55 protein-coding genes and 1 pseudogene (1 of these 56 cut by a window edge) are annotated in these 56,269 nt (G+C 72.2%); 24 read left to right on the top strand and 32 right to left on the bottom strand.

What is annotated here, in order from left to right; genetic code table 11:
* Positions 1–1,660, bottom strand: the 5' portion of a protein-coding gene (locus tag VAB18032_RS06590) for a bifunctional diguanylate cyclase/phosphodiesterase (protein WP_013732016.1). Its footprint begins 626 nt before the window's first position; 1,660 of the gene's 2,286 nt are visible here — the first part of the coding sequence; its start codon is at positions 1,658–1,660; the stop codon falls past the left edge of the window.
* 220 nt (positions 1,661–1,880) lie between these two features.
* Here VAB18032_RS06590 and VAB18032_RS06585 point away from each other — a divergent pair, with 220 nt between their 5' ends.
* Positions 1,881–2,279 (top strand): PH domain-containing protein, encoded by a 399-nt coding sequence (locus VAB18032_RS06585; RefSeq protein WP_013732015.1) that lies wholly within the window; start codon positions 1,881–1,883, stop codon positions 2,277–2,279.
* On the opposite strand, the gene VAB18032_RS06580 is transcribed toward VAB18032_RS06585, so the two are convergent.
* A complete protein-coding gene (locus tag VAB18032_RS06580; protein ID WP_013732014.1) occupies positions 2,273–3,199 on the bottom strand; it encodes a 2-hydroxyacid dehydrogenase in 927 nt (308 codons plus the stop codon). The genes VAB18032_RS06585 and VAB18032_RS06580 overlap by 7 nt on opposite strands.
* Positions 3,200–3,286: 87 nt before the next feature.
* Here VAB18032_RS06580 and VAB18032_RS06575 point away from each other — a divergent pair, with 87 nt between their 5' ends.
* Both VAB18032_RS06575 and VAB18032_RS06570 read left to right on the top strand, forming a co-directional pair.
* On the top strand, positions 3,287–4,459 hold the full coding sequence (locus tag VAB18032_RS06575; RefSeq protein WP_415877994.1) for a PQQ-dependent sugar dehydrogenase: 1,173 nt from the start codon (positions 3,287–3,289) through the stop codon (positions 4,457–4,459).
* A gap of 66 nt (positions 4,460–4,525) precedes the next feature.
* Positions 4,526–6,130, top strand: coding sequence for a metallophosphoesterase family protein (locus VAB18032_RS06570; RefSeq protein WP_013732012.1), 1,605 nt, complete (start codon positions 4,526–4,528; stop codon positions 6,128–6,130).
* A gap of 236 nt (positions 6,131–6,366) precedes the next feature.
* Here VAB18032_RS06570 and VAB18032_RS06565 read toward each other — a convergent pair whose 3' ends face one another.
* From VAB18032_RS06565 to VAB18032_RS06500, 14 genes are all read right to left on the bottom strand, one after another.
* A complete protein-coding gene (locus VAB18032_RS06565; protein WP_043723241.1) occupies positions 6,367–8,724 on the bottom strand; it encodes a transketolase-like TK C-terminal-containing protein in 2,358 nt (785 codons plus the stop codon).
* A 192-nt stretch (positions 8,725–8,916) separates the two neighbouring features.
* Positions 8,917–10,410, bottom strand: coding sequence for an Asp-tRNA(Asn)/Glu-tRNA(Gln) amidotransferase subunit GatB (gene gatB, locus VAB18032_RS06560; RefSeq protein WP_013732010.1), 1,494 nt, complete (start codon positions 10,408–10,410; stop codon positions 8,917–8,919).
* 121 nt (positions 10,411–10,531) lie between these two features.
* Complete coding sequence (locus VAB18032_RS06555; protein ID WP_013732009.1) at positions 10,532–11,671, bottom strand: putative Ig domain-containing protein; 1,140 nt, start codon at positions 11,669–11,671, stop codon at positions 10,532–10,534.
* A 248-nt stretch (positions 11,672–11,919) separates the two neighbouring features.
* Positions 11,920–13,395, bottom strand: a complete 1,476-nt coding sequence (gene gatA, locus VAB18032_RS06550) for an Asp-tRNA(Asn)/Glu-tRNA(Gln) amidotransferase subunit GatA (RefSeq protein ID WP_013732008.1) — start codon at positions 13,393–13,395, stop codon at positions 11,920–11,922.
* Positions 13,396–13,447: 52 nt separating this feature from the next.
* Positions 13,448–13,753, bottom strand: a complete 306-nt coding sequence (gene gatC, locus VAB18032_RS06545; protein WP_013732007.1) for an Asp-tRNA(Asn)/Glu-tRNA(Gln) amidotransferase subunit GatC — start codon at positions 13,751–13,753, stop codon at positions 13,448–13,450.
* A 173-nt stretch (positions 13,754–13,926) separates the two neighbouring features.
* Positions 13,927–16,305 carry a putative bifunctional diguanylate cyclase/phosphodiesterase gene (locus VAB18032_RS06540; protein ID WP_013732006.1) on the bottom strand — a complete coding sequence of 793 codons (2,379 nt, stop codon included), beginning with the start codon at positions 16,303–16,305 and terminating at the stop codon, positions 13,927–13,929.
* 145 nt (positions 16,306–16,450) lie between these two features.
* Positions 16,451–18,586 (bottom strand): NAD-dependent DNA ligase LigA, encoded by a 2,136-nt coding sequence (ligA, locus tag VAB18032_RS06535; RefSeq protein WP_043723238.1) that lies wholly within the window; start codon positions 18,584–18,586, stop codon positions 16,451–16,453.
* 116 nt (positions 18,587–18,702) lie between these two features.
* Positions 18,703–19,704, bottom strand: a complete 1,002-nt coding sequence (locus tag VAB18032_RS06530; RefSeq protein WP_043723236.1) for an ADP-ribosylglycohydrolase family protein — start codon at positions 19,702–19,704, stop codon at positions 18,703–18,705.
* Between the two features lie 91 nt (positions 19,705–19,795).
* On the bottom strand, positions 19,796–20,164 hold the full coding sequence (locus VAB18032_RS06525) for a VOC family protein (protein WP_013732003.1): 369 nt from the start codon (positions 20,162–20,164) through the stop codon (positions 19,796–19,798).
* Positions 20,165–20,200: 36 nt separating this feature from the next.
* Positions 20,201–21,268 carry a uroporphyrinogen decarboxylase/cobalamine-independent methonine synthase family protein gene (locus tag VAB18032_RS06520; RefSeq protein ID WP_043719851.1) on the bottom strand — a complete coding sequence of 356 codons (1,068 nt, stop codon included), beginning with the start codon at positions 21,266–21,268 and terminating at the stop codon, positions 20,201–20,203.
* A 126-nt stretch (positions 21,269–21,394) separates the two neighbouring features.
* Positions 21,395–22,468 (bottom strand): tRNA 2-thiouridine(34) synthase MnmA, encoded by a 1,074-nt coding sequence (gene mnmA / locus VAB18032_RS06515; RefSeq protein WP_043723233.1) that lies wholly within the window; start codon positions 22,466–22,468, stop codon positions 21,395–21,397.
* 127 nt (positions 22,469–22,595) lie between these two features.
* Entirely contained in the window at positions 22,596–23,768 is a 1,173-nt protein-coding gene (locus VAB18032_RS06510; RefSeq protein ID WP_043719847.1) for a cysteine desulfurase family protein, read from the bottom strand.
* Between the two features lie 61 nt (positions 23,769–23,829).
* Complete coding sequence (locus VAB18032_RS06505) at positions 23,830–24,510, bottom strand: class F sortase (RefSeq protein WP_013731999.1); 681 nt, start codon at positions 24,508–24,510, stop codon at positions 23,830–23,832.
* On the bottom strand, positions 24,507–25,337 hold the full coding sequence (locus VAB18032_RS06500) for a DUF4397 domain-containing protein (RefSeq protein ID WP_013731998.1): 831 nt from the start codon (positions 25,335–25,337) through the stop codon (positions 24,507–24,509). The genes VAB18032_RS06505 and VAB18032_RS06500 overlap by 4 nt, the downstream gene beginning before the upstream one ends.
* A gap of 259 nt (positions 25,338–25,596) precedes the next feature.
* On the opposite strand from VAB18032_RS06500, the gene VAB18032_RS06495 reads away from it, so the two are divergent.
* Positions 25,597–26,199 carry an RNA polymerase sigma factor gene (locus tag VAB18032_RS06495; RefSeq protein ID WP_013731997.1) on the top strand — a complete coding sequence of 201 codons (603 nt, stop codon included), beginning with the start codon at positions 25,597–25,599 and terminating at the stop codon, positions 26,197–26,199.
* Positions 26,153–26,887 carry an anti-sigma factor gene (locus VAB18032_RS06490; RefSeq protein WP_013731996.1) on the top strand — a complete coding sequence of 245 codons (735 nt, stop codon included), beginning with the start codon at positions 26,153–26,155 and terminating at the stop codon, positions 26,885–26,887. The genes VAB18032_RS06495 and VAB18032_RS06490 overlap by 47 nt, the downstream gene beginning before the upstream one ends.
* A gap of 104 nt (positions 26,888–26,991) precedes the next feature.
* Here the strand turns inward: VAB18032_RS06490 and VAB18032_RS06485 are convergent, their stop codons facing one another.
* The 4 genes from VAB18032_RS06485 to VAB18032_RS06470 form a co-directional block, all read right to left on the bottom strand.
* Positions 26,992–27,951, bottom strand: coding sequence for an electron transfer flavoprotein subunit alpha/FixB family protein (locus tag VAB18032_RS06485; protein WP_013731995.1), 960 nt, complete (start codon positions 27,949–27,951; stop codon positions 26,992–26,994).
* Positions 27,952–27,963: 12 nt separating this feature from the next.
* A complete protein-coding gene (locus tag VAB18032_RS06480) occupies positions 27,964–28,743 on the bottom strand; it encodes an electron transfer flavoprotein subunit beta/FixA family protein (protein ID WP_013731994.1) in 780 nt (259 codons plus the stop codon).
* A 246-nt stretch (positions 28,744–28,989) separates the two neighbouring features.
* Positions 28,990–29,406: a hypothetical protein gene (locus VAB18032_RS06475; RefSeq protein ID WP_013731993.1), complete on the bottom strand. Its 417-nt coding sequence runs from the start codon at positions 29,404–29,406 to the stop codon at positions 28,990–28,992.
* Complete coding sequence (locus VAB18032_RS06470) at positions 29,403–30,200, bottom strand: GNAT family N-acetyltransferase (RefSeq protein ID WP_043719841.1); 798 nt, start codon at positions 30,198–30,200, stop codon at positions 29,403–29,405. Before VAB18032_RS06470 ends, VAB18032_RS06475 begins: the two co-directional genes overlap by 4 nt.
* A 41-nt stretch (positions 30,201–30,241) precedes the next feature.
* On the opposite strand from VAB18032_RS06470, the gene VAB18032_RS06465 reads away from it, so the two are divergent.
* Genes VAB18032_RS06465 through VAB18032_RS06455 form a run of 3 tightly spaced genes read left to right on the top strand, consistent with a single transcriptional unit; the run spans position 30,242 to position 31,378 of the window.
* Positions 30,242–30,631 carry a YidH family protein gene (locus VAB18032_RS06465; RefSeq protein ID WP_043719837.1) on the top strand — a complete coding sequence of 130 codons (390 nt, stop codon included), beginning with the start codon at positions 30,242–30,244 and terminating at the stop codon, positions 30,629–30,631.
* Positions 30,628–30,930: a DUF202 domain-containing protein gene (locus VAB18032_RS06460; protein WP_013731990.1), complete on the top strand. Its 303-nt coding sequence runs from the start codon at positions 30,628–30,630 to the stop codon at positions 30,928–30,930. Before VAB18032_RS06465 ends, VAB18032_RS06460 begins: the two co-directional genes overlap by 4 nt.
* A gap of 31 nt (positions 30,931–30,961) precedes the next feature.
* Positions 30,962–31,378, top strand: coding sequence for a PLD nuclease N-terminal domain-containing protein (locus VAB18032_RS06455; RefSeq protein WP_013731989.1), 417 nt, complete (start codon positions 30,962–30,964; stop codon positions 31,376–31,378).
* Between the two features lie 25 nt (positions 31,379–31,403).
* On the opposite strand, the gene VAB18032_RS06450 is transcribed toward VAB18032_RS06455, so the two are convergent.
* Entirely contained in the window at positions 31,404–33,026 is a 1,623-nt protein-coding gene (locus VAB18032_RS06450) for an acetolactate synthase (RefSeq protein ID WP_013731988.1), read from the bottom strand.
* 68 nt (positions 33,027–33,094) lie between these two features.
* Positions 33,095–33,868 carry an enoyl-CoA hydratase-related protein gene (locus VAB18032_RS06445; RefSeq protein ID WP_013731987.1) on the bottom strand — a complete coding sequence of 258 codons (774 nt, stop codon included), beginning with the start codon at positions 33,866–33,868 and terminating at the stop codon, positions 33,095–33,097.
* Positions 33,869–33,965: 97 nt separating this feature from the next.
* Here VAB18032_RS06445 and VAB18032_RS06440 point away from each other — a divergent pair, with 97 nt between their 5' ends.
* On the top strand, positions 33,966–34,439 hold the full coding sequence (locus VAB18032_RS06440) for a DUF6232 family protein (protein ID WP_013731986.1): 474 nt from the start codon (positions 33,966–33,968) through the stop codon (positions 34,437–34,439).
* 9 nt (positions 34,440–34,448) lie between these two features.
* On the opposite strand, the gene VAB18032_RS06435 is transcribed toward VAB18032_RS06440, so the two are convergent.
* Positions 34,449–35,162, bottom strand: a complete 714-nt coding sequence (locus VAB18032_RS06435; protein WP_013731985.1) for a hypothetical protein — start codon at positions 35,160–35,162, stop codon at positions 34,449–34,451.
* 194 nt (positions 35,163–35,356) lie between these two features.
* On the opposite strand from VAB18032_RS06435, the gene VAB18032_RS06430 reads away from it, so the two are divergent.
* Positions 35,357–35,836 carry a DUF6232 family protein gene (locus VAB18032_RS06430; RefSeq protein ID WP_013731984.1) on the top strand — a complete coding sequence of 160 codons (480 nt, stop codon included), beginning with the start codon at positions 35,357–35,359 and terminating at the stop codon, positions 35,834–35,836.
* 34 nt (positions 35,837–35,870) lie between these two features.
* The gene (locus VAB18032_RS06425; protein ID WP_013731983.1) at positions 35,871–36,542 is read left to right on the top strand and encodes a hypothetical protein; all 672 of its coding nucleotides are present in this window, start codon (positions 35,871–35,873) and stop codon (positions 36,540–36,542) included.
* A gap of 19 nt (positions 36,543–36,561) precedes the next feature.
* On the opposite strand, the gene VAB18032_RS06420 is transcribed toward VAB18032_RS06425, so the two are convergent.
* Entirely contained in the window at positions 36,562–37,020 is a 459-nt protein-coding gene (locus VAB18032_RS06420) for a rhodanese-like domain-containing protein (protein WP_013731982.1), read from the bottom strand.
* Positions 37,021–37,092: 72 nt separating this feature from the next.
* On the opposite strand from VAB18032_RS06420, the gene ftrA reads away from it, so the two are divergent.
* Positions 37,093–38,085, top strand: coding sequence for a transcriptional regulator FtrA (gene ftrA / locus VAB18032_RS06415; RefSeq protein ID WP_013731981.1), 993 nt, complete (start codon positions 37,093–37,095; stop codon positions 38,083–38,085).
* Between the two features lie 7 nt (positions 38,086–38,092).
* Here the strand turns inward: ftrA and VAB18032_RS06410 are convergent, their stop codons facing one another.
* Complete coding sequence (locus tag VAB18032_RS06410) at positions 38,093–38,992, bottom strand: ribokinase (protein WP_013731980.1); 900 nt, start codon at positions 38,990–38,992, stop codon at positions 38,093–38,095.
* A 78-nt stretch (positions 38,993–39,070) separates the two neighbouring features.
* Entirely contained in the window at positions 39,071–39,913 is an 843-nt protein-coding gene (locus VAB18032_RS06405; protein ID WP_013731979.1) for an ABC transporter ATP-binding protein, read from the bottom strand.
* Between the two features lie 130 nt (positions 39,914–40,043).
* Here VAB18032_RS06405 and VAB18032_RS06400 point away from each other — a divergent pair, with 130 nt between their 5' ends.
* Together VAB18032_RS06400 and VAB18032_RS06395 are read left to right on the top strand one after the other, a co-directional pair.
* A complete protein-coding gene (locus VAB18032_RS06400; RefSeq protein ID WP_013731978.1) occupies positions 40,044–41,054 on the top strand; it encodes an ABC transporter ATP-binding protein in 1,011 nt (336 codons plus the stop codon).
* A complete protein-coding gene (locus VAB18032_RS06395; protein WP_013731977.1) occupies positions 41,051–42,064 on the top strand; it encodes an ABC transporter permease subunit in 1,014 nt (337 codons plus the stop codon). The genes VAB18032_RS06400 and VAB18032_RS06395 overlap by 4 nt, the downstream gene beginning before the upstream one ends.
* Before the next feature lie 15 nt (positions 42,065–42,079).
* On the opposite strand, the gene VAB18032_RS06390 is transcribed toward VAB18032_RS06395, so the two are convergent.
* The gene (locus VAB18032_RS06390) at positions 42,080–43,255 is read right to left on the bottom strand and encodes an ROK family transcriptional regulator (protein ID WP_013731976.1); all 1,176 of its coding nucleotides are present in this window, start codon (positions 43,253–43,255) and stop codon (positions 42,080–42,082) included.
* Between the two features lie 141 nt (positions 43,256–43,396).
* Between VAB18032_RS06390 and VAB18032_RS06385 the strand changes: the two genes are divergently transcribed.
* From VAB18032_RS06385 to VAB18032_RS06370, 4 genes are all read left to right on the top strand, one after another.
* Positions 43,397–44,848: a glycoside hydrolase family 3 N-terminal domain-containing protein gene (locus VAB18032_RS06385; RefSeq protein ID WP_013731975.1), complete on the top strand. Its 1,452-nt coding sequence runs from the start codon at positions 43,397–43,399 to the stop codon at positions 44,846–44,848.
* Between the two features lie 101 nt (positions 44,849–44,949).
* Positions 44,950–45,489 (top strand): hypothetical protein, encoded by a 540-nt coding sequence (locus VAB18032_RS06380; protein WP_013731974.1) that lies wholly within the window; start codon positions 44,950–44,952, stop codon positions 45,487–45,489.
* On the top strand, positions 45,486–45,980 hold the full coding sequence (locus VAB18032_RS06375) for a thiol-disulfide oxidoreductase DCC family protein (RefSeq protein WP_013731973.1): 495 nt from the start codon (positions 45,486–45,488) through the stop codon (positions 45,978–45,980). Before VAB18032_RS06380 ends, VAB18032_RS06375 begins: the two co-directional genes overlap by 4 nt.
* A complete protein-coding gene (locus VAB18032_RS06370) occupies positions 45,943–46,641 on the top strand; it encodes a TetR/AcrR family transcriptional regulator (protein WP_043723225.1) in 699 nt (232 codons plus the stop codon). Before VAB18032_RS06375 ends, VAB18032_RS06370 begins: the two co-directional genes overlap by 38 nt.
* 175 nt (positions 46,642–46,816) lie before the next feature.
* On the opposite strand, the gene VAB18032_RS06365 is transcribed toward VAB18032_RS06370, so the two are convergent.
* Positions 46,817–47,476 carry a GNAT family N-acetyltransferase gene (locus VAB18032_RS06365; protein WP_013731971.1) on the bottom strand — a complete coding sequence of 220 codons (660 nt, stop codon included), beginning with the start codon at positions 47,474–47,476 and terminating at the stop codon, positions 46,817–46,819.
* A 207-nt stretch (positions 47,477–47,683) separates the two neighbouring features.
* On the opposite strand from VAB18032_RS06365, the gene VAB18032_RS06360 reads away from it, so the two are divergent.
* Together VAB18032_RS06360 and VAB18032_RS06355 are read left to right on the top strand one after the other, a co-directional pair.
* Entirely contained in the window at positions 47,684–47,866 is a 183-nt protein-coding gene (locus VAB18032_RS06360) for a hypothetical protein (RefSeq protein WP_043723222.1), read from the top strand.
* A gap of 142 nt (positions 47,867–48,008) precedes the next feature.
* Positions 48,009–48,527 carry a hypothetical protein gene (locus VAB18032_RS06355; RefSeq protein ID WP_013731969.1) on the top strand — a complete coding sequence of 173 codons (519 nt, stop codon included), beginning with the start codon at positions 48,009–48,011 and terminating at the stop codon, positions 48,525–48,527.
* A gap of 4 nt (positions 48,528–48,531) precedes the next feature.
* Here VAB18032_RS06355 and VAB18032_RS06350 read toward each other — a convergent pair whose 3' ends face one another.
* The gene (locus tag VAB18032_RS06350; RefSeq protein ID WP_043719826.1) at positions 48,532–49,245 is read right to left on the bottom strand and encodes a Clp protease N-terminal domain-containing protein; all 714 of its coding nucleotides are present in this window, start codon (positions 49,243–49,245) and stop codon (positions 48,532–48,534) included.
* A gap of 181 nt (positions 49,246–49,426) precedes the next feature.
* Here VAB18032_RS06350 and VAB18032_RS06345 point away from each other — a divergent pair, with 181 nt between their 5' ends.
* A complete protein-coding gene (locus VAB18032_RS06345) occupies positions 49,427–50,674 on the top strand; it encodes a glycoside hydrolase family 16 protein (protein ID WP_013731967.1) in 1,248 nt (415 codons plus the stop codon).
* Positions 50,675–50,792: 118 nt separating this feature from the next.
* Positions 50,793–51,539, top strand: coding sequence for a hypothetical protein (locus tag VAB18032_RS31135; protein ID WP_013731966.1), 747 nt, complete (start codon positions 50,793–50,795; stop codon positions 51,537–51,539).
* On the opposite strand, the gene VAB18032_RS06335 is transcribed toward VAB18032_RS31135, so the two are convergent.
* Positions 51,473–52,129: a TetR/AcrR family transcriptional regulator gene (locus tag VAB18032_RS06335; protein ID WP_050814557.1), complete on the bottom strand. Its 657-nt coding sequence runs from the start codon at positions 52,127–52,129 to the stop codon at positions 51,473–51,475. The genes VAB18032_RS31135 and VAB18032_RS06335 overlap by 67 nt on opposite strands.
* Before the next feature lie 73 nt (positions 52,130–52,202).
* On the opposite strand from VAB18032_RS06335, the gene VAB18032_RS06330 reads away from it, so the two are divergent.
* Together VAB18032_RS06330 and VAB18032_RS06325 are read left to right on the top strand one after the other, a co-directional pair.
* The gene (locus tag VAB18032_RS06330) at positions 52,203–53,111 is read left to right on the top strand and encodes an alpha/beta fold hydrolase (protein ID WP_013731964.1); all 909 of its coding nucleotides are present in this window, start codon (positions 52,203–52,205) and stop codon (positions 53,109–53,111) included.
* 40 nt (positions 53,112–53,151) lie between these two features.
* Entirely contained in the window at positions 53,152–53,979 is an 828-nt protein-coding gene (locus VAB18032_RS06325) for a DUF72 domain-containing protein (RefSeq protein WP_198408950.1), read from the top strand.
* 102 nt (positions 53,980–54,081) lie between these two features.
* Here the strand turns inward: VAB18032_RS06325 and VAB18032_RS06320 are convergent.
* Positions 54,082–54,324 (bottom strand): annotated as a pseudogene (locus tag VAB18032_RS06320) (hypothetical protein); the annotation flags it as partial.
* Between the two features lie 199 nt (positions 54,325–54,523).
* The gene (locus VAB18032_RS06315) at positions 54,524–56,164 is read right to left on the bottom strand and encodes a sigma-70 family RNA polymerase sigma factor (RefSeq protein WP_043719824.1); all 1,641 of its coding nucleotides are present in this window, start codon (positions 56,162–56,164) and stop codon (positions 54,524–54,526) included.
* Positions 56,165–56,269 lie beyond the last annotated feature (105 nt).

Here is a 56,269-nt window from a genome sequence, read left to right as displayed (position 1 = left end):
CGAGGACCGGGCTGCGCCAGCGCAGCAGCGCCTCCGTACCGACCGGCAGCCGGTCGGCGAGCCCGATCACCGGTTGGTAGACCAGATCCAGCTCGCCTCGGGCGACCGCGCCGGGCAGTTCCCGCTCCAGATCCAGCCGCCGGACCAGTTGCTCCTCCAGGTACGCGTCGTACCACTCGATCCGGTCCCGACCGAGTTGCACCGCGCGTCGGCGGGCCAGGTCGGCTTGGCGCAACACGTCCTCCGGGCGGCCGTGAGCCAGTTCGGCCAACCCGACGCTGGCCCGCGAGCGCAGCACTGCGCCGGACACCTCGTACGGCCGGTCCAACGCCTCAAGCAGCCGAGCGCCCAACGCGTAGGCCAGCAGCGCTCCGGCACCGGTGACCACCGCGAAACCGCTGCCGGCCAGGTCGATCACCTCGTCGTCGGCGGCCGTCACGGCCCTTGCCCGACGGACGGCCTCGGCGGCCACGTCGTCCCGCGCGGACACCCCGGGCACCTCGGTGAGGTGCAGGTCCACCACCAGCAGGGTGCCGCCCGCCGCCTCCGACCGCGCCGCCAGCGCCCGCAGCAGCGCGGCGCGTCCGACCGGTACGGGTTCCCCGACGACCGCCCCGCTCCCGGCCCCGGCCCTGCTCCGGACCTCGGTCCCGGTCTCGGCGGTCTGAGCCGGCGTGATCTGAGCCGGAGCGGTCTGCGGAGCGACGGTGAGCAGTTCACGGGCCACCAGGGCGGGTACCGCAGCGAGGGCGAGCACGACTGTGGTGTGGTCGGGCAGTTGCCCGGACTGCAACTGGTGCACGATGGCCAGTACCACCCCGACCGCCGGAACCACCACGCGCGGCCAGACCACCGAGGCGGTCGGTGGCGGTTCCCCGGCCGCCTCCACCACGCGCCGCACCCCGGCGGCGGTCAGCAGCACGCCGGTCACCAGCGGCGCGACCGCCAGCAGGGCCGTGCGCCCGGTGCCGGTACCGGTCGGCAGCGCAGCCAGCAGCGTCAACGCGAGCAGGGTCAGTCCCGCGCCGGCTCGGCAGCGGGTGATGCCGGACGCCCGGTCCGGCCCGGTCAGCAGGGCGAGCACGGTGCCGGTCAGCAGACCGGTGGCCATCGCGGCGACCAGGCGCACCGGGGTCGGCACGCCCGCGTACGGCAGCAGCAGCCAGGCGGTGAGCACCAAACAGGCACCGGCCACGGCACCGTCGAGCAGTCGACGCCACCACAGCCGGGCCGGCGTCGCCGCTCGACGCGGCAGGCTGAACAGGCCGCCGCCGAGCAGCGCGGCGGTGCCGGCGAGCCCGGCGACGGCGGCGGTCGAGCGGCCACCGACGGCGACCAGCGGCAGCACCGCCGCGGTCAGACCGGCACTCACCACCGCGGCGTGCAGCAGGGCAGCGGCCCGACGCGGCCGGGCGGCCCGACGGCGGGCGAGCCGCCCACCGGGCGTACCGAGGGTCGGGGCATCGGGGCCGGCGGCGAGCCGGGACAGCCGTACGCCGGCCAGCGTCGAGCCGGCCGCACCGGCGAGCGCCACCACCGCCAGCTCCGGCATCGACCCGGCCGCACCGACGACGACGAGTACGGACACCACCGCGAGTACGCACGTCTCCGGCAGGGCGGAGCGTCGGACGATGGCGCGGAACACGGACGCGACAGGCACGACATTCGCCTTCGTGAGGGGGCACTGGGGCGGTGCGGCGGTGCGAGGGCGGACAATTGGTCGGCTACTCATCCCCGGAAACGAGCAAGCACGCAACCAGTGACGCCCATTGAGCCAGATCACTGTACGCGGTCGGATGACCACACAGAATCAGGCCCCCCGGACAGCCCGGTTCGCAGCCCGGTGCCGTCCGGGCCGGTGATGGTGGGATCATCGAGGGGTGAGCCGCACCGATACCACCCGATTCCGACACCACCAGGCCATCCTGGTCGGGGCGATCATCGCCACCATCGGCGCCCTGCCGCTGGCCGACGCCCGCGCGTACCTGCTGCCGGTGCTGCTGGTGCCCCTGGCGGTGGCCGTCTGGGCCTGGCGGGCCGGCACCGACGCGAATCCGCACGGGCTGCGGCTACGGGCGCTGCTCGGCGACCGCCTGATCCGTTGGGACCAGATCGTCGAGCTGGGCGGCGACACCCGCGGCCGGGCGGTCGCCCTCCTCACCGACGGCCGGCGACTCGTCCTGCCCGCGGTACGCCACGTCGACCTGCCGCGGCTGGTGGCGGCGGCCGAGCGCGGCGAGCCGGTGGCCGACCGCGACGACGTCCCGGTGGCTCAGTAGCCGTCCACCACCACGTTGTCGGGCTGCTCTCCGGCGACGAACCGCCGGATCTGCTGGCCCACCAGGCGGTACGCCCGGGGCAACAGGCCCCGTACCGAGCCGGCCACGTGCGGGGTGATCAGCACGTTCGGCAACTCCCAGAGCGGATGATCGGCCGGCAGCGGCTCCGGGTCGGTGACGTCCAGGGCCGCCCGGAGCCGACCACCGGCCACCTCGGCGACCAGCGCCTCGGTGACGACCACCGGTCCTCGGGCGGCGTTGACGAGCAACGCGCCGTCGCGCATGGCGGCCAGGAACGACTTGTCGACCAGGCCCCGGGTCTGCTCGGTCAGCGGCACCAGCAGCACCACGACGTCGACCTGCGGCAGCAGGGTGGGCAGCGCGTCGACCCCGTGCACGCCCTGCTCGGGGCGAGCGGTGCGGGCGACCAGGTCGAACTGCACCTCGAACGGGGCCAGCCGGTCGCGCACGGCGGTACCGATCGAGCCGGCGCCGACGATCAGAATCCGCTTGCCGGCCAGCTCGTCGGTCGGCGCCACCTCGTCGTACACCCACCGCCGCTGCGCCTGGGCGCGGACCATCGCCGGGAAACCGCGCAGCTGGGACAGGATGGCGGTGACCACCCACTCGGCGGTCGACGGGTCGTGCACGCCCCGGGCGTCGCAGAGCACGACTCCCGGCGGAATCCGCCCGACCCAGGTGTCCGCCCCCGCCGAGAGCAACTGGACCACCGCCAGGTCGGGCAGTTCACTCAGCAGGGCGGTGGCCGCCGCCGGGGCGAGGAAGGGTGGCACCCAGAAACGCACGCCGGACGTCGACGACGGCAGCCGGGCCGGATCACTCATCGTCTCGACGACGACCTCCGGCGGCAGCTCACCCAGCAGGTCGTGGCCGGTCTCGTGCGGAATCCATACCTTCACGCCCGCTGACGATAGCCCTCGCGACGGTTACCGCCGCCGAGGGGCCGCGTACGCGCACACCGACGCCCGCGTCCGCAGCGGGCTACCCTGGGCCGGGTGAGCGCCAGTCCCCCAGTCTCCCGCGCCCGTAAGCTCCGTACGCTTCTCGCCGCGTCCGGCGCGACACTCCTGCTGGCTGCCGGTTGCAGCCTCGGCGAACCGGAGCCGGACCCGGCCGGTAAGCCCCCGAACCTGCCCAGCCCCTCGGCCAGCGCGGGCAACGGCGGCCAGGAGGTCGTCGCCACCGTGCTCGCCAAGGGGTTGCGGGTGCCGTGGGGCATCGCCTTCCTGCCCGACGGCGGTGCCCTGGTCACCGAACGCGACACCGGCCGGATCGTCCAGGTCGGCCCCGAGTCGTCCCCGGACGGCCTGCGGGTCACCGAGGTGCAGACCATCGACGACGTGGTCGCCTCGGGCGAGGGTGGCCTGCTGGGCATCGCCGTGTCACCGAAGTTCGCGCAGGACCGGACGGTCTTCGTCTACTACACCGCCGAACAGGACAATCGGATCGCCCGGCTGCGGCTCGGTGAGGAACCCACCCCGATCCTGACCGGCATCCCCAAGGCGGGCATCCACAACGGCGGCGGGCTGGCCTTCGGCCCCGACGGGCAGCTCTACGCCAGCACCGGCGACGCCGGGGACACCGACCAGTCACAGGACGTCAAGCAGCTCGGCGGCAAGATCCTGCGGATCACCCCGGAGGGCAAGCCGGCACCCGGCAACCCCTACCCCGACTCGCCCGTCTGGTCGCTGGGCCACCGCAACGTGCAGGGCATCGCCTGGGACGGCGACCGGATGTACGCGGTGGAATTCGGTCAGAACACCTGGGACGAGATCAACCAGATCACCAAGGGCAAGAACTACGGCTGGCCCGAGGTCGAGGGCAAGGGCGACGACGAGAAGTACGTCGACCCCATCGTGCAGTGGCCGACCGACGAGGCGTCCTGCTCCGGGCTGGCCGCCGTCGAGCGGACGTTGGCCACCGCGTGCCTGCGCGGCCAGCGGCTCTGGCTGGTCGAGCTGACCGACACCGGTACGGTGCTCGGGCAGCCCCAGGCGCTGCTGACCGAGCAGTACGGGCGACTGCGTGCCGTGGCCGCCGCCCCGGACGGCTCGATCTGGGTGAGTACCTCCAACCATGACGGCCGGGGTCGACCCGCCCCCGAGGACGACCGACTGTTGCGACTTGTTTTCGCAGGTGGCGGAGCTGGGCGAAGCTGAGGCACCCTCGAAGCACCACACCTCAGGTTTGTCAAGATCCTTCGGCGGGCAGGTCAGAATCTCACCATGGGCGATCAGGAACACGAGCAGCCGGAGCACGGCCGACAGGCCGAGACGCCGGCCCGCCGTCAGCGCCGGTTTTCGTCACTACGACGGACCGGTGCCGCGCCGCGCCGCCCCGGGCGGCTCACCGGCGTACGCCGGGTCGGGGTCGCCCTGGCCGTGCTGGTCGTCACCCTGGCCGGTGTGCTGCTCGGCACCCTGGCCGGCGGGCAGGTCGGCACGGACATCGGCCCGTTCCGGGCCAAACTGTCCCTTTCGCCGGCCGTCGACGGTGGTACCACCGTCAAGATCCCGCCGCTGGGGGCGCTCCTGCTCAACAGCCACGACGGGCCGACCCAGCTGACCGTCGAGCTGGGCGCGCTGGACCAGAGTCGGGTCGAGGCGCTGTTGGACGACCCGGCGAGCCTGAACCGGGCCACCCAGTCGGCGGTCGACGAGGTCCATGAAGGGGTGCTGCGGCTCGGGCTGCGTACGCTCGGTGCCACCGTGCTGGCCACCGTGCTGCTGGCCCTGCTGGTCTTCCGCAACACCCGCCGGGCCGCCTGGGCCGGCACACTGGCGCTGCTGATCACCGCGGGCAGCCTGGGCACCGCGGCGACGACGATCCGACCACAGGCGATCGAGGAGCCGACGTACGAAGGGCTGCTGGTCAACGCACCCGCGATCGTCGGTGACGTACGCAAGATCGCCAACGACTACACCCGGTACGCCGAGCAGCTCCAGCGCCTCATCGGCAACGTCACCCAGCTCTACACCACCGTGTCGGCGCTGCCCGTGTACGAGCAGGAGCCGGGTACCACCCGCGTGCTGCACATCTCCGACATGCACCTCAACCCGACCGCCTGGCAGCTCATCCGTACCGTGGTGGAGCAGTTCGGCATCGACGTGGTCATCGACACCGGCGACATCACCGACTGGGGCAGCGAACCGGAGGCGTCCTACGTCGGCTCGATCAGCCTGCTCCGCAAGCCGTACGTCTACATCCGGGGCAACCACGACTCGGGGCGTACGTCCGCGGCGGTGGCCCGCCAGCCGAACGCGATCGTGCTGGACAACGCGACCACCACGGTCGCCGGGCTCACCATCGCCGGCATCGGCGACCCCCGCTTCACCCCGGACAAGAGCACCTCACCGGCCGCCGGCGGCCCCATCCCGCCGACCGCCGACGAGCTGACCGCCACGGGTGAGAAACTCGCCGCCACGATCCGCAGCGCGCCCACGCCGGTGAACATCGCCCTGGTGCACGACCCGGTCATCGCCACCCCGCTGTCCGGCACCACCCCGCTCGTGCTCGCCGGCCACATCCACCGCCGGCAGATCGACCAACTGCCGGAGGTCCCCGGCCAGCAGCCCACCACCCTGATGGTGCAGGGCTCCACCGGCGGTGCCGGCCTGCGCGGCCTCGAAGGCGAGGAACCCACCCCGCTGACCATGACGGTGCTCTACTTCGACCAGGAGAAGCAGCTCCAGGCGTACGACACCATCACCGTCGGCGGCACCGGCCAGGCCCAGGTCAACCTCGAACGCACCGTCATCAACCCCCCACCCACCCCCCTAACCACCCCCACCCCCACCCCCACCACCCCAACCCCCACCCCCACCCGCTAACCCACCCCTCCCCACCCGCCCCTCCCCACCCACCCCTCCCCACCCGCCCCGACCTCCGCGATCTTGCACTTTTGGTCGCCGAAATGCCTGGTTCGGCATGATTTGCGGCGACCAAGAGTGCAAGATCGACACGGTAAGGGCGTGCGACGCAGCGAGGGTGCGCGGTGAGGGCGTGCGACGGGGTGAGGCAGGCGCGGTGAGGGGCGCGGGTGGAGGTGTGGCGTGGGGTGGGGTGGCTAGTGGAGGGAGAGGGCGGCCAGGGCGGCGTTGACGATGCTGCCGGGGAGTAGGTCGTGCAGGTCGTAGAGCTCCTCGACGCTGCCGGACTGGCCGAACTCGTCCACCCCGAGTGGCACCGCCGGGGCGGCGAGGGCCGAGCCGAGCCAGGCCATCGCGTGCGAGGCGGCGTCGTGGACGGTGACCACCGGCACCCGGTCGGCGAAGGCCGACCGCAGGGCGCCGGGCACGCTGGGCACGGTCGCCGTGCGTACGCCCTGGCGTAGGGTGCGCTGCCAGGCCCGGTAGAGCCGGTCGAGGCTGGTGACGTCCACGACGTGAGCGGCGACGCCCTCCTCGGCCAGTTCCGCCGCGGCGGTCAGCACCTCGGGCAGTACCGCACCCGAGGCGGCCAGCTGCACCGTCGGGGCCCCGGCCAGGTGCGGGTACGCCTGGTGGGCGTCGACCAGCCGGTACGCCCCGGCGAGCACCTGCCGCCGCAGCACCGCGTCGCCGAGCCGGGCTCGGGCCGTCTCGAAGGGTGCCTGGTCCACCGGCCGGGTGCTCAGCCGGAAGTAGTACGCCCCGTCCTCGGCCGGTGCCGCGGTCGCTGCGGGCTGGTCCGGGCCGGCGATCTGCCCGAGCGCGTCGCAGAGCAACCAGTCCAGGCTTGTCGCGTACGCCGGTTCGATGAAGGTCACCCCGGGCAGTTCCAGGCCGACGCTCGCGGTGATCGTGGACTGGTGGGCGCCGCCCTCGGGAGCGAGGGTGATGCCCGACGGGGTGCCGGCGACGACGAACCGGGAGCCGGAGTAGGTGCCGTAGAGGAAGGCGTCCAGACCACGCAGCACGAACGGGTCGTACACGGTGCCGACCGGCAGCAGCGGCTGCCCGGACAGGTCCCAGGCCAGGCCGAGCTGTCCGAGCAGCAGGAACAGGTTCATCTCGGAGATGCCCAGTTCGATGTGCTGCCCGTCGGGGCTCTCCGTCCAACGCAGCATCCGGTCTTCCGACCAGGACCGCTGGGCGGTCGGCGCGAACACCCCGGTCTTGTTGATGAACCCGGCCAGGTTTGTCGACGTCGCCACGTCCGGCGCGGTGGTGACCAGATACCTGCCCACCTGCGGATCCCGGGCCAGGTCGACAAGCACCCGCCCGAAGACCTCCTGGGTGGAGATCGGCTTCGTGGCGCGTACCTTCGTGGCCTGTGGGACGGTGACCCCCAGCGCCCGCTCGCGGGGCGCGCGGGACAGCGACTCCCGACGCTGCCCGGCCCGGATGCCCGCGGGCGAGGCCGGGTCGAGACGGTCCCACTCGGTGTCCGGGGTCAGGCCGAGCGCCGCCCGCTGGGCGTCGACCTGCTCGCCGGAGAGCAGCGCGGAATGGTTGCGCGGATTGCCGGCGATCGGCAGACCCCAACCCTTGACCGTGTACGCGAACACCACGCTCGGCCGGTCGGTCACCGCGTCGCACTGGGCGTACGCGTCGAGCAGCGCCGCCAGGTCGTGCCCGCCCAGGTCGGTGACGAGCGGGCCCAACCGGTCGTCGGGGATGTCCGCGACGAACGTGGCCACCGCGTCCGGCGCGCCGTCGAGGAACTGCTTGCGCAGCGCCGGCCCGGTCAGCCCGAACAGCGACTGGTACTGCTCGTTGGGCATCGCGTCGATCCAGTCGCGCAGCGCCTCGCCACCGGGCTGGGCGTACGCCTCGGCCAGCTTGCGGCCGTACTTGACCTCGACCACGTGCCAGCCGGCCGCTTCGAACTGCCCGCGCCACTGGTCGATGCGTACGCCCGGCACCACCCGGTCCAGCGACTGCCGGTTGAAGTCGACCACCCACATCACGTTGCCGAGCCCGGTGGTGGCCGGGTCGGCGACCGCCTCCCAGATGTTGCCCTCGTCCAGTTCGGCGTCACCGATCAACGCCACGAACCGCGAGTGGGGGCGGGTGCCGAAGTGCGCGTCGACGTACCGGCGGGTCACCGCGGCGAACAGCGGCGCGGCCGCACCCAGGCCGACCGACCCGGTGGAGAAGTCCACCCCGTCCGGGTCCTTCGTCCGCGACGGGTACGACTGCAGGCCACCCCGGGCCCGCAGCCGGGTCAGGTAGGACCGGTCCAGGTTGCCCAGCAGGTACTGGATGGCGTGGAACACCGGCGAGGCGTGCGGCTTCACCGCGACCCGGTCCTCGGCGTCCAGATGCGCGAACCACAACGCCGTCATCGCACCGACCAGCGACGCACTGGACGCCTGGTGCCCGCCGACCTTCACCCCGTCTCCGGTCACCCGCTCCCGGTTGGCGGCATCCACGATCCGGGTGGCCAGCCACAGCACCCGCCGCTGGATTTCGTCGAGGACATCGATGTCGTGCTGGTTCACGGTGGGCTCCAGGGGCATCGCCGTTGACGCCCGGTCGGGGACAGGGGTGGTGGTGCCGTGACGCGCCGACGTCAGGGTCTGTGACGCGCCGCCGGAGCGCCGAGGTTGGTCGCCGGCTCGGCTATCGAGTCGAATGTTAAGAAGGGGCCCCTCCTCTACGCCAGGCGTTAAGAAGGGGCCCTTCCTTACACCTCAGACGCCGAGGCGGGAGAGGATCAGCTCGCGGACGGTCTTCGCGTCTGCCTGGCCACGGGTGGTCTTCATGACCGCACCGACCAGGGCGCCGGCGGCGGCCACCTTGCCGCTGCGGATCTTGTCGGCGATGTCCGGGTTGGCGGCGATCGCCTCGTCCACGGCAGCGGTGAGCGCGCCCGTGTCGGAGACGACCTCCAAACCCCGGGCAGTCATGATCTCGGTGGGCGAACCCTCGCCGGCGACCACACCCTCCAGCACCGTACGGGCCAGCTTGTCGTTGAGCTTGCCGGCGTCGACCAGGCTCTGCAGCTCGGCGACCTGCGCCGGGGTGGCCCCGATGTCGGCCAGCTCCACACCCGTCTCGTTGGCCCGCCGGGACAGCTCGCCCAGCCACCACTTGCGAGCGGCGGCCGGCGAGGCACCGGCGGCGACCGTCTGCTCGATCAGCTCGACGGCACCGGCGTTGAGCACCGACTGCATGTCCGCATCCGACAGACCCCACGCCTCCTGGAGGCGACGGCGGTGCAGCCGGGGCAGCTCCGGCAGGGCGGCCTTCAGCTCGGCCACCCAGGCCGGGTCGGGCGCGATGGGCACCAGATCCGGCTCCGGGAAGTAGCGGTAGTCGGTGGCGGTCTCCTTGGACCGGCCCGGGGTGGTGTCCCCGGTGTCCTCGTGGAAGTGCCGGGTCTCCTGGGTGATCCGACCGCCGGCCTCCAGTACGGACGCCTGGCGCAGCATCTCCGAGCGGACGGCCCGCTCGACCGAACGGAGCGAGTTGACGTTCTTGGTCTCGGTGCGGGTGCCCCACTCCTCGCCGGGCCGGTTCAGCGACGTGTTGACGTCACACCGCAGCGAACCTTCCTCCATGCGGACGTCGGAGACGCCCAGCGAGCGGATCACGTCACGCAGCTCGGTGACGTACGCGCGGGCCACCTCGGGGGCGAGCGCACCGGTGCCGGGGATCGGCTTGGTGACGATCTCGACAAGCGGAATGCCGGCCCGGTTGTAGTCGACGAGCGACTCGGTGGCGCCGTGGATGCGACCGGTGGCGCCGCCGACGTGCAGCGTCTTGCCGGTGTCCTCCTCCAGGTGCACCCGCTCGATGCCGATGCGCACCAGTTCCCCGTTGACCTCGACGTCCAGGTAGCCGTCGAAGCAGAGCGGCTCGTCGTACTGGCTGATCTGGAAGTTCTTCGGCATGTCCGGGTAGAAGTAGTTCTTCCGGGCGAACCGGCACCACTGCGCGATGGAGCAGTTCAGCGCCAGGCCGATCCGGATGGTCGCCTCGATGGCGGCCTTGTTCGCCACCGGCAGCGAGCCGGGCAGACCGAGGCAGACCGGGCAGACCCGGGTGTTCGGCTCGCCGCCGAAGTCGGTCGGGCAGCCGCACCACATCTTGGTGTTCGTGCCCAGCTCGACGTGGGTCTCCAGGCCGATCACCGGCTCGAATCGCGCGACGACCTCGTCGTACGCGGGCAGCGTCGTGGTCATGAGAACTCCAGCTTTGCAGGCGGTAGCCGGCCCACGGCGGCATCCGGACACAACGCCGCCAAGCCTAACCGCTCGACCCGGCCCGCCTCGGCGGGGCGTCACCCAGGTGTCGGACCGCGTGTCACTCGGGGGCGCGGAAGCGCCGATGACGGTTGACGGTCAGCACGAGCAGGATCCCGCCGATGGAGAACGCCAGGACGCTCAGCAACAGCAGCACAAGTGTCGAGTTCGAGCCGGTGACCGGCAGCCACGCCCCGCTCGTCTTCGACGGCGACGGGACCGGCGCGGCAGGGCTCTCCGACGGCGTCGGGGTCGGCTCGACCGCTGTCGGCGTGGCCGTGGGCGCGGTCGGTGTGGCGCTCGGAGCGGTCGGGGTCGACGTGGGGGTCGACGTCGCGGTGGCGGCGACGACCAACTCCACCTCGGCGGTGGCGCTGGTCTTGGCACCTGCCGCCCGGACCATGAAGTCGAACGTGCCGGCGCTGCTCGGGGTGCCGCTGAGTCGGCCGTCCGTGGCGAGGGTGAGCCCGGTCGGCAGAGTTCCGGCGGCCAGGGCGAAGGTGATGTCGTCGTCACCGGTGGCGGTGAACCGGAACGAGTACGGCTGCCCGACCCTGCCGGAAGGCGGGTTGCCCGAGGTGAAGGCGGTCGCGGCCTCGGCGACCACGATGGTGATCTCCTGCTCGCCGAAGAAGTCGTTCTTGTCGGTCATCCGCAGCGTGGCGGGGTAGGTGCCGGCCGTGGTCGGCGAACCACCGAGCGAGTTACCGACCACCAGCATGCCCGGCGGCAGGCTCCCCGTACTCACCGACAACCGGTACGGCTCGGTGCCACCGGTCGCCTCGACCGTGTGGATCGCGTACACCTGACCCAGGTACATCGGCGTGCGGGGCGCGCCCGAGGCGATCTCGATCGTGGGTTCGCGCACCTCGATCGTGGCTGTCTGCTCGGCGAACTGGTCGGCCGCGTCGGTCATCCGCAGGGTGAAGGTGTAGGTGCCCGCCGTGGTCGGCGAACCACCGAGCGAATTGCCGACCACCAGCATGCCCGGCGGCAGGCTCCCCGCACTCACCGACAACCGGTACGGCTCGGTGCCACCCGTCGCCTCGACCGTGTGGATCGCGTACACCTGACCCAGGTACATCGGCGACCGGGGCGCGCCCGAGGTGATGGTGACGGCCGCCGCTGCGGCCGGGGGTGCGATGCCCAGCAGCAACGCGAGCACCATCGTCAGGGCCATGACCGGGCGCAGTGTCTTCATCGCACATCCAGGTCTGATCAGAACGGCTCGCGTTCGCCAGCGACCAGCCGGTCCAGCCGACTCGCAGTCATCCAATCAGGAAGCTTGATGACGGACAATTACCCGAACGGTGACCAGCGTGTCGCGGTGGCGGTGCGGGCCGGGCCGATGGCCGCGCACGGCGACCGCGCCGACGCCCCTCGGGTGACCGCAGCGGGCGCGCGACGGTGCCGTGCGCAGGCGGCGGTCGGCCGCCTGCGCACGATCGATCACAGCGTCGGTGGGGTGAGCGTGCCGACGGCGCTCTCCAGGGCGGCGGCGACGCGGTACATCCGGTCGTCGGCCATGGTCGGGGCCATCACCTGCAGGCCGACCGGCAGCCCGTCGGCCAGACCGCACGGCACCGAGATGCCCGGACCGCCGTACAGGTTGGTCGGGATGGTGAACAGGTCGGCCAGGTACATCTGGTACGGGTCGGAGGTGCGCGCCCCGAGCGGGAACGCCACGAACGGGGTGGTCGGCGAGATCAGCGCGTCGACCTGCTCGAACGCGGCGGTGAAGTCGCGGGTGATCAGCGTACGGACCTTCTGGGCCTGCCCGTAGTAGGCGTCGTAGTAGCCCGAGGAGAGCGCGTACGTGCCGATCATGATGCGTCGCTTGACCTCGGGGCCGAAGCCGGCCTCCCGGGTCAGCGACATGACCTCCTCCAGCGACCGGTTGCCGTCGTCGCCGACCCGCAGCCCGAACCGGACCCCGTCGAAGCGGGCCAGGTTGGAGGAGCACTCGCTCGGCGCGATCAGGTAGTACGCCGGCAGCGCGTACTTGAAGTGCGGGCAGGAGACCTCGACGATCTCCGCGCCCAGCTTGGTCAGCGTGTCGACGGCCTCGTGGAAGGCGGCCATCACACCCGGCTCGGCACCCTCGCCGGCGAACTCGGTGACGATGCCCAGCCGCACCCCGCTCAGGTCGCCGGTGGCACCGAGTTTCGCCGCCGCCACCACGTCCGGCACCGGCGCGGCGATCGAGGTCGAGTCGCGCGGGTCGTGCCCGCCGATGGCCTCGTGCAGCAGCGCGGCGTCGAGCACCGTACGCGCGCAGGGGCCGGGGGTGTCCAGCGAGGAGGAGAACGCCACCAGGCCGTAGCGGGAGGTGCCGCCGTAGGTCGGCTTGGCACCGACGGTGCCGGTGACCGCGCCCGGCTGACGGATCGAGCCACCGGTGTCCGAGCCGATCGCCAGCGGCGCCTCGTACGCGGCCAGCGCGGCGGCGCTACCACCACCGGAGCCACCCGGGATGCGGTCGGTGTCCCACGGGTTGCGGGTCGGCCCGTACGCGGAGTACTCCGTGGAGGAGCCCATCGCGAACTCGTCCATGTTCGTCTTGCCGAGCATCACCGTGCCGGCGGCCTGCAGCCGCTGCACGATCGTCGAGTCGTACGGCGGACGCCAACCCTCCAGGATCTTCGACCCGACGGTGGTCGGCACACCCTTGGTGGTCAGCACGTCCTTGACCGCGACCGGCACCCCGGCCAGCGGGCCCAGCTGCGCACCGGCGGCCCGCTGGGCGTCCACCTCACGGGCGGCGGCCAGCGCGCCCTCGCTGTCGACGTGCAGGAAGGCGTTGATCTGCCCGTCGACGGCGGCGATCCGATCGAGGTGCGCCTGGGTCACCTCGACGGCGGAGGTCTGCCCCGAGGCGACCAGGCCGGCGATCTCGACGGCGCTCAACTTCGTCAGGTCACTCATGCCGCCACTCCGCTTCGCCCCGTGCCGTCACCGAGCACGATGATCCGCTCGCTCACGATGCCACATCCTCGTCCAGGATCCGCGGTACGCGGAACCGCTGCTCCTCCGCGTCGGGTGCACCCGACAGCGCCTCCTGCGGGGTCAGGCACGGCGTCACGACGTCCTCGCGGAACACGTTGGTCAGCGGCACCGAGTGCGAGGTCGGTGGGATGTCGGCGGCGGCGACCTCACCGACCTGGGCTACCGCCTGGAGGATGACGTCGAGCTGGCCGGCGAAGGTGTCGAGTTCCTCCTCCGTGACGGCGAGCCGCGACAGTCGCGCCAGGTGCGCGACCTCCTCGCGGGAGATGGCGGCCATCGGTGCCCCCTTCATGGCTGTCCTGCGTCTGCCTGCGCCCACCGGAGTCGCTACGACCCGTGGTGACGCCCAGCGAGTCTATTGTTCCGTGCCCGACCGGGCGCTGGCGGCTCCCCGGACGCCGATCCGCACCCCCGGATCGGCTCCCGCGGATCAACGGCGCTGTCTGCGGGTCAGCGAGGGTGTCGGCGGGGCAGTTCCGCTTCGTCGGAGGTGGCGAGCGGGCGCACCGGGCGGTAGCGGGCCAGCCAGGCGACCAGTTCCTCGGCCGGCATCGGCCGGGCGTAGAACCAGCCCTGGGCGGCGTCACAGCCCGCCGCGTGCAGCATCCGCCAGGTCCGCTCGTCCTCCACCCCCTCGGCCACCACCCGCAGCCCCAGCGCCTTGGCCAGCTCGATGGTCGACCGTACGATCGCCGCGTCGTCGCTGTCGTCGACCATGCCGAGGACGAAGGACCTGTCGACCTTCACCTCCGACAGCGGCAGCCGACGCAGATGTTGCAGGGACGAGTAGCCGGTGCCGAAGTCGTCCAACGCGATGCCCACGCCGATGCGGTGCAGCTGGGTGATGGTGGCCAGCACCCGACGCGGATCGGCCATCAAGGCGCCTTCGGTGATCTCCAGCTGCAGCCGCTCGGGGGCCACGCCGTAACGGGTCAGCCGGTCGGCGATCTGCTCGGCGATCTCGCCGGTGTGCAGGTCCCGCACGCTGACGTTGAGGGCCGCCCGCAGGCTGACGCCGGCCGCCGACCACTTCGCGAGCTGCTCCACCACGTCGTCGACGACCCGGCGGGTGAGCAGCCGCATCACCGCGCTCTGCTCGGCGACCCGGATCAGCTCCTCCGGGTCGACCATCCCCCGACGGGGATGACGCCAGCGCAGCAACGCCTCCACGCCGACCACCTCGCCGGTGGCGATCTCGACCTGCGGCTGGTAGTAGAGCATGATCTCGCCCGCGTCCGGGGCCGACTCGGCGGAGTCGTCGGGATCCGTGGGTCGGGCCCACACCTCGCCGTCGTGAGGTGCCGGCGGGGTGGGCTGGATGCTGCGGCGCAGGATCGGGTCCGCGGCGGTCACGATCTGGTTGATCAGCTCGTCGTCGTGCACCCCGGTCGGCAGCCGGCGGCGACGTCGACTCCACCAGCTCTGGCCGGTACGCCCGTCCACCGGTGCGGCAACGGTCATGCTCGCGCCGTCCCCGCCGCGTACCGGGGGCGTGGCCTCCGCTGCGTGCGGCTGGCCCGTCGGTCCCCCCTCCAGCACCCGACGCAGGTCGGCCAGCAGGCCGAGTCGCTCGGCGGAGTTGTGGTCGGACTCGGCCGTGTAGACGGCGACGGTGTCGTTGCGGTGCTTCGCGTCGTACATCGCCACGTCGGCGTGGCGCATCAGGGTGGCGAAGTCCTCGCCGTGATCGGGATAGAGGGCGATCCCGATGGAGCCGCCGACATCAAGCGGCAGCCCGTCCAGCGGCACCGGCTCGGCCAGCACCCGCACCACCTGATCGGCGAAGGCGCGGGCCTGCCCGACCTCGGTCAGGCCGGTCATCACGATGGCGAACTCGTCGCCGCCGAGCCGGGCGACCAGGTCCGGCGGTTCGACCACGCCGGTCAGCCGGGCGCTCACCTCGACCAGCAGCCGATCGCCCACCGCGTGCCCCAGGGCGTCGTTGACGTTCTTGAACCGGTCCAGGTCGATCAGGAGCAGAGCCAGGTGGGCGTCCGGCTCACCCCGTGCGGCGCGCTCGGCGTGCCGGTGCACCTGCTCGTTCACCTCGGCCAGCAGCGCCTTGCGGTTGGGCAGACCGGTGAGCGGGTCGAGCGCGGCGAGTTGACGCTGCTCGACGGTGAGCCGCGCCATCCGGTACACCGCGAACAGCGGCACCAGCACCAGCGGGACCAGGGCCGCGCTGGCCCGGGCAGCGGTCATCAGGATCGGGGCGAGCAGCAGCAGGGAGCCGGTGGAGAGCAACTCGAACGGCAGGCCCCGCCAGGCGTTCGGCCACCACCGCTCGCCGAACCGCAGCCGTACGGCGGCGGTGACCAGGCCGTAGTTGACCAGGAACCAGGCGACCCCGGCACCACCGATCGCCGCGACGTCCGCCCAGCTCAGTGGCCCGCCGTCGAACGCGGCACCGGGCCCGAGCCGACTGACCGCGTACGCGGCGCCCAGGGAACAGGCGTACTGGGCCGCGTTGAAGGCGGTACGCCACGGCGCGTGGCCCATCCGGACCCCGGACACCAGCACGGCCACCGCCTGCACGGCGACGGCGGGGCCGAGCCCCCAACCGAGCAGGATCGCGAAGGTGAAGCAGCTCGACGGGTAGACCGCCGAGGTCTGTCGCTGGCCGGGTGCCACGAACGGGCGCGCGTCGCAGGCCACCGCGAGCACCGCCATCGTCCAGAACGCCACCGGCAGCGCGTCCAGCGTCGTGGCCAGGGACGCCAGCGCGCCGGCCGAGACCAGCACGGCCACCGCGAGCACACCGGCCACGAAGGCGGTGAACTGCGCCGCCCGTCCGGGCGGGACCAGGTTGCGCGGGTCGGGCGGCTCCATCACACCTCCCGGTACGGGACTCGGCACGTGCTTTCACGTGCCGTGACCCAATGAAACGCCCCTGGCAGGGGTTTTCCCTCCGCGACAGTCACGAATCGGTCGTAGTCGTGACTAAGTTGGTATCCGCCGCGGGTGCGATGAGGGCCTACTCGTCGACGCGGGCCACCTCGCGGGCCGCCTCGACCCCCGCGTCGAGCAACACCTGGAACCCTTCCTCGTCGAGGATGGGCACCTTCAGGGTGGCGGCCTTGTCCGCCTTGGACCCCGGGTTGTCACCGACCACCACGAAGCCGGTCTTCTTCGACACCGAGCCGGAGACCTTGCCGCCGCGCGACTGGATCGCCTCGGCGGCCTGGTCGCGGGAGTATCCACTGAGGGTGCCGGTGACCACCACGGTGAGGCCTTCCAGCGGGCGCGGGCCCTCGGCCACCGCCTCCTCTGCCATCCGTACGCCCGCCTCGGCCCACTTGCGGACCACCTCGCGGTGCCAGTCGACGGCGAACCACTCGCGGATGCTGGCGGCGATGGTCGGGCCGACTCCGTCGACGGACGACAGCTCCTCCTCGGAGGCGTTGTCGATCGCTTCGATCGAGCGGAAGTGCCGGGCCAGGGCCTGCGCGGCGGTCGGCCCGACGTGCCGGATGGAGAGCGCCACCAGCACCCGCCACAGGTCACGTTCCCTGGCCACGGCGAGGTTGTCGAGCAGCTTGGTCGCGTTGCTGCCGAGGCTGCCGTCCTTGTTGACGAAGAACGGCGACCGGGCCAACTGCTCGGCGTCGAGCGAGAACAGGTCGCCCTCGTCGGTGATGATCTGCGCGTCGAGCAGGGCGGCGCCACTCTTGTAGCCGAGCGCCTCGATGTCGAACGCGCCGCGCCCGGCCAGGTGGAACACCCGCTCGCGCAACTGCGCGGGGCAGCTGCGCGAATTCGGGCAGCGGATGTCGACGTCGCCCTCCTTGGCCGGGGCCAGCGGGGTGCCGCAGGCCGGGCAGGTGGTGGGCATGACGAACGGTCGGGCGTCCGGCGGGCGCAGATCGACCACCGGGCCGAGCACCTCGGGAATGACGTCGCCGGCCTTGCGGATCACCACCGTGTCGCCGATCAGCACCCCCTTGCGCTCCACCTCGCGGGCGTTGTGCAGGGTCGCGTACGCCACCGTGGAGCCGGCCACCTTCACCGGTTCGAGCAGGGCGCGGGGGGTGACCCGACCGGTGCGGCCGACCTCGACCTCGATGTCGAGGAGCTTGGTGTTGACCTCTTCCGGGGGGTACTTGAAGGCGATCGCCCAACGGGGTGCCCGGCTGGTCGAGCCGAGTCGTCCCTGGATCGGCACCGGGTCGACCTTGACAACCACACCGTCGATCTCGTGCTCGACGTCGTGCCGGTGCGCGGCGTAGTGGGCGATGTAGTCGCGGACGCCGGTCAGATCCGGCAGCACCCGCCACCGGTCGCTTGTCGGCAGACCCCACGCCTTCAGCGCCGAGTACGACTCGGACTGGGTGCTCGGCTGGAAGCCCTTGCGGGCCCCGATGCCGTGCACCACCAGGCGCAACGGTCGGGACGCGGTGATCCGGGGATCCTTCTGCCGCAGGCTGCCCGCGGCCGCGTTACGCGGATTCGCGAACGGCGCCTTGCCCTGCTCGACCAGACCGGCGTTGAGGTCGGCGAACGCCTCGACCGGGAAGTAGATCTCGCCGCGCACCTCGATGAACTCGGGGACCGGGCCGTACTCGGCCGAGTCGGTCAGCCGGCTGGGCACATCCCGGATGCTGCGCACGTTGGCCGTGACGTCCTCGCCGGTGCGCCCGTCACCTCGGGTCGCCGCCCGGATCAGCCGCCCGCCCTGGTAGGTCAGGTTGATCGCCAGCCCGTCGACCTTCAGCTCGCACAGGTAGGGCACCGGCCCACCGGCGTCCCGCTCGACCCGTTCCGCCCAGGCCGCCAACTCCTCGTCGGCGAAGGCATTGTCCAGCGACATCATCCGTTCGGCGTGCGCGACCGGGGTGAAGTCGGTGGAGAAGGTGCCGCCGACGCGTTGGGTAGGTGAGTCCGGCGTCCGCAGGGCGGGGAACTCCTCCTCCAGCGCGGTCAGCTCGCGCAGCTGCCTGTCGAACTCGGCGTCGGAGACGGTCGGCGCGTCGAGCACGTAGTAGCGGTACTGATGCTCGGTCAGCTCCTGACTGAGGGTGGCGTGGCGTTCCCGCGCCTGCGGGGTCGGCTCGGCGCCCGCCGCCGCCTCCTGCTCCGCGCTGAGCGGCTGACCGCTCGCCTCTTCGGACACGCTGCCGCCTCCGGCCACCGGACCTCCCGTGATCGTGCTACCCCCGCACGGTAGCGCCCGGGTGGGACAACCCGGCCGACCAGGGCAGCAACGAGCCGCTGCCGAGGCCGTGCCGGTCAGTCTCGCCCCGCCGACAGGGCGGTGAGTTGGTCGGCGTACTCGATCCGCTCGGCCCACCCGGCCGGCCAGGCGACCATGCCCTGGGCCGCACCGACGAACGCGCCGGCGAGCGCGGCGATGGAGTCGGAGTCACCGCAGGTGCGGGCACCCCGGACGAGGGCGCCGACCGGGTCGTCGGCGTGCCGCACGGCGCAGTAGAGGGCGGTGGCCAGGGCCTCCTCGGCGATCCAGCTCTCGCCGGTGAGGCGGCACGGGTCGCCGCCGTCGTCAGGTGCGGACAGCGCCGCGTCGAGCCGACGCAGCGCCGCAGCGCACTCGTCCCAACCGGCGGCGATGAACGCCTCGGGCGTAGCGGCGTTCGCGCGCCGCCACAGGTCACCGAGCCAGTCGGCCCGGTAGACGGTCCGTTGCGCGGCCACCCGTTCGCCGAGCAGGCCGGGCAGCTCGGCCAGGCCGACGCCGGTCCGCAGCAACCAGACGGCGTACGCGGTCAGCTCGCTGGCGGCCAGACCGGTCGGGTGACCGTGGGTGAGGCCGGCCTGAAGGTGGGCCAGCCCGGCGAGGGTGTCCAGGTCGACGTCGAGCAACCCGACCGGGGTGACCCGCATGTTGGCCCCGCAGCCCTTCGAGTCGATCACCGTGGCCTGCTGCCACGGCAGGCCCCGGGACAGCTCGGCGCAGGCACGTAGACAGGTCATCCCCGGTGCCCGGTTGTTGTCCGGGCTGGCTGCCCAGGCCAGGAAGCGTTGCCTCAGCAAGGGCTCCACCGCCTCGGGCGTGAGTTGCGGGGCGTCGTGCAGCGCCCAGGCCACCGCCAGCGCCATCTGGGTGTCGTCGGTGACCAGCACCGGGTCGCCGACCAGGTCCCGAGGGCCGGCCGGCCCGTACTGCTCGTCGATCTCGGCGACGCTGAGGAACTCGGTGGGCTTGCCCAGGGCGTCACCGAAGGCGAGCCCGAAGATCGAACCGGCGACTCGACCCGGCGCAGGAGTGGTCATGGAGGCGATCATGCCGTTCACCGGCAAGCCCGGGCCACCACCCCCAGGTGGCCCGGGCTTGCATGGTCGTCGAGCCGGGTCGCCGGGTGCGTCAGTCCCAGCAGAGGCAGAACGGGTGACCCACCGGGTCGGCGTAGACCCGGAAGCCGTCGCCCTCGCCGGGCAGTCGCCGCGCGCCCAGCGCCAGCACCGCCCGCTCCGCCGCCTCGACATCGTCGACCGTCACGTCGAGGTGCAACTGTTGCGGCCGTTCCGGATCGGGCCAGTCGGGAGGACGCAGGTCCGGTGCCCGCTGGAAGGCCAACCGGGGCTGATGGCCGGGTGGGCCCCCGAGCACCACCCACCCGTTGCCCTCGGAGTCCTCCTCCATCAGCGGCAGGCCGAGCAGCTCGGCGTAGAAGCCCGCCAGGGCCCGGGGGTCAGGACAGTCGATGACAGTGGAACGGAGTCGTCCAATCATGTCCGTCATCCTGCCCACCGGGTACGACGGGAAACGTCACACCTCGGCGAGCCGACGACCCGCGTCCCGGCAGGCGGCCAGGACGGCCCGGGCGTACGCCGGAGTTGCCCCGGCCAGCCCGCAGGCAGGAGTGACCACCACCTGCTCGGCGAGTTGGGCGCGGGGGAAGCCCAGCCGGTCCCAGAGCCCGCGTACCCGATCGGCGACCTGCGCCGACGTCGGCGCGCCACCGGCCGGCGGTGCTGTTCCCGGGCGGCCGCGAGGCGTCGGCTGGCCACCAGGCGTCGGTTCGCCGCCGGGTGGTGGTGACGTCGGCACGGCACCGGCCAGCAGGCCCAGGCCGGCGTCCAGCGCCTCGCCCAACGGATCCAGCTCGGTCACCCGGCTCAGGTCGAGCGCCACCCCGACCGCACCGGCCGACCGGATCAGCTCCAGCGGCACGTCCGAGGCGCAGCAGTGCACCACGGTCGGTACGCCCGCCGCCTCGATCACCCCGCGCAGCAGCGCCCGGGCCGTTTCCGATTCCACGGCCCGGTACGTGCCGAGGCCGCTCTCGGTCGGCACCCGACCGGCCAGCACCGTCGGCAGCGAAGGCTCGTCCAACTGGAGCAGCACACTGGCCCGGGGCAGCCGGCGGGCCACCGCCTCGACGTGGCCGCGCAGCCCTTCGGCGAGGGAGCCGGCCAGGTCGCGTACGGCGCCGGGATCGCGCAGCATCCGGCCGCCGATCGGCAACTCCAGCGAGGCGGCCAGGGTGAGCGGGCCACCCGCCTGGATCTTGATGGTGCCGGCGTACTCCTCGGCCTGCTCGGCGAGCTGGTCGAGGTCGCGTTCCATCAGGTCACGTGCGCGACGCAGATCCTTGCCGGGCCGCGGCGCGACCCGCCAGCGCGCGGCGTACAACTCCACCGGCAACTCGACGAGCAGGCCGGCGGTACGCCCGATCAGGTCCGCGCCCGGCCCCCGGGCCGGCAACTCGGGCACATGTGGCAGGGCGGGAAGTTCGCCGAGCACGATCCGCTGTGCCTCGGCGATGTCGCTGCCGGGCAGCGACCCGATCCCGGTCGCCGCGCCCACCGGCCAAGGCCAATCCCGATCACTCACGGCAGCACCCTACCGCTGCCGTGACCCACCCGGCCGCCACCACCGGCAGACCGGCCACCCGGCACCGTTGGCACGACCGGCACCACCAGCACCGCCGCCAGCCGGGGTGGGAAGAGGCGGGGACGGTCAGTCGGTGATGGTGGCGGAGCCGAGGACGATGTCGCCGGCCGGGTCGGGGCGGTAGGCCACGATCGCCTGGCCGGCCGCCACCCCGCGAACCGGCCGACGCAGGTCGGCGTGCAGCCGGTCACCGTCGACGGTGACGACGGCGGGCACGACGACACCGTGCGCCCGCAGCTGCACCTCGCACTCGATCGGCTGCTCGGGGCGCGCGCCGCCGGTCCAGACCGGACGGGTGGCGGAGACGGTGGACACCTCCAACGCCTCGGCCGGGCCGACGGTCACCGTGTTGGTCTTGGGCGTGATGGACAGCACGTACCGGGGTCGCCCGTCCGGGGCGGGCCGGTCCAGGTGCAGGCCACGTCGCTGCCCGATGGTGTACGCGTACGCCCCGGCGTGCTGGCCCACCACGGCGCCGGTGGTCGCGTCGACCACGTCGCCGGGCGACTCGCCGAGCCGCTGGGCGAGGAAACCTCGGGTGTCGCCGTCGGCGATGAAGCAGATGTCGTGCGAGTCAGGCTTGTCGGCCACGGCCAGGCCACGCTCGGCGGCCTCCTGCCGCACCTGGGCCTTTGTCGAGTCGCCGAGCGGGAACATCGACCGGTCCAACTGCTCGCGGGTGAGCACGGCCAGCACGTACGACTGGTCCTTGGCCTCGTCGACGCTGCGGCGCAGCAGGCCGTCCGGGCCCAGCCGGGCGTGATGGCCGGTGACCACCGCGTCGAAGCCGAGAGCCACCGCCCGGTCCAGCACCGCGGCAAACTTGATCTTCTCGTTGCAGCGCAGGCACGGGTTGGGGGTACGCCCGGCCGCGTACTCGGCGACGAAGTCGTCGACCACGTCGGCGTGGAACCGGTCGGCCATGTCCCAGACGTAGAAGGGGATGCCGAGCACGTCGGCCGCGCGCCGCGCGTCGCGGGAGTCCTCAAGCGTGCAGCAGCCCCGCGCGCCGGTGCGATAGGTCTGCGGGTTGCGCGCCAGAGCCAGGTGTACGCCTGTGACGTCGTGACCGGCCTGCACCGCCCGCGCCGCCGCCACGGCGGAATCCACGCCGCCGGACATCGCCGCCAACACCCTCACCCGGACCACTCTCCCTTCCCGTCGAGCCTATCCCCCGCGCCGGCACTTGCCGGTGACCGGTACGGCCGGTGTTAACAAGGGCCCCCTGCTCTACCGGAGGCGTTAACAGGGGGCCCTTCCTTCGCCGTCAGCGAGGGCTGCGTTGGGCGGCGCGACGGGCTCGTTCGACCGCCCCCGGGAGGGCCGCGATCAGGGCGTCGACGTCGGCGGAGGTGCTGGTGTGGCCGAGGGAGAACCGCAGCGACGAGCGGGCCCGGTCGTCATCGGCACCCATCGCGAGCAGCACGTGCGAGGGCTGCGCCACCCCCGCCGAGCAGGCCGAACCGGTCGAGCAGTAGATGCCCTGGGCGTCCAGCAACAGCAACAGGGCGTCGCCCTCGCAGCCGGGGAAGGAGAAGTGCGCGTTACCGGGCAGCCGGTCGTCGGGGTCGCCGTTGTAGACGACCTCCGGTACCGCCTGCCGTACCCGCTGGACGAGGTCGTCGCGGAGCGCGGCCACCCGGGCCGCGTACTCCTGCTGGCCTTTCACGGCGGTCTCGACGGCGACGGCGAAGGCGACGATGCCGGCGGCGTCCAGGGTGCCGGAGCGCACGTCGCGTTCCTGCCCGCCGCCGTGCAGCAGTGGGACGGCGGCCACGTCCCGGGCCAGCACCAGCGCACCCACCCCGACCGGGCCACCGAGCTTGTGCCCGGTCACGGTCAGGGCGGCGACGCCGCTGGCGGCGAAGTCGACAGGTACCTGGCCGACCGCCTGGATGGCGTCGGTGTGGAACGGCACGCCGTACTCCACCGCGACGGCGGCCAGATCGGCGATCCGCTGCACGGTGCCGACCTCGTTGTTCGCCCACATCGCGGTGATCAACGCCACCTGATCGCCGTGCTCGGCGAGTTCGGCGCGCAGCGCGTCGGGGTGCAGCCGGCCGACCTCGTCGACCGGCAGCCAGCCCACCTCGGCGTTCTCGTGCCGCTCCAACCAGTCCACCGCGTCGAGTACGGCGTGGTGCTCGATGGCGCTGGAGACCACCCGGCGACGTCGGGAATCGGCGTCCCGGCGGGCCCAGAAGATGCCCTTGACCGCGAGGTTGTCGCTCTCCGTACCGCCACCCGTGAAGATCACTTCGGAGGGCCGGGCACCGAGGGCGGCGGCCACCCGTTCCCGTGACTCCTCCACCCGCCGACGGGCACGTCGACCGGACGCGTGCAGGGAAGACGCGTTGCCGACCTCGCGGGCGGCCACGACGTACGCCTCGAGTGCCTCGTCGAGCACCGGGGTCGTCGCAGCATGATCCAGGTAAGCCATCACGACTCAGCCTAACGACCGCTAGCGCCCCGACCGCAGGCTGGATAACCCGACGTCGACATCAGAGCGGCACCGCGGTCACCACGATGTTGTCGCGGTACCGGCGGGCCTCGGCGTCGAAGGGCCCGCCGCAGGTGATCAGAGTGAGTCGCGGCCGGCCGTCACGGGCGAAGTAGCGCGCCAACGGGATCTTCGTCTTGTCGTACTCCTCGCGCGCCACCACCCGGTAGGTCCGCTCGATCCCGTCGTCACCGGTGGCCGTCAGCGTGTCGCCCGGCGCGAGGTCCCGCAGCCGGTAGAAGGCGCCCCGGCCCTGCTCGGCGCTGTCGACGTGGCCGGCGATCACCACCGAGCCGGTCTCGGCGGCGAGGCCGGGGCCGTAGCGGTACCAGCCGACCTGGTCGACGCTGGGCGGTACGTCGAACTCGCCGGTGCGCCTGTCCACGCCGACCGGGTCGACCCGGGCGGTGACGTCGATCGCGGGGATCCGGAGCCGGACCGGCGGCACTGTTCCGGTGTCGCCGGGCAGCGCCCCCGGGGCGACCGGCACCGGGGTTGACCCCGCCGACGACGCACCGAGCGACGACGCACCGGCCGACGGACTCGGTTCGGCGAGCGCGGCGGCCTGGTCGGCGCCGACGCTCCCGTCCGGCCGGGACACCACGGCCAGCACGGCCGCCACGGCGAGCGCGGTGGCGCCGGCGGCGACCGCCGCCAGCGCCCCACGGTTGACCTTGCTCACCGGCGGCCCGACCGGACGACTACCGCCCGCGCCCCACCGGCGACCAGCAGCAGGACTCCGGTGCCCGCCAGCGCGTACCACCAGAGACCCAGGCCGGTGTCGGCCTGGCCACCGGTGCCGCTCGGCACTCCGGAGGGCGCCGAGTGCAGGCCGTCGATGGTCTGCGCCACCACGGTCAGGTTCTCCGCCTCGGCGGAGCCGGTGGCGTAGACGATCGTGGCGGTGCCCTCGCGCAGGTTCAGGTCGGCCGGCCCGATCACCACCGTGTCGGTGCCCGCGAGCACCACGTCCGCCGAGACGCTGCCCGCGTCCACGTCGGCCTTTGCCTCGTTCGGGTTGGTCAAGCCTTCGAAGACCGGGCTGCCGCCGGCCCGTACGTCCACCGCCGGCGCGGCGGCGGTGTGCCGGACGATCAGCCGGGCCTTGCCGGCGTCGACCTTGGCGGTGTCGTTGACGAACGGGGTGATCGTCGGCTCACCCTCGGCGTCGAGGTGGGCGGCGATGCTGATGTTCGCCCCGCCCGGCACCTCGGCGTCGTCCGCGGTCAGGATCGCCTGTCCGATGGGCTCGCCGGGCTTGGTCAGGGCGATGTCGTACGACCCCTCCGGCAGGTCCAGCGGGCCGGCCACGTCGCCGGGCTTGAAGTTCTCCAGCGTCTTCTCCCCGTTGACGTAGACGTCGACGGGGGTGTCCGGAATGCCGTGGACGACGGAGACCTTCGAGGTGGCGGCGTACGCCGGGGTGGCCGTCGCGATGCCGGCACCGACGAAGGTCAGCGCGGCGACCGCGCCACCTGCGGCGGCCCGGCGAAGGTACGCGAACTGCATGTCTGCCTCCTGCTGTTTCGTGCTGGTTCGTCAGGCTTGCTGTGCACCCCGAGTTACGCCGGCACCTCGCCGCCCGGATGCGGTTGGAGGCGACTTTCTTTTTTCGTCCGAGAGCGCATCCAACGGGCACCCGGCGGACGAAAAGCAGTGGAGGAGCCATCGGGCTGACGGACGGGTCGCGGAGCCACGCCGGGCGACAGAGGGGACGGCACTGGTGCGAGCTACAGTCGGGCATGCCTCCAACCAGGCGAGCCGTCTCGTGACAGAGATCCGGCAGCAGCCGGACACTCCCGAGGACGAGTTGGCCCGACGCTTCCGCGCCGGTGACGAACGGGCGCTGCGCGAGGCGTACGAGCGTTACGGGCGGGCCGTCCTGCACCTGGCCACCAGCACACTTGTCAACCGCAGCGACGCGGAGGACGCGACCCAGGCCACCTTCGTCGCCGCCTGGCTCGGTCGGGACACCTTCGATCCGACGAAGGGCTCGCTGGTCGGCTGGCTGCTCGGAATCGGCCGGCGCAAGGTCATCGACCGCCTGCGCTCCTCCGCGCGGGAGAGCCGGGTGGTCGAGACCGTACGCCAACTGCCCGAGCCGGTGCCTCCCGGCAACGACCCGGACACCGTGGTCGACCGGTTGGTGGTGGCCGACGAGTTGGCACGGCTGCCGGACGAGCAGCGACGCATGTTGGAATTGGCGTTCTTCGACGATCTGACCCACCAGCAGATCGCGGCGGTCACCGGGGTGCCGCTGGGCACGGTGAAGAGTCACATCCGGCGGGGCATGGCGAGCCTCAAGCGCAGATGGGAGGTGGACGGTGCAGCATCTGGAGCACGACCGGCTGATATTTCTGGCGCTCGGTGAGGGTAAGGCGGACAACGCCGACCGCACCCATCTCGACGCCTGCTCGCACTGCCGCGCCGAGTTGGCGGGTCTGCGTGAGGTCGCCGGTCTCGGTCGGTCCACCCAGTCCCTGCGTGACCTGCCCGACCCGCCGGAGCACCTCTGGCAGGGCATCACCGCCGAGATCAGGACGGCTGAGCAACTGCCCACGCTGACCACCGCTCGGCCGCAGCCGGCCGATCAGCGGGACGGTCCGGTCGCGCCGCGGTCGCGCCGACCTCGACGGTGGGTCCGGTACGCGGTCACCGCGGTCGCCGCCGCCGCGGTCGGCATCGCCGGCACCGCCGCCGTGCTGCGCGAGGGCACGCCACCGCCACCGCCGGTGACGGCCAGTGCCCAACTGGCCGCGTACGGTTCGACCCCGCCACAGGCCCGGGGCGACGCCCGCGTGCTCGGCACCGGAGAACTGCACCTGCACGTGGCGAATCTCCCGCCCGTGTCGGGGTATTACGAGGTGTGGCTGATCAACCCGCAGAACATGGAGATGTTCTCGATCGGCGTTCTCGGTGGCGGCTCTGACGTACTCTTACCGCTGCCGCCGAACGTGGATCTCGGGCAATATTCTGTCGTCGACGTCTCCGCCGAGCAGTTCGACAACAACACCGCCCACTCCGGCGACAGCCTGTTGAGGGGCTCCCTGACGGGCTGATCGGCGGGCCGGTTCAGCTCCCCGGCCCGCCGATCAGCTCCCATACGGCGCGGCCGCCGCCCGGTTGAACCGGACGGCGGCCGCGACTGTCTCGGGCGGATGCCCTACTTGCGCTTGCGGATCTCCTCGGCGGCCTGCGGGACCACCTTGAACAGGTCACCGACCACGCCGAAGTCGGCCAGCTCGAAGATCGGCGCCTCACCGTCCTTGTTGACCGCGACGATGGTCTTCGAGGTCTGCATGCCGGCCCGGTGCTGGATCGCGCCGGAGATGCCGAGCGCGACGTACAGCTGCGGGGAGACGGTCTTACCGGTCTGCCCGACCTGGAACTGGTGCGGGTAGAAGCCGGAGTCGACCGCCGCGCGGGACGCGCCGACGGCGCCGCCGAGCAGGTCGGCCAGCTCCTCGACCAGCTTGAAGTTGTCCGCGTTGCCGACCCCACGGCCGCCGGCGACGACTACACCGGCCTCGGTGAGCTCGGGGCGGGAGCCCTTCTGCTCGGCCACCCGGTCGACGACCCTGGCCAGCTTGTCGGTGTCGCTGACGGTCACGGTGAGCTGCTCGACCGCCGGGGTGGCGGCGGCCGGGGCCGGGGTGACCGAGTTCGGCCGGACGGTGACCAGCGGCAGGCCCCGGGTCACCTTGGAGGTGACGATGGTCGAGCCGGCGAAGGCCACCTGGGTGGCGGTGCCGTCGGCGGCCAGGGCAACCACGTCGGTCAGGATGCCGTTGTCCAGCTTGACCGCCAGCCGGGCGGCGATCTCCTTGCCCTCCTGCGAGGAGGCGAGCAGGACGGCGGCCGGCTGCACCCGCTTGACCAGGTCGGCGACCACGGTGGCCTTCGGCGCGACCAGGTAGCCGTCGATCTGCTCACCCTCGGCGGCGTAGATCTTCTCCGCGCCGTACTCACCCAGTTTGGCCGACAACGCGTCGGCGGCACCGGCCCCGCCGAGCACCACGGCCGACGGGGTGCCCAGCTCACGGGCCAGGGTGAGCATCTCAAGAGTGACCTTCTTGACGCCGAACTCGCGAGTGGCCTCGACGACGACGAGAACCTCAGACATGTCCCACACCCCTCACACGAACTTCTCGGTGGCGAGGAACTCGACAAGCTGCACGCCGCCGGAACCCTCGTCGGTGACCTTCGCGCCACCGGAGCGCGGTGGACGCTTGCTGTGCTCCACGACCGCGCTTGTCGCCCCGGCGAAGCCGACCTCGTCCGCGGCCACGCCCAGGTCGGCCAGGGACAGCGTCTGCACGGGCTTCTTCTTGGCGGCCATGATGCCCTTGAAGGACGGGTACCGGGGCTCGTTGATGGTGTCCCACACCGAGACGATGGCCGGCGTGGTGGCGGTGACCACCTCGTAGCCCTCCTCGGTCTGCCGCTCCACGGTCAACGTGCTGCCGTCGACGGTGAGTTTGCGGGCACCGGTCAGCGCCGCGACACCGAGCCGCTCGGCGAGCATGTGCGGCATCACCTGCACCCGGCCGTCGGTCGACTCCGACCCGCAGAGCACCAGGTCGGCGTTGAGCTGCCCGAGGGCGGCGGCGAGCACCTTGGAGGTGGCCACCGCGCACGAGCCGTGCAGGGCGTCGTCCACCACGTGCACCGCCTTGTCCGGACCCATCGACAGCGCCTTGCGGATCGACTCGGTCGCCCGGTCCGGACCCATGGTCAGGATGGTCACCTCGCCGCCGTGCGCTTCCTTGATCTTCAACGCCTCTTCGATGGCGTATTCGTCCATCTCGTTGATGACGTTGTTCGCCGAACCGCGGTCGACTGTGTTGTCGTCACTGCGCAGGTTGCGGTCCGCGCCCGAATCGGGCACCTGCTTGACGAGTACGACGATATTCATCGCGCTTCGACGACCCTCCTGCTGTGGTGGTGTGATCACTTGCCCGGGTATCGGGCGCAGCCTCGCTCCTTAATGACCGTTAGGTCAACCGGAAGCCGCTGTGCGGTTGCCCACGACGCAATGTTACCTGTCAGTAGCTTTGCCTTCCGGGCACACCCCGAGTGACTCAGCTCACCGACATTCTGCCGTCCCTGGGCACCGTCGCCGAACCGGCACGCGCCGACCGCCTCGGGCCGCCGGCCCGCTTCAGGCCGCCGGATCGCCCAACGCCGCCGCGATCCGCTCGATGACCTGCGCCTCTGCCGCACTGATCCCGTTGTGGGCCCGCGCCGTACGATCGGCGGCGGCCAGCACCACCGAGCGGTAGATCGCAACGTCCTCCGGCGCCTTCTCGGTCAGGGTCCTGACCGCCTGCCGCAGCGCGGGCAGCACCACCGACTCGACCTGCGACTGCGAATCACGCGGCAGCTTCGGCAGCGGGCCACTGCTCAGCGCCGCCTTGACCACACCACTGGCGTCGGCGATCGCGCCGGCGGCGGCGAAGCTCTCGCGGAACATGGCCAGCACCCCCGGGTCGGCGTTCGACACCAGGAACACGGCGCCGAAAGCCCCCGTCTTGAGGATCAGCATCTCCTCGTCCGTCAGCGACTGCGCCATGATCACGGAGTGTAGACGTAGGGCGTGGTGCTGGTGACCGGGACGAGCCCGAGCCGCCCCAGCAGTGGACGACTCTCGTCGGCGGCGTCCACCTGCAACAGGGTCCGGTCGCGCTGGCCGGCGAGCCGCGCCCGGTAGGTGACGAGCGCCCGGTAGACGCCCTGCCGACGCCACTGCGGATGCGTCGACCCGCCCCAGAGGGTGGCGAAGGTGGTGTCCGGCGGGTAGCGGACCCAGCCGGCGCTGATGACCGTCTCCCCCGCCTCGGCCACCACGACCGTGATCGCCTGCGGATCGGCGGCGATCTCCCGTTGCAGCCCGTCGGCGAGGCCGGACACATCGTGTCCCCACAGCTCGGTCTCCAGCGCCGCGATCCGGTCCAGGTCCGCGCGGGTGGTGACCTCCCGCAGGCGTACGCCCTCGGGCACCACCGGCAGCGCGGAGGCCAGCGGGGCGACCGGGCCGACCATGACGGTCTCCTGGGCCTGCGGCACGAAGCCGGCCGCGCGCAGCCGCTGCGGCAGGTCCGCCGGCTCGTCGTGGCCGTGCAACTTCCACTCGACCGGCTCGCCCCGCTCCCGGGCCACCGCCGTCTGGCGGGCGATCAACGCGTCGAGTTCGGCGTCGACCGCCCCGCCGAGGTCCCGGTAGGTCACCAGGCCGACGTCATCGAGGCCGAACACCCGGAACAACGGTCCGTCCTGCTCCACCCGTGCGCCCTGCGGTACCGGGTCAGGCAGGCCCGGCCGAAGCTGGGCGTCGTACGCCGCACGCAAAGTGGTCACATCAAGATCCGTCATGTTTCCAGGCTATGCCCAGTTCGCACCGGATAATCACCACCGTGTGGCAAAGGATCAGGAATTGGTTCGACCCTGATGAGCTTCGGTCGGTGGGCACCACCCCCGACTACCGCTTCTCGCTGGCCAACGAGCGGACCTTCCTGGCCTGGCTGCGTACCGGGCTGGCCCTGGTGGGTGGTGGACTCGCGGCCGCGCAGTTCCTCCCGGCCCTGCCGCTGCGGCACCTGCGCGAGGCGATCTCCATCGCGTTGCTGCTGCTCGGCGGCGCGGTCGCGGTCCGCGCCATCGACCACTGGGCACGCGTCGAACGGGCCATCCGGCTCGACCAGCAACTGCCCGCGTCCCGCTTCCCGGCCGTACTCGCCGTGGTGGTGGGGCTCGGCGCGCTGCTGCTGGTGGTGGCGGTTCTGGCCGGGGCGCTGGGCGGATGACCGCTGTACGCGACCCCGGTCTCCAGCCCGAACGGACCCGGCTGGCCTGGCGTCGCACCATGCTGGCGGTGACCGTGGTGACGATCCTCGCCGTCCGGCTCGGGCTCACCGGCGGCCGGGTCGGTGCGCTGCTGACCGCGCTCGCCATCCTCGGCTGGGGAGCCACGATCACGCTCTGCTGGCGACGGGCGGTCGGCAGCGGCGTACCCGACACCAGCGTCCGTACGCTCTCCGCCGTGGGCCTCTGCGTCGCCGGTCTCGCCCTGATCGGCGTCGTACTGGTCGTGTGCGGGGTGTGAGCATCGACGGGGAGTAGGACATGATGGGTACATGGCCCGGCTCTACATCCTCTTTTTCCTGGTGCAGGTCGTCCTCGCCGTCTGCGCTCTGATCAGTTGCCTCTCGGCCGAGGAGGAGGACGTTCGTCACCTGCCCCGGATCGCCTGGGTGCTGATGATCCTGTTCTTCCCGGTGATCGGCTCGATCGCCTGGTTCCTCGCCGGCCGCAAGCGCAACCCCGCCGGTGGTGGGGTGTTCTCCGGCGGAGCTCAGCCCGCCGTACGCCGGCCGGCCCGGCCGCTCGCGCCGGACGACGACCCCGAGTTCCTGCGCTCGATCGAGGAGCGCTCGCGCCAGGAGGACCAGGAACTCTTCCGCCGCTGGGAGGAGGACCTGCGCAAGCGCGAGGACGACCTGCGCCGCCGCGAGGGCGACCCGCCCCGCGAGGAGCCCCGCCCCGAGGTGTGACCACCCGGGGCAGGTCGCCCCTTGCTCAGGCCAGGTTGGACGAGCGCGGGTAGGCGTCGGCCGGGTCGGTGATGACGTTGACCAGGTAGGGCACCCCGGCATCGAAGGCCCGCTGCAGGGCCGGGCCCAGGTCGGCCGCCTTGGCGACCGTCTCCCCCGCCCCGCCCAGGGCGGTGACCACCTGGTCGTAGCGCAGCTCGGGCTGCAGGTCGGCGGCGACGTCGTAGCCGTACATGGCCCGCATCGGGTGCTTCTCCAGACCCCAGATGCCGTTGTTGCCGACCACCATGACCACCGGCAGCTTCTGCCGGACCAGGGACTCCACGTCCATCAGCGAGAAACCGGCCGCGCCGTCGCCCATCAGCACACAGATCTGCCGGTCCGGGTGGGTGACCCGGGCGCCCATCGCGTAGCCCATGCCGGTGCCGAGGCAGCCGTACGGGCCCGGGTCGAGCCAGGTGCCCGGCTGGGCCGGCTCCAGGTAGCGACCGGCGTACGAGACGAAGTCCCCGCCGTCGCCGATGGTGATCGCGTCGCGGGCGAGGACCTTGCGCAGCTCGCCGTAGACGCGGGCCGGGCGGATCGGGTCCGTCTCGGCGGCCATCTCCTCGGCGTCGCGGGCCTTCGCGGCGTCCTCGGCGGTACGCAGCTGCGCCACCCAGTCGGTGTGGTCGGCCCGGTCGCCGGTGTATCCGGCCAGGGTGGTGAGGATGGCACGCAGGTCACCGGCGGGCGCGACGGCCGGCTGCACGTGCGTGGCCCGCTGGCTAGGCGCGTCGACGATGTGCACCACGGTGGCGTCGCCGAAGTCGCCGAAGGAGAGCCGGAAGTCCAGCGGGGTGCCCACCACCACGACCACGTCGGCACCCTTGAGCGCCACCCGCCGGGCCTTGGCGAAGGCCAGCGGGTGCTCCGGCGGCAGCGCGCCGCGGCCCATCCCGTTGGTGAAGACCGGCACGTCGAGGGCCTCTGCGGCGGCGCGCAGGGCCGCCACGGCGTCACCGGCGTAGACGTCGGAGCCGGCAATGACGACCGGCCGCTGCGCCCCGGCGATCAGGCCGGCGGCCTTCGCCACCTCGTCGGGGTCGGCCTCGACCGGGTCGAGGGCCGGCCCGGCCGGCAGGTCGGCGTCGCCGGTGGAGAAGATCGCCTCCAACGGGAAGTCGAGGAAGACCGGGCCCCGGTGCGGGGTGAGCGCGGTGGTCAGCGCCGCGGCGACGGCCCGGGGGATGTCGTCGGCGCTGAACACCGTCTCGGCGTGCTTGGTGACCGGGGCGACAAGCGGCAGGTGGTCCATCTCCTGGAGGCTGCCGGAACCCCACCGGAACTGCGGTGCCCGCCCGCCCATCACCAGCACCGGCGAGGCGTTGAAGTAGGCGCTGGTCAGACCGGAGATGCCGTTTGTCACGCCGGGGCCGGCGGTGAGCACGGCCAGGCCGGGGCGGCGCTGCAACTTCGCCACCGCCTCGGCGGCGAAGACGGCGGACTGCTCGTGCCGCACGTCGTAGAGCGGGAAGCCGGTCTTGTGCGCGGCGTCGTAGAGCGGAAACACGTGCCCGCCGGAGAGGGTGAACATCTCGCGTACCCCGTACGCGCGCAGCGCCGCGAGGGCGAGCTCTCCGCCGTGGCCTTCGATCCGCTCCGTCATCGCCGCTCCCTCTCGTCGCCTGACCGGAGTCACACGCTACTGGCCGGTAGGAGAAATGTGAACCATTCTCAGCGACCGGTGAAGTCCGGTTTGCGCTTCTCCACGAAGGCGACCATCCCCTCGCGCCGGTCCTCGGTGGCGAACAGCGCCGCGAAGAGTTGACTCTCCCAGGCCAGACCCGAGTTCAGGTCCATGTCCAGGCCGCCGTCGACCGCGAGCTTGGCCGCGCGCAGCGCCTGCACCGGCCCGTTGAGGTACGGCTTCACCAGCGCCACCGCCGCGTCGTAGACCTCGGCGGCCGGGACCACCCGGTCGGCCAGGCCGATGCGCAGCGCCTCCTGGGCGTCCACCATCCGGCCCGACATGATCAGATCCTTGGCGCGGGCCGGGCCGATCAGCCGGGCCAGCCGCTGGGTGCCACCGGCACCGGGGATGATGCCCAGCTTGATCTCGGGCTGGCCGAGCTTGGCGTCCTCGGCCACCACCCGCCAGTCGCAGGCCAGCGCCAGCTCGCAGCCGCCACCGAGGGCGTACCCGGTGATCGCGGCGACCACCGGCTTGGGGATCCGGGCGATCGCGCCGAGCGCGCTGGACAGGTCGGCGGCCCGAGCAGCCATGTCCACGTAGGACATGTCGGCCATCTCCTTGATGTCCGCGCCGGCCGCGAAGACCTTCTCGCCGCCGTACACGATGACCGCGCGCACCTGCGGGTCGGCGGTGGCCGCCGTCGCGGCGGCGCGCAACTCCTCCTGGACCTGAGTGTTGAGCGCGTTCATCGGTGGCCGCTCCAGCCGAATGGTGCCGATGCCGTCCCCGGTCTCCAGCCGCACGAACTCGCCCACGCTGAGCCTCACTTCCTCGTCGAAGTCGCCTGCCAACCTTACGACCAGCCGCCGTCGGCACGTAGTCTGGCTGCCAGTCCCGCGCCCCGGAGTTCCCATGGTCACGTACTACGACGACAAGTCGGTCCAGGTCACCTCCACCGCCGTCACGGTCGACGGCGACGCCTACCCGCTGGCCGAGATCACCGAGGTCTGGCACCACCAGGGCAGCCGGTCGTGGCGGGTGCTGATCGGCCGGGGTGCGCTCGGCGCGGCGATGATCGGCCCGCTGGTGGCCGCCGTTCTCGGCATCGCGTTCGCCGTCTGGCTCGACGGCTCGGCCACCGTCACGGTCGCCGTCGTCGGCGTCTCCATCCTGATCGGACTGGCCGCCGGGCCGATCGCCGACCAGCTCTTCGAGTACTTCGACAGGTCGTACGCCCGGGGCAGCCGCCCTCGCGAGGTCTGGATCCGCTGGCGGGGCCACCCGGTACGCCTGCTGTGCACCCCGGACGCGCTGCGCTTCGGGCAGATCTACCGGGCCGTACAACGCGCCATGGAAGCCCAGGTGCAGGGCCGGGCCGCCCGCTAGCCGACGTGTTCAGGACAGCAGGGCCGGCCTCAACTCGCCACCGAGATTGATCGCGCCGACCACCCCGTGACCGGCCGGGTCGTACACGTTCGTGGTGTTGTTGCGGCGCATCAGTTCCCGCACCGGCTGCGGCAGCGGCGGCGGATCCGACAACGCGGCGTTGATCTGCCGAGCCGCCGAGATCAGCCGGAGGACCAGCTCGGCACCGTCGGTGTCCGGCCGCACCCGGCCGTACTCCCAACCGGTGGTGGTGAGGTCGAACAGCTCGAAGACCGCGGACAGCACCGGGGCGGGGTCGGTGGCCTTCACGACCCGGGACGCACGGTCGCCGAGCACCGTGGCCGCCGCGGCCACCTGCACGTACGGATGCAGGCCGCCCGGCGGATCGAACAGCGGCCACCGCAGCGCCGAGGCGGCCTCCCGCCACAGCACCCGATAGTTGCGACGATCGACCACGAGCCGGTAGCCGGTACGTCGGTGCAGGTCGGCGGCTTGCGCCAGCAGATCCGTGTGGGCCGCGTCGGCGACCTCGCGCACGATCCGGGTCGCCACGACCAGACCGTCCTCATCGTCCAGCAGCCGCGTGATCTCCTCGATCTGATCACGGGCACGGACCTGGCTGCGGCTGCCGAAACCGTGCCGGACCTGCTGTAACAGCGCCTCCTGCCGGCCGGGATCGTGCTCGACCTGCCGCCCACCCAGCACACGCTGGAGCCACCCCATAGAGCCTCGTCTCCGCAGTCACCTCAAGACGCGGCGATGTTAGCGTGCCGCCCGCACCGGCGAGCATCGTCGGGGCCGGTGCCGACGATCCGGCGTGGATTTCACAGGTGCCGCCGGGCGCACCGAGGGCAGCCGATCGCCACAGGGTGACGACGCCATCGCCATGGGTTGCCGGAAGATGGTTAGGCTTAGTGATGGCGCTCTATTACCAGGACGACACGGTGCAGGTTTCCTCGGAGTCGATCCGGGCCGGAGGACACGTCATCCCGATCTCCGAGGTCACCTACGTCTGGCATCAGAAGGGACGCACCACCCTCGCGGTGCGGGGGCGGGTGCTCGGCCGGGGCGTACTGGTGCTGCTGCTGTCCCTGCCCCCGCTGGTCGGGCTGGTCTGCGTACTGTCGCTGGTCTGGTCGGCACCGGACCGGGGTTGGGTGCCGGCGCTCGTGGTGCTGGTGGCCTGCCTGGTCATCGCGCTGGCGCTGGTGCCGTTCCTGGAGATCCCGCTCGGCTGGCTGGACCGCTCGTACGAGCGCGGCAACCGGGTCCAGGAGTTGTGGGTGCAGTACCGGGGGCAGGAGGTCATGATGTTGCGCACCCCGGACGCGCTGCGCTTCGGGCAGATCTACCGGGCGGTGCAGCGGGCCGTGGAGCAGCAGGGCGACCACTGGTGAGCGGCCCTCGCCCGCCCGAGGAACACTGGAGCCCATGGTGATCCCCCTTCCCCGGCCGACCGCGGTCGTCGGCCTCACCCGTTCCGCCCTCGACTCGGCCGCGTCCTTCGCCGCGATCCCGGCCCGCGCCTTCGCGGTGCTCGACGGGGTGGAGGCGTTGCTGACCCGGATCAACGGGGTGGTGGATCGGATCGAGCAGACCCTCGACCGGACCGACCAGGTGCTCGCCGACGCCGAGGTCGCCGTCCGGGAGGTCGCGGTGATCAGCGCCGCCGCGACCGTCGCCGTCGACAACGCCGGCACGGTCGCCGCCGCCGCAGCCGACGTGGTGGCGCGGGCGGAGAAGGTGTCCGGCCAAGCCGCCGAGACGGTCGGCGCGGCGGCCGAGGCGACGGCCACCGCCGCCGAACTGCTGGCCGCGTACGAGCCGGCGTTGCGCCGGGCCGCACCGATGGCCACCCACTTCATCGAGCAGCTCAGCCACGAGGAGGTGGCTGCGGCGGTACGGCTGGTCGACGAGTTGCCGAAGCTGCGCCAGCACCTCACCGCCGACGTGATGCCGATCCTGGCCACCCTGGACCGGGTCGGCCCCGACCTGCACGACCTGCTCGACGTCACCCGGGACCTCAAGCTCGCCGTGGCGGGCATCCCCGGCCTGGCGATGCTGCGCCGACGCGGCGAGAAGCTCAACGACGACGGGAGCTGACCGCGGGCGGAGCCGTTGGTCAGCAGTCGCAGCCGACGGCCGCGCGGGGCGCGGTCAGGTCGTCCACCGGTCGACGGATCGACCCGGTCGCGGTGACCACCGGCAGGCCCTCGCGGACCCAGTACTCGTAGCCGCCGCGCATCCGCTTGACCGGGTAGCCGAGCCGGGCGAAGGCCAACGCGGCCCGGGTGGCACCGTCGCAGCCGGGACCCCAGCAGTAGGTGACCACTCGCGTGCCGGCCGGGACCACCCGTGCGGCCTGCTCGGCGATCCGGGCGGTGGGCAGGTGCACCGCGTCGGGCAGGTGACCCTGGGCCCAGGCGGCCTCGCCCCGGGAATCCACCACGACCAGGTCGGGCACCCCGGCGGTGAGGTCGGCGTGCACGTCGGCGACGTCGGTGGTGACGCTCAACTCGGCCAGGAAGTGGGCGATGGCGGTGGCGGGCTCGGCGGCCGGTACGGCGAAAGCGCGGGTCATGGGAACGATCCTGGCCGCCGCCCGGGCACGCGGACGAGTGGCAGGGACGACGTACTGCGCTAACATCCCGCCATGGCTCCGGTCGCCCGCACCGTCGCCGTGCTGGCGTACCCGGGAATGTCGGTCTTCGAGACCGGCATCGTCACCGAGGTCTTCGGACTCCCCCGCCCCGAACTCGGCGTGCCCTGGTACGACCTGCGGCTGTGCGCCGAGCGGCCCGGCCCGGTGCCGGTGATCGGTGGCGCCACCCTGCACAGCCCGTACGGCCTGGACGTGCTGGCCGAGGCCGCAACGGTGATCGTGCCCGGGGTCTGCGACGTGCACGCGACACCGTCTGCGCAACTGGTGGCGGCGCTGCGTCACGCGCACCGGGCCGGCGCCCGGCTCATGTCCATCTGCTCGGGCGCGTTCGCGCTGGCCGCCGCCGGTCTGCTCGACGGTCGCCGGGCCACCACCCACTGGCGGTACGCCGATCTGCTGGCCCGCCGCTATCCGGCGGTGACCGTGGATCCCGACGTGCTCTACGTGGACGACGGTGACGTGCTGACAAGCGCCGGCAGCGCGGCCGGTCTGGACCTGTGCGTGCACGTGGTACGGCGCGACCATGGCGCGGCCGTGGCCAACGCGGTGGCCCGCCGGTTGGTGACCGCGCCGCACCGCGACGGTGGGCAGGCACAGTTCATCGAGGCGCCGGTGCCGGCGGGGGCGGACGACGACCGGGTCGCCGGCAGCATCGCCTGGGCGCTGGCGCACCTCGCCGAGCCGGTGACGGTGGCCCGGCTGGCCCGGCAGGCGCACATGTCACCGCGCACCTACCTGCGGCACTTCGCCCGGGCCACCGGCACCAGCCCGATCCGCTGGCTTGTCGACCAGCGGATCCGGGCCAGCCTGGCGCTGCTGGAGACGACGGATGCGCCGGTCGCGCAGATCGCCGCGGCGGTCGGGTTCGAGACCGCGGTGACGTACCGCCACCACTTCACCCGGGCGATGCGGACCTCACCCTCGGCGTACCGGCGGGCCTTCCGCGCCCATGACGGGGCGGCGACGGCCTCCGTCGACCGGTGAGGCCGGGTCAGGTGGCGGGGAGGTAGAGCTGATCGATCTCGGCGCGGTGCGGCAGCGACACGCTCGCGCCGAGCCGGCGTACGCAGGCCGCGCCGGCCGCCGCCGCCCAGCGGACCGCGTCGACCAGGTCGCGGCCCTCACCCCAGGCCACCGCGAGCGCGCCGGTGAACGCGTCCCCGGCGGCGGTCGAGTCGACGGTGTCCACTGTGGTCGCGGGCACGTGCACGGCGGTGCCGTCCCGGTCGCCGTACCAGGCGCCCTGCGCGCCGAGGGTCAGCACCGCCCGGGGCACCAGGTCGAGCAGAGCCTGGGGCTCCTCCCGCCCCCGACCGGTGTACGCCTGCGCCTCGTTCTCGTTGACCACCAGCAGGTCCACCACGGCCAGCAGCTCGGGCGGGAGCGGCAGCGCCGGTGCGGCGTTGAGCACCACCCGGGTCCCGGCAGCGCGGGCCGCGACCGCCGCCTCGGTCACCGTCTCGACCGGAATCTCCAGCTGCGCGACAAGCACGTCGGCATCGCGTACGGCGGCGAGTTCGCTCTCGGTGAGCGCCCTCAGCGAGTCGTTGGCCCCCGGCGTGACCAGGATGGCGTTCTCACCCTCGGCGTTGACCATGACCAGGGCCACCCCGGAGGCGCCGTAGGTGGTGCGCAGCTGGCTGGTGTCCACCCCGGCGGCGGTGATCCGGGCCCGCAGGGTCACCCCGAACGAGTCGGAGCCGATCGCGCCGAGGAAGGTGCAGGCGGCACCGGCACGGGCGGCGGCGATCGCCTGGTTGGCACCCTTGCCACCGGGCACGGTGACGAAGTCGGTGCCGAGGGTGGTCTCCCCCGGGCGGGGCAGGTTCGGCGCGGTGGCGACCAGGTCCATGTTCGCGCTGCCCACCACGACGACTCGGGTCTGTGGCACCGGAGCCTCCTGCGTCTTGTTAACAGGGGCCCCCTGCTCTACCGGAGACGTTAAGCAGGTGCCCTTCCTTACACCGCCTCAGGCGGCGCGGGCGGTGAAGCGGTCGCCGGTGCGGTCGACGAGCAGCGGCAGGCCGAAGGTCTTGGTGAGGTTGTCGGCGGTGAGGGTCACCTCCAGCGGGCCCTGCGCCATCACCGCGCCGTCGCGCAGCAGCATCGCGTGGGTGAAGCCGGGCGGGATCTCCTCGACGTGGTGGGTGACAAGCACCAGCGCGGGGGCGTCCGGATCCTGTGCCAGCATGGCCAGGCGGGCCACCAGGTCCTCCCGGCCGCCCAGGTCGAGCCCGGCCGCCGGTTCGTCGAGCAGCAGCAGCTCCGGGTCGGTCATCAGGGCCCGGGCGATCTGCACCCGCTTACGCTCCCCGTCGGACAGGGTGCCGTAGTCGCGGTCGGCCAGTGCGCCGGCACCGAGCTGGTCGAGCAGGGCCAGGGCGCGGGCCTCGTCGGCCGGGTCGTACTCCTCCCGCCAACGGCCGACCACCGACCAGGCGGCGGTCATCACCACGTCGCGGACCTTCTCGTCGGCGGGCAGCCGCTCGGCCAGCGCCGCCGTGGTCAACCCGATGCGGGTACGCAGCTCGTTGAGGTCGGTACGGCCGATCCGCTCGCCCAGCACGTGTGCGACGCCGGTGGTCGGGTGCAGCCGGCCGGCGGCGAGGTTGAGCAGGGTGGTCTTGCCGGCGCCGTTGGGGCCCAGCACCACCCAGCGTTCGTCCGCCTCCACCCGCCATTCGACATCGTGCAGCAGGGCGGTGCCGGACCGGCGTACGCCGACGCCGTCGAGGCTGACCACCAGATCCGCGTCCATGGATGCAGGGGCGGGTGTGGCGCCACCGGCGCCAGCGATCAGGTCACCAGTCACCCGCCCATCCAACCACGCATCGCGTGCCGCCCCCACGGGCGGGCGCTGCCACCGTAGGGTGAGCGCCGTGTCGTTGCTCACCTGATCCGGAGGGGCCGTTCATGCCCAGTCGTCGTCGGGGCCCCTCCGCGTGAGCGGGGTCATCGAAATCGAGGGTCTGCGGAAGACTTTCCGCAGCGTACGTAAGGGCCACCGGGTCGCCGTCGCCGGCTTCGACCTGCTGGTCGAGGCCGGTCAGGTGCACGGCTTCCTGGGCCCCAACGGGTCGGGCAAGACGACCACCCTGCGGGCGTTGCTCGGGCTGGTCCGCGCCGATGCGGGACAGATGCGGGTGTTCGGCGCCGACGCACCGCAGTCGCTGCCCCAGGTGGCCCACCGGGTCGGCGCGATCGTGGAGAGCCCGCAGTTCTTCGGCAACTTCACCGGCCACCGCACCCTGCGGCTGCTCGCCCTGGCTGGTGGCGTACCGGTCAGCCGGGTCGACGAGGTGCTGGAGCAGGTCGGCCTGCGCGATCGTGGCCACGATCGGGTAAAGGGTTACTCGCTGGGCATGAAGCAGCGACTGGCCGTGGCCTCGGCCCTGCTCAAAGGGCCTGAACTGCTGATTCTCGACGAACCGGCCAACGGGCTGGATCCGGCGGGCATCCGGGAGATGCGGGACCTGATGCGCACGCTGGCCGGCAATGGGGTGACCGTGCTGGTCTCCAGCCACATCCTGGCCGAGATCCAACTGATCTGCGACCACGTCACGATCATTTCGCGGGGGCGGCGGGTGACGGCCGGCCCGGTGACCGAGGTGCTGGCCGGATTCGACCGCAACGAGTGTCTGGTCCGCGCCGACGACCTGATCCGGGCCGAGCAACTGCTGCAGGCCGCCGGGCTGACCGTCACCGCCCACGCCGACCACCTGGTGGTCGGTGGGGTACCGGACCCGACGCTGATCAGCCGGACGCTGGGCGAGCAGGATGTCTGGGTACGCGAGCTGACCCCGGTACGGCCGGATCTGGAGAGCGTCTTCCTGGAGTTGACCGGTGCCGGGCAGCAGCCGACGCTCCCTCGGCAGACCGACGGTGGATCCGCACCCGGCCCGTCCGGCGCACCGTCGATCGACCTCGACGAGTTCCGGGGGGTGCAGGCGTGAACCTGATCCGCGCCGAGGCGGAGCGGCTGGCCGCCCGCCGATTCGTGCAGCTGATGGTGCTCCTGCTGATGTTGGCGTTCGTGGTGACGGCGGGGACCACCCTGGCCAGCTCACACACACCCACGAGCGCCGAAGTGGCCGCGGCCGAGCAGCAGGCCGCCGCCGAGCGCAGCGTGATGGAGCGGGAGCACGCCCGCTGCCTGGCCCGGGACCGCGGTGAGGCGTGGGCCCACGACGGCAACCACTACCTGCCCGCCGATTGCCGCGAGATCGATCCGGTGGTGCAGGGTTGGTCGCCGACGGCTGCCAACTACCTCACCGACGTGTTCACCTTCACCCAGCAGGCCGAGGCGCTGCTGTACTTCCTGGTGGCCTTCCTGGTGCTGTTCGGCTTCCTGGTCGGTGCCTCCTACATCGGCGCCGACCTGAACTCCGGCGGGGTGGTCAACCTGCTGCTGTGGCGACCCCAGCGGCTGACCGTGCTCGGCACCAAACTGGGCACCCTGCTCGGCGCGGTCCTGGTGTTGTCGGTGCTCGCCTCGGTGGCGTACCTGGTCACCTTCTGGGTCATCGCCCAGGTCGCCGGCTATCCGGGGCCGACCGATGCGACCTTCTGGGCCGACCTGGCCGCCCGGTGGGGCCGGGGCGTCGGGTTGGTGGTGTTCGCCACGGCGATCGGCTTCGCCCTCGCCACCATGGGTCGGCACACCGCGGCGGCGGTCGGCGCGGTGCTTGCCTACCTGGTGGTGTGGGAGATGGGCGGGCGGATCATGATGCAGATCCTGGACGTCTCCCGGCCGGACCAGCTGCTGCTCAGCAACTACGTGGGCGCGTGGCTGGCCGGCGAGCTGCGGTTCTGGGACGCCACGCCCTGCGCTGACGCCTTCACCGGGTACTGCAATGGCACGTACCCGCTGACCTGGCAACTGGCGCTCGTGGTCCTGCTGCTGTGCACCGCCGGGCTCACCACCACCGCGTTCGCCGTGTTCCGCCGCCGCGACCTGATCTGACGCCTGCGTCGGCGCTCAGCCGACCGTGGAGCCGAAGACCTCGTCGCGGACGGCGTCGAGGGCGGTGCGCAGTGCGCCGCGCAGGATCGGCTCCTCGGGCAGGCCGGTGGGCACCACCCGGGGGCGGACCAGCGTGATGGCGGCGACCTCGTGCTGCACCCGCTCGGCCAGCGCGGCCCCGCCGGCCTGGCCGACCTCCCCGGCGAGCACGACCAGCGGCGGGTCCAGCACCACGCAGGTGCTCGCCACACCGAGGGCGAGTCGGCGGGCCACCTCGTCGAGCATCGGTCCGCCGGCCGTACCGGCGGCGATGGCGGCCTTCACCGCCTCGGCGGCGCCACCGTCGGGGTAGCCGTGTTCGCGCGCCAGGGCAAGGATCGCGTCCGCCCCGGCGACCTGCTGGAAGGCCGGCTTGGCGCGGCGGGACACGTCGCGTGGGATCGGTGCGCCGGGCACCGGCAGGTAGCCGATCTCGCCGGCCGCGCCGCTGCTGCCGTGGTGCAGCCGCCCGCCCAGCATGATCGCCAGACCGACGCCGGCACCGATCCAGACCAGCACGAAGTCGGACATGCCCTGGGCCGCGCCGGACTGCGCCTCGGCCACCGCGGCGAGGTTGACGTCGTTCTCGAAGACGACAGGGGTGTCCAGGTCGTCGCGGAGCGCGGCGAGCAGGCCGCGGTGCCAGCGGGGCAGGTTGAACGCGAAGGTGATGTCGCCGGTGCCCGGATCGACCAGGCCGGGGGTGCCGAGCACGATCCGCCGTACGCTCGACAGTTGGGCGCCGGCGCTGCTGGCCGCCTGGACCACGGCGTTGTGCACCACGCCCACCGGATCGTCGGTGTCCTTCGTGGACTGTTCCACCCGGCCGGCGACCGTGCCGGTGATGTCGGCGCAGGCGGCGACCACCCGCTCCGGACCGACGTCCACCCCGACCACGTACGCGCTGCCCGGTCGCACGGCGTAGAGCTGGGCGTTCGGCCCGCGCCCGCCGGCCTGTTCACCGACCCGGGTGACCAGACCGCGTTCCTCCAACCGTTCCACCAGTTGGGACGCGGTGACCTTGGACAGGCCGGTCAGCTCACCGATCCGGGCCCGGGTCAGTGGCCCCTGCTCCAGCAGCAGTTCCAGCGCCGCACGGTCGTTGAGAGCCCGCAACAGCCGTGGGGTGCCGGGGAGCCGGGTCGCACTCATGCCATGTCCTCGAATTTAGTGAGCTTTGCAAACTATGACTTTGCTACGAACGGGTAGCCGTAGCGTATCGGCAGGGTGGAAACGGATCGCTCAGCCGATCCGGCACCACGATCAGCGCCGCCGGCACCGGAAGGAGAAACCGTGCGGCTGGATCCCGGACTTCGCCGGCTCGCCCTGGGCACTCTGCTGGCCGCGTACCCGGGGTCGACCCCACCCGACTGGGCGGTCGAGTTGGTCGCCGACGGACTGGCCGGGCACACCCTGTTCGGCCGCAACATCGACGAACCGGCACGGGTGGCGGCGAGCACTGCCGCGTTGCGCACCGCTCGGGCCGACGTCCTCGTGGGCATCGACGAGGAGGGCGGCGACGTGACCCGGTTGGCGCACGCCACCGGCAGCCCGTATCCGGGCAACGCGGCGCTCGGCGCGATCGACGACGAGGCGTTGACCCGGGACATCCACCGGGCCATCGGCGGGGAGTTGGCGGCGCTCGGCATCACCGTGAACCTGGCGCCCACCGTCGACGTCAACAGCACCGACGACAACCCGGTGATCGGCACCCGGTCGTTCGGCGCCGATCCGGCACGGGTCGCCGCACACTCCGCCGCCGCGGTCGCCGGCCTCCAGGCCGCCGGGGTGGCCGCCTGCGCCAAGCACTTCCCCGGGCACGGCGCGACGGTGACCGACTCCCACCACGAACTGCCCACCGTGGACGTGCCGCCGGAGGTGCTGCGTCGCCGAGACCTGCCGCCGTTCGCCGCGGTGATCGCGGCCGGAACCAGGGCGGTGATGACCGCCCACATCCGGGTACCGGCCCTGACCGGCGCGGCGCCGGCCACGTTCAGCCGGGCCGTCCTGGTCGACCTGCTCCGCCAGGAGTACGGCTTCACCGGGGCGGTGATCACCGACGCGTTGGAGATGAAGGGTGCCGCGCTCGCGGCCGGCGGGATCGCTCCCGGCGCGGTACGCGCCCTGGCCGCCGGCGCGGACCTGCTCTGCATCGGCGCCAAGGTGGACGCCGGCCTGGTCGAACGGGTGGCCACCGAGATCGTCACGGCGGTGGGCGACGGCCGGCTGGCGCGGGACCGGGTCGAGCAGGCCGCCGGACGTGCCGCGGAACTGGCCGCGTGGACCCGCGACACCGGCCCGACCACCGTCGCCGCCGCCGACCTGGGGTACGCGGCGGCCCGCCGTGCCGTCCGGGTGGAGGGCTCACTGGCCGGGTTGGACCATCCGCTGGTGGTACAGGTGCACGCGCGGTCGACGGTCGTGCAGGGGCGGGTGCCGTGGGGTCTCGGCCCGCACCTGCACGGCACCGAGCTGATCGAGGTGGTGGCCACCGAGGCCGACCCGGAGGAGCTTCGGCGGCGGGCCGGCAACCGGCCGATCGTGCTTGTCGGCCGGCGGCTGCACCAGTTGCCCGGCGGGCCGGAGCTGGTCGCCGCGCTGGCCGGTACGCATCCGGTGGCGGTGGTCGAGATGGGCTGGCCGGCCAGGTGGCGGCCGACCGGCACGCGGGCCTTCGTCATCACCTACGGCGCCAGCCACGCCAACGGTCTAGCCGCCGCCGAGGTGCTGGGTCTGGCCGGCTGAGGCGTACGCCACTCTCGACCGTCGCTCTTGAACATGTTCAAGTTCCACCCTACGCTGGCTCGTGTCGATACTTGAACACGTTCAAATTGGAGCGCGGTGGCATGGACATCAAAGTCTGGATGTACCTGGTCTACCTGGCGGTCAGCATCGGTCTGACCGTCTGGGTGGCCCGGACGCTGGCCCGCAACGGGCTGGTCTTCCTGGAGGAGGTGTTCTCCGACGAGCGGCTCGCCCGCGCCGTGAACAACCTCCTGGTGGTCGGGTTCTACCTGCTCAACCTCGGCTACGTGACGGTGGCGATGCGCCACTCCGAACCGATCGAGTCGACAAGCGAGGCCATGGAGGAACTCTCCTGGAAGATCGGCCTGGTGCTGCTGGTGCTCGGCGCTCTGCACTTCTTCAACGTCTTCACCCTCAACCGCTACCGGAAGAGCCGGCTACGTCAACTGGCCACCGCACCGCCGCTGCCGCCGGCCGGCTTCCTGCCGATGCAGCAGCCCCACCCGGCCGCCGCGCCCGGCCAGCGCCCGGCACACCCGGCCGCATACCCACCGGTGCACCCGGCCGCACCTCCGCCGGCGAACCCGGCGGCACCTCCGCCGGCGAACACGCCCACGCACCCGCCGGCGCCGCCCCGATGAGCACCCACGGCCCGGACCGGGCTGGTGGGATGCCGGATGCCACCACGCACGGGGGTGGTGGCATCCGGTACTTCACAGTCCTCTACGACGCGCACTGCCCGATGTGCCGGGCGGCACGTGGCTGGCTGGCGTCGCGGGCGCAACTCGTACCCCTGGAGTTCGTGCCGGCCGGCTCGGCCGAGGCCCGGCAGCGCTTCCCCGGCCTGGACCATGCCGCGACCCTGCGCGACATCACGGTGGTGGCCGACACCGGGGCGGTGTACGTCGGCGACGGCGCCTGGTTCGCCTGCCTGTGGGCGCTTGCCGAGTACCGGGCGACGGCCGAGCGCCTGGCCGCACCGCACCTGCTGCCGTTGGCTCGACGGGTGGTGGCCGCCGCCTCGGCGCTTCGCGAACGTGTCCGCGAAGCAGGGCCGCCGTCGCTCGACGGTCCGGCGGGATACGGTGGCCCGGATGACCGACCAGTCTGTGCCGACGACCGCTGCGGGTGAGGCGACGACCGCCCGGGGCGAGCAGACCCGGCAGTTGATCCTGGAAACCGCGATGCGGCTGTTCCGCGAGCGCGGGTACGCCCGCACCACCATGCGCGCCATCGCCCAGGAGGCCGGGGTGGCGGTCGGCAACGCCTACTACTACTTCGACTCCAAGGAACGCCTGATCCAGGAGTTCTACACCCGGACCGAGGAGGAGCACCGGGCCGCGGCACGACCGGTGTTGGAGCGGGAGACGACCTTCGCCGGCCGACTGGCCGGGGTGCTGCACGCGGCCATCGACGTGTCGACCCCCTCGCACGACTTCGCAGCCAGCGTCTTCAAGGTCGCCGCGGAGCCCACTTCACCACTGAGCCCCTTTTCGCCCGAGTCGAGCGGCCCGCGCCAGGCCTCCATCGCACTGTTCGACGAGGTGTTGAGCGGCTCCACCACCAAGGTCGACCCGGAACTGCGTCCCCACCTGCCCGAACTGCTCTGGCTGGCGTACATGGGGATAGTGCTCTACTGGGTCTACGACCGCTCGCCGGGGCAGGCCCGTACCCGGGCGCTGATCGACGGCGCGGTGCCGTTGATCGACCGGCTGGTCTCGCTCTCCCGGCTGCGGGTGCTGCGGCCAGTCACCCGGCAGATCGTCGAACTGCTTCGCACCCTGCGCCACTGACCCGTTTGCGCTGGTCAAGTCCACTATTGGACAGCAGTGAATCGACGTTGGATGCTTGCCGTGGAAGCAATCGGATACGTAGCGTGATCGGCAGCGAGCCGCACGCGGACCTGGGGGGAGGCTGCGGACCGTGGATCCGGCCCGGGATCCACGGTCCGCGCCCTGCCGTCGCAGGTCAACTGGGGTAGACCCCGTACGACCGCCAGCCCCGGTCCGGGAAGCCGGCCGCCTCGGCGACCCTTGCCGAGGCAGCGTTGGCCCGGTCGTGCAGATAGGTCGGCACGGCACCCTCGTCGAGCACCCGCCGGGCCGCCTGGGCGACCAGCCGCCGTGCCAGTCCGCGCCCGCGGGCTGAGGGCACCGTGCCCACCGCCAGCTCGTGACCGAAGTGGTCGTGCCGCTTGATCCCGACACCGGCCAGGTAGCGGCCCTGATCGTCGCGGACCACCAGCACGGGCCGGTCGAACAGCCGCAGCCAGGACGGCAGGCCGAGGATGGTGGGGGCGACCCACTCGCCGACCTCGGGCAGTGGCGCGGGTGCCATGGTCCAGCGGAACACGTCGTCGTGCACCGCCCAGCCCGGCTCGCCGACCGCCGCCGGCAGGGTGGGCAGCAGCGTGTCGGGCCGGCGGGCCAGGTCGCGTACCGCGGCGACCCGGTCGGTCGGTACGGACAGCACGGTGCTGGCGCCGGCGGTGACCGCGATCGCCGGTCGCAGTCGACCGTCCCAGGCCGGCTGACTGCGTCGCCAGGAACCGACCACGTGCAGTCCCGCGGGTGCCGGCCACCGCCCCAGCCAGGTGGCCAGGTGCAACTGGAGCCGCCGGTCACGCACCGTCCACCTCCTGCGCCGTCGCTGCCGCCCGCCCACCGTACGACGGATCGGGGCTGCGACGCCGACCGTCCGGCCGGAACGCGTCGGCGCGAGACCTCGGCACGAGTGACCTCGGCGTGATCTTCGCTGGGCACCGGAACCCCGGTCAGCGGTCTACCGTCATACCCAATTCCATACATGTACAACTTTCTCTGGAACGGTGGGCTCATGCCGATGCAACCGCACGACCGTCACCAGCAGGACCTCACCCGGATCTGGCCGGACGGCCACGCCGCGCGACGATTCCCCGACCAACCGCCACACCGCAGCCGCCGTACCGGCCCGCTGTCCTGGGAGGCGCTGAACCGACTTCCGGTGGGCAGTTCGGCCCGCCATCTCAACACGCACTGACCCGGCGGCGACCGCCGTTTTCTCCCCGCCGCAGCCCGAGTGGCCGCGCCGACTCCGACGGCGAGCCAGCACCGCCGTTCGCACACCTGTCGGGTAACGTCTGCTGGTCCTCCGACCGGTTACGACAGGAGCTAGCGCACCCATGGGCAAGAAGACGATCCGCGTCTCCGACTTCAGCGGCACGGTGCTGGGCCCCGACGACGAGGCCGTCCGCGTCGTCGTCCTCGAGCACCCTGACCTGGTGGCCGGGCCCGTGCAGCTGGACGCGACACCGGTGGAGGTGGAGAGCCTCGACGACGCCGCGCTGGACGTGGCGGTGATTGAGATCCATGACCGGCACGGCCACGGCGAGCCGCGCCGGGTGGTGCTGACCGCGAGCGAGTTCGACGCGATGGCCACCGACATGCCGATGGCCCAACTGCTCAAGACCGCCGAGCGGGTACGCCCGCCCAAGGCGCGGCGGGCCACCGAGAAGATCGACTACGGCACCATCGAGCACGCGGGCAAGCCGCACCGGGGGCGGGTCACCGAGGAGGAGGCCCGGCTGGTGCGCGAGCACCTCGACGAGGTGAACAAGCGCCTCGCCGACACCGGCCTGCGCCAGATCGACCCGGCCGACCCGGAGCACGCCGCCCGGTACGGCTTCCCCACCGCCGACTGATCACCTATTCGAACACCCGGAGCTTGTCCAGGGTCGCCACGATGTTCGCCTCCGTGGCGGCCTTGGTCACCCCGAGCCCGGTCAGCACTCCGTCGCCGTCCTCCTGCTCCAGCAGCGCCAGCAGGATGTGCTCGGTGCCGATGTAGTTGTGCCCGAGCCGCAGCGCCTCCCGGAAGGTCAGCTCCAGCGCCTTCTTGCTCGCCGCGTCGTACGGGATCAGGTCGGGCGCCTCGTCGGCCGCCGGTGGCAGCGCGGCGGTGGCGGCCTCCCGTACCGCCTCGGCCGACACACCGGCGGCGGCCAGTGCCTTCGCCGCCAGGGCCTCCGGCTCGGCGAGCAGCCCGAGCACCAGGTGCGCCGGGGTGGTGTGGGCGCTGCCGGCGGCCTTCGCCTCGTTGTGCGCGGCAGCCACCACGTTGCGGGCGCGCGGGGTGAACCGCTGGAAGCCCTCCTGCGGGTCCATCGTCCCGGCGACGAAGCGCTTCTGCGCGGCCTGCTTGCTCACCCCCATGCTGCGGCCGATCTCGGTCCACGACGCGCCGGAGCGTCGGGCCTGGTCGACGAAGTGGCCGATCAGATGGTCGGCCACTTCGCCGATGTGGTCGGCGACCAGGACCGCGCCGGCGAGTTGATCGAGGGCGTCGGTGTGGGTCTGCTTGATGGTCTGGATCAGGTCGTCGAGCCGGACCGTGCTGGTCATCTGGACAGGATTCGTCATGCGTCAACCGTAGGTTGACGCATCGCTCCCGTCAACCCCAGGTTGACGCTGCGCGCCCGGACAAGATCGTTGTTAACAACCTTGACTATATTCATTCATATCGACAGACTGCGATAAGGAGAGCGCTCTCCCTCCCTCGCCGGGGCGTCCGCTCAGTCCGTCCACCTCAAGGAGATCAGCCATGTCCGTCATCTCCCGCAGGCTCCGACGGCCGGCCGCCGTCCTGGTCGCGGCCCTCGTCGCCAGCACCCTCGTCGTACCCGTGAACGCCACCCCGGCCGCCGCCGCCATCGGCGGGCTCACCTGGCAGGACGAGTTCAACGCCCCGGCCGGCACCCCGGTCGACCAGTCCAAGTGGCGCTTCGACATCGGCGGCCACGGCTGGGGCAACAACGAACGGCAGTACTACACCAACAGCACCAGCAACGCTGTGCACGACGGCCAGGGCAACCTGGTCATCACCGCCCGGCGGGAGAACCCGGCCAACTACCAGTGCCACTACGGCCGGTGCGAGTACACCTCGGCGCGGCTGCTGACCGCGGCCACCTTCAACCAGGCGTACGGCCGGTTCGAGGCCCGTATCAAGATCCCCCGGGGGCAGGGCATCTGGCCCGCGTTCTGGATGCTCGGCAGCGACTTCGGCAACGTCGGCTGGCCGGCCTCGGGCGAGATCGACATCATGGAGAACGTCGGCCGGGAACCCAACACCGTGCACGGCACCATCCACGGGCCTGGTTACTCCGGCGGCGGCGGGATCGGCGGCAGCCGCACCATCGGGCAGCCGCTGGCCGATGCCTTCCACACCTACCGGGTGGACTGGGAACCGAACGTCATCCGGTGGTACCTCGACGGCCAGGAGTTCTTCCGGGTCGACCCGAGCCGCCTCGGCGGCAGCCGCTGGGTCTACGACCACCCCTTCTTCATGATCCTCAACGTGGCGGTGGGCGGTAACTGGCCCGGCTACCCGGACGGCAGCACCCAGTTCCCGCAGCAGATGCTCGTCGACTACGTCCGCGTTTACGGCTACGTCCCGGACGGCAACACCGGCACCACCCGCATCCGCGGCCAGCAGAGCGGTCGCTGCATCGACATCCCCAGCGCCAACCCGTACGACGGCGCGCCGCTGCAGATCTGGGACTGCAACACCACCGCGGCACAGGCGTGGACCTTCGCCGCCGACGGCACCATCCGCGCCATGGGCAAGTGCATGGACCCGGCCTGGGCCGGCACCGCCAACGGCACCGAGGTCAACCTGGTCACCTGCAACGGCAACCCGGCCCAACGCTTCACCCTCAACGCCGCCGGAGACCTGGTCAACCTCAACGCGAACCGCTGTGTCGACGTCCGGGACAACAACCCCGCCAACGGCGGCCGACTGCAACTGTGGGACTGCACCGGTGCCGCCAACCAGAAGTGGTCGCGGGCCTGAGCAGACACCATCGCCGGGGCGCATCGTCGTCGAACGATGGTGCGCCCCGGTACGTAAGCGTCGGTGACGGGCGCGGTGGGTAGTAGCCCGCAACAGTCACCGAGGTGCGGGAGGCGAGATGGACGACGCGCGGACGAGCGGCGGGCGACAGCTCTGGTGGTGGCTCGGCGGCGTGCTGGTGCTCGTGGTGGTGGTGCTGGTCGCCAGCTGGACCTGGGTGACGGTACGCGGCGACGGGCGAGCCGGGCACGTCGTCACCGGCGCCGCCGACGATCTCCAGGAGGCCACCTTCGTCCTGCTCGACGGTGCCGACGTGATCCGGGTGCGCACCGCCGACCTGGGCGAGGACGCCTACCGGGTGTCCACCCCGCGCGACGCCAGCGTCCGGCCGGCCGTCTCGCGCACCGACGACACCCTGATGACCAGCCTGCGCGGCACCGGTAAGGACGGTCCGGCGATCGTCGAGGTGGTGCTGCGCGAGTCGGTACGCTGGCACATCCGGCTCGACGGCGGAGCCAAGGAGCAGCACCTGGACCTGAGCAACGGCCAGGTCAACGGGGTCGAATTCACCGCGGGCGCGAACCGGATCGAGCTGACGCTGCCCGCACCCACCGGCACCCAACGCGTCGTGCTCGGCGGCGGCGCCAGCCAGGTCGTCGTACGCCTCGGCACCGATGCGCCGGTCCAGGTGCGCGCGGGCGGTGGCGCCGGCTCGGTCACCATCGACGGCACCACCCACTCCGGGGTAGCCGGCGGCAGCACGTTCACCGCCCCGCAGTGGGAGACGGCCACCGACCGCTACGACATCGACGCGACCTCCGGGGTATCGCACCTCTCCGTCGAACGCGCCGACGCCGGTCGCTGAGCACCGGCGAAGAGTCGGTCGAGCTGGTAGTCCAGCAGGGCGAGGGCCGCCTCGGGCGTCCGCATCGCCGCCATCACCCCGTCGGCCAGGCCGGTCGCCAGGGCCAGCAGGTTGACCGCCTCCGCCTCGACGTCGCACTCGTCGGAGACCTCGCCGGCTCGTTGCGCCGCGCGGAGCAGGTCGCCGAGCAACGCCTCCAGATCGCGGGAGTACCGGCTGTAGGAGAGCTCGGCCAGCGCCGGGTCGGTCAGTGCGAGCGCGTGGTAGGCGGCGAAGACGGTGTACGCGGCGCGCTGCTCGACGTCGACGGGGATGATCTGGACCAACCAGGCGCGTACGCCGTCCCGGCCGGCACCGGTCGGCATGCTGCCGGCGACCCGCCGGCCGACCATCTCGGCCTGGTGTCGCAGGCCGGCGAAGAGCAGCTGCTCCTTGCTGTGGAAGTAGTACTGCACGGTGCTGACCGAGACGCCCGCCTCGGCGGCCACCGTCCGCATGCTCGCGGCGTGCAGCCCACGACTGGCCGCGATGCGCAGGAGCGCGGCGAGGATCTGCCCTCGACGCTCGTCGTGGTCGGACAGTTTCGGCACCGTCACCCTCCCTGGTCACCTTTGGTAGTACGAGTGTATAGTACGGCCGTACCACCAAGACGGGGAGGTTCGCATGGCGAAGACCAGGCAGACGAAGGTCGGCCGATTCACCAGCGACGCGACGCGGGAACGCTTCCTGCAGGCGTACGACGTGGCGATGCAGGCCTGGCCGCAGCCCCGGCAGGAGTTCGACGTGCAGACCCGGTTCGGCACGGTCCGCGCCTACCGCCACGGCGCTGGTCAGGGCCAACCCCTCGTGCTGCTGCACGGGGCACAGGGCAACTCCGCCAACTGGTACCGGCACGTCGCCACGCTCGGCGAGCACCACCCCGTCTACGCGCTGGACTCCGTCGACGACCCGGGCCGCAGCGTGCAGTCCGCACCGGTACAGGACAGCGCCGACGACGCCGCCTGGATCGAGGAGACCCTCGCCGGCCTCGGACTTGACGGCGTACACCTGGTCGGCATGTCCTACGGCGGCTACCTGGCCCTGGCTCACGCGGTGCACCAGCCCGCCCGGCTGGCGTCGGTCACCCTGCTCGACCCCGGCGGGCTGCAGAAGGTGCCGGTCAAGTTCTACGCCAACCTGATCGCGGGTGCCCTGGCGACGTTGGCACCCCGCAGCACCCGGGCCTGGTTCGCCGACCGGCTGGCCAACGCCGCGCTCGTGGAGCCCGCCGAGCAACTCGCGCCCGTCATGATCGCCGCCCGGTACTGGCGCTCCGGTCGGGCCGCTGCCGCCCGGCCGTTCACCGACGACGAACTGCGCTCCATCGGCGTACCTGTGCAGTTGGTGGTGGCCGAACGTAGTTCGCTGCTGCATCCCGCGCAGGCGGTGGCCCGGGCGGAGGCGTTGATTGCGTCGGTGCGCGCCGAGATCGTGCCCGGGGCCGGCCACGGCCTGCCGTTGGAACGTCCCGAGTTCGTGAGCCGGCGCATCCTCGACTTCGTCGCCTCGGTGGGTAGGCTCGCCGGCGAGTGAGGGGAGGTCGCCGGAGATGCGGCTGCACGTCGGCTGTGCCATGTGGACACACAAGGCGTGGCAGGGCCGGCTGCTGGCGCATCCGCTGCCGGCCGAGGAACGCCTGCGGCACTACGCCGGCTGGTGCGACGCCGTCGAGGGCAACACCACCTTCTACGCGACCCCGGCGCGGGACACCGTGGCCTCCTGGGCACGACAGACCGACGCGAGCTTCCGATTCGTGCCGAAGCTGCCGAAGGTGGTGACGCACGACCATCGGCTCACCGACGTCACCGAGCCGATGCGGGCCTTCCTGGACGCGATCGAGCCGCTGGGCCCCCGCGCCCACGCGCTCTGGGTGCAACTCCCCCAGTCGTTCGCGCCGACGGACGTACCCACTCTGGCCCGCTTCCTGCGCCGGATGCCGAGCAGTCACCGGTGCGCCGTCGAGGTACGCCATCCCGAGTTCTTCACCGACGCCCGGGCGGCGCGAGAGCTGACGGAGGTGCTCACCCGGGCCGGTGCCGAGTGGGTGCCGTTCGACACCACCGCGTTCTTCGCCAGCCCGCCGACCAGCGACGCCGAGCGGGACGCCTGGGTGAAGAAGCCCCGCACCCCACTGCGTACGGAGGCGCTGACCGACCAGCCGATCGTCCGCTATCTCGGCCGTGACGACCCGGACCGCACGGTCGACGGATGGCAGCGCTGGGTCGACATCACCGTCGGCTGGCTGCGCGAGGGACGTTCACCTACCGTCTTCATCCACACCCCGGACAACGCGCAGGCGCCGACGCTCGCCCGCCGCTTCCACGACGAGGTACGCGCCCGCCTGCCCGAACTGGCGCCCCTACCGAGGCCGATCCCGGTCGAGCCCACAACCCTCTTCTGAACGCTCCGTGCGCCCGGTGACCGCCGGCGGCGGCACCGGCAGCGACCGGCCACCCGGCGAAGCGTCGCCGGAGGGCCGCCCCGGACCGCCACCGGAGCGGCGGGTCACCCGGTAGGCGCGGGCGAGCTGGCCCGGCCAGCCCAGGAAGCGATCGAACATGTCGACGGCGCTGCCGGTGACGCTGGGGCTGAGCCGGTGCAGGTCGTCGATGGCGTCGCACAGGCAGCCGGCCAGGTAGAGGCGCAGGCTGACCGGGTTGCCGGCATAGTCGGCGAGCAGGGCGAGCTTGGCCTGCGTGCACGGCCACGGTTGACCGCACCGGCGACACAACCACAGCGGGCGCATCGGTGGATGTTCCGCGGGTTCGGTGGCCGGCAGCGGCGGGGGCGGCTGCTCGATGTGCTCAGCCACGACCACCCCACCCCCGGAGTTCGTTTCCCGGGGAACGAAACTGACACGTCCACTCCGGGACGTCCACGCGTGACCGACGGCACCTCACACAGTGGGAGACTGCGTGACCGACCCATGGATAACGGAAATCGGGTCAGGCCCAGGGATCCCGTACGACGAACGCACTGTCGGCCGCGAAGGCCGAGCTGCCGTCGGGAACGTCCAGCCAGAAACCCCCGTCGCGGTGGTGCACCACGTGCGACGGGTAGTTGTACGACCGCAGGGTCACCGATCCGCTGCTTGCCCCCGGCTCAGGGCAGAAGGTCGCGTCCTCGCGGAAGATCGTCGAGTTCTCCTCGGGGCTGAGCTGCACCTGCATCCCCCAGTGCCGCAGGTAGCGACCGTCGGTGGCGAGCAGGGTGACGCAGTTCGGGTCGGCCAGCCCGCGTTGGACGGCGAAGGTGGCTCGCTGCCGGGCCGATTTCGGGCTGGACCCGTCGACCGTGCCGAGGGTGGCGTACTTGCCGTCGTGGCTGAGGTATCGGCCGGCCTTCCTGGCCGACTCCAGTGACCAGACGCCCACACCGATGGTGCCCGGTGCGATGGCCGGCCGGCTCGACGGCGGCGTGGCCGACGACGGCGGTGGCGCGGGTGGCGCCGGTGGTGGTGCGACCGGCGGCGACGGGACCGGGGACCGCCGGGCCAGGGACGGCTGGGCCGGGGAGGTGGTGGGCGACGGCGCGATGCGCCCCGCTGCGGGCGCCACCGAGGTGGGTGCCGCGATGGCCGGTGGGGTCGGCGTCGCCCCGGACTGCACCACGACCGCCACCGCACCGGCGAGCAGGACCGCACCGGCAGCCAGGCCCGCCATCGGGTGGGCACCGACCACCTGGGAGATCTTGCCGAACAGCAGAGCGGGGGTACCTCCGTTGGTGGTCGCCGCGGTGGAGGCCGCCACCAGCGTCGGCGTGGCCACGGTGGTCGTGGTGGTCGTGGTCAGCAGGCCCTTGGCGGCGAGCGCGGCGACGAGCCCGGCCGGCACCGCCAGCGGCGCGATGCCCAGCAGCAACCGCTCGGTCGGCACCTGGCCCCCGGTGCACGTCGAGCAGGTCGGGCAGGCGCGGGTGTGCCGGGCGATCCGCTTGCGCCACACCGGAGTGGGCGCGCCGTCCCAGCCGTCGACGGCGGTGGCCAGCCCGGCGCAGCGCGGCTGCGCGGCGAGTGCCGCGACGATGCCACGGCTCAGTTCGAGTTGTTCGCGCATCCGTTGCAGGCGTACGCCGACGTGCGCGACCCGGGTGTCACAGGCGGCGGCCACCTCCCGGCGGGTCAACTGGCCGGCGCACTCCTGCCACCACAGGGCCAGCATCGGGCGGTGCGCGGGGTCGAGCCAGCGGCTCGCTTCGACGACCTGACGGCGCTGGTCGGTCAGGTGCAGCCGCAGAATCGCCTCGTCCGCGACGTCGCCACCGGCGGCCAGCAGGTCGGCAGGGTCGACGGCGCTGGCCCGGTGGGTGGCGGTGCGCACCCGCTGGCGGTGGCTGGCGATCTGCCGTACCGCGATCGCGACCAGCCAGGACCGGAAGCTCTCCGGGGCACGCAACGCGGGCAGGTCACGGATCACCCGGACCAGGGTCTCCTGCACCACATCGTCGATGTCGGCGTGACCGTGCAGGGCCCGACCGACGATGTTGTAGAGCAGCGGCAGATGCGCGGCGATGAGCTGCTCACGCGCCGACCTGTCGCCCGACCGCGCCGCGGTGACGAGTTCCACGTCATTCGCAGTGATCGTCATCCAGCACCCGCCCCAATGTGGAGTCTTCCGCCGAGCACGACGTCACACCCTAACCAGAACCGCCCCGATGATCGAGTCATCCTCGGCTTTCATTCAGTGAAAGCT

Origin of the sequence: Micromonospora maris AB-18-032, assembly GCF_000204155.1 — a bacterium.
Lineage (GTDB): Bacteria > Actinomycetota > Actinomycetes > Mycobacteriales > Micromonosporaceae > Micromonospora > Micromonospora gifhornensis.
This window is presented reverse-complemented; position numbering and strand designations above follow the sequence as displayed.

Bases quoted from the DNA above. Each gene is read 5' to 3' on its own strand.
- VAB18032_RS06570 (WP_013732012.1), top strand. From the start codon at position 4,526: ATGGGCGATCAGGAACACGAGCAGCCGGAGCACGGCCGACAGGCCGAG.
- gatB (WP_013732010.1), bottom strand. From the start codon at position 10,410: ATGACCACGACGCTGCCCGCGTACGACGAGGTCGTCGCGCGATTCGAG.
- VAB18032_RS06555 (WP_013732009.1), bottom strand. From the start codon at position 11,671: ATGAAGACACTGCGCCCGGTCATGGCCCTGACGATGGTGCTCGCGTTG.
- gatA (WP_013732008.1), bottom strand. From the start codon at position 13,395: ATGAGTGACCTGACGAAGTTGAGCGCCGTCGAGATCGCCGGCCTGGTC.
- gatC (WP_013732007.1), bottom strand. From the start codon at position 13,753: ATGGCCGCCATCTCCCGCGAGGAGGTCGCGCACCTGGCGCGACTGTCG.
- VAB18032_RS06540 (WP_013732006.1), bottom strand. From the start codon at position 16,305: ATGGAGCCGCCCGACCCGCGCAACCTGGTCCCGCCCGGACGGGCGGCG.
- VAB18032_RS06530 (WP_043723236.1), bottom strand. From the start codon at position 19,704: ATGACCACTCCTGCGCCGGGTCGAGTCGCCGGTTCGATCTTCGGGCTC.
- VAB18032_RS06525 (WP_013732003.1), bottom strand. From the start codon at position 20,164: ATGATTGGACGACTCCGTTCCACTGTCATCGACTGTCCTGACCCCCGG.
- VAB18032_RS06510 (WP_043719847.1), bottom strand. From the start codon at position 23,768: ATGGCTTACCTGGATCATGCTGCGACGACCCCGGTGCTCGACGAGGCA.
- VAB18032_RS06500 (WP_013731998.1), bottom strand. From the start codon at position 25,337: ATGCAGTTCGCGTACCTTCGCCGGGCCGCCGCAGGTGGCGCGGTCGCC.
- VAB18032_RS06485 (WP_013731995.1), bottom strand. From the start codon at position 27,951: ATGTCTGAGGTTCTCGTCGTCGTCGAGGCCACTCGCGAGTTCGGCGTC.
- VAB18032_RS06480 (WP_013731994.1), bottom strand. From the start codon at position 28,743: ATGAATATCGTCGTACTCGTCAAGCAGGTGCCCGATTCGGGCGCGGAC.
- VAB18032_RS06470 (WP_043719841.1), bottom strand. From the start codon at position 30,200: ATGACGGATCTTGATGTGACCACTTTGCGTGCGGCGTACGACGCCCAG.
- VAB18032_RS06460 (WP_013731990.1), top strand. From the start codon at position 30,628: ATGACCGCTGTACGCGACCCCGGTCTCCAGCCCGAACGGACCCGGCTG.
- VAB18032_RS06455 (WP_013731989.1), top strand. From the start codon at position 30,962: ATGGCCCGGCTCTACATCCTCTTTTTCCTGGTGCAGGTCGTCCTCGCC.
- VAB18032_RS06450 (WP_013731988.1), bottom strand. From the start codon at position 33,026: ATGACGGAGCGGATCGAAGGCCACGGCGGAGAGCTCGCCCTCGCGGCG.
- VAB18032_RS06440 (WP_013731986.1), top strand. From the start codon at position 33,966: ATGGTCACGTACTACGACGACAAGTCGGTCCAGGTCACCTCCACCGCC.
- VAB18032_RS06435 (WP_013731985.1), bottom strand. From the start codon at position 35,162: ATGGGGTGGCTCCAGCGTGTGCTGGGTGGGCGGCAGGTCGAGCACGAT.
- VAB18032_RS06430 (WP_013731984.1), top strand. From the start codon at position 35,357: ATGGCGCTCTATTACCAGGACGACACGGTGCAGGTTTCCTCGGAGTCG.
- VAB18032_RS06425 (WP_013731983.1), top strand. From the start codon at position 35,871: ATGGTGATCCCCCTTCCCCGGCCGACCGCGGTCGTCGGCCTCACCCGT.
- VAB18032_RS06420 (WP_013731982.1), bottom strand. From the start codon at position 37,020: ATGACCCGCGCTTTCGCCGTACCGGCCGCCGAGCCCGCCACCGCCATC.
- ftrA (WP_013731981.1), top strand. From the start codon at position 37,093: ATGGCTCCGGTCGCCCGCACCGTCGCCGTGCTGGCGTACCCGGGAATG.
- VAB18032_RS06390 (WP_013731976.1), bottom strand. From the start codon at position 43,255: ATGAGTGCGACCCGGCTCCCCGGCACCCCACGGCTGTTGCGGGCTCTC.
- VAB18032_RS06380 (WP_013731974.1), top strand. From the start codon at position 44,950: ATGGACATCAAAGTCTGGATGTACCTGGTCTACCTGGCGGTCAGCATC.
- VAB18032_RS06375 (WP_013731973.1), top strand. From the start codon at position 45,486: ATGAGCACCCACGGCCCGGACCGGGCTGGTGGGATGCCGGATGCCACC.
- VAB18032_RS06370 (WP_043723225.1), top strand. From the start codon at position 45,943: ATGACCGACCAGTCTGTGCCGACGACCGCTGCGGGTGAGGCGACGACC.
- VAB18032_RS06360 (WP_043723222.1), top strand. From the start codon at position 47,684: ATGCCGATGCAACCGCACGACCGTCACCAGCAGGACCTCACCCGGATC.
- VAB18032_RS06355 (WP_013731969.1), top strand. From the start codon at position 48,009: ATGGGCAAGAAGACGATCCGCGTCTCCGACTTCAGCGGCACGGTGCTG.
- VAB18032_RS06350 (WP_043719826.1), bottom strand. From the start codon at position 49,245: ATGACGAATCCTGTCCAGATGACCAGCACGGTCCGGCTCGACGACCTG.
- VAB18032_RS06345 (WP_013731967.1), top strand. From the start codon at position 49,427: ATGTCCGTCATCTCCCGCAGGCTCCGACGGCCGGCCGCCGTCCTGGTC.
- VAB18032_RS31135 (WP_013731966.1), top strand. From the start codon at position 50,793: ATGGACGACGCGCGGACGAGCGGCGGGCGACAGCTCTGGTGGTGGCTC.
- VAB18032_RS06330 (WP_013731964.1), top strand. From the start codon at position 52,203: ATGGCGAAGACCAGGCAGACGAAGGTCGGCCGATTCACCAGCGACGCG.
- VAB18032_RS06325 (WP_198408950.1), top strand. From the start codon at position 53,152: ATGTGGACACACAAGGCGTGGCAGGGCCGGCTGCTGGCGCATCCGCTG.
- VAB18032_RS06315 (WP_043719824.1), bottom strand. From the start codon at position 56,164: ATGACGATCACTGCGAATGACGTGGAACTCGTCACCGCGGCGCGGTCG.